This is a genomic window from Bradyrhizobium sp. CCBAU 11434 (assembly GCF_028128895.1).
Classification (GTDB): Bacteria; Pseudomonadota; Alphaproteobacteria; order Rhizobiales; family Xanthobacteraceae; genus Bradyrhizobium; species Bradyrhizobium zhengyangense.
Genome location: NZ_LBJX01000103.1, coordinates 451,508 through 509,178, shown reverse-complemented (window position 1 = coordinate 509,178; position 57,671 = coordinate 451,508). Strand labels below are relative to the sequence as shown.

Annotated in this window: 46 protein-coding genes, 1 tRNA gene and 1 pseudogene (2 of these 48 running past the window's edge); 28 read left to right on the top strand and 20 right to left on the bottom strand. The window is 63.6% G+C overall.

The window, feature by feature from the left end; all coding sequences use genetic code 11:
* Together XI06_RS42515 and XI06_RS42510 are read left to right on the top strand one after the other, a co-directional pair.
* Positions 1–44 (top strand) — tRNA-Arg (locus XI06_RS42515) (it extends 33 nt beyond the left edge of the window).
* 353 nt (positions 45–397) lie between these two features.
* Positions 398–1,660, top strand: a complete 1,263-nt coding sequence (locus XI06_RS42510) for an O-antigen ligase family protein (protein WP_237859743.1) — start codon at positions 398–400, stop codon at positions 1,658–1,660.
* Here the strand turns inward: XI06_RS42510 and XI06_RS42505 are convergent.
* On the bottom strand, positions 1,629–2,351 hold the full coding sequence (locus XI06_RS42505; protein ID WP_271608010.1) for a glycosyltransferase family 25 protein: 723 nt from the start codon (positions 2,349–2,351) through the stop codon (positions 1,629–1,631). The genes XI06_RS42510 and XI06_RS42505 overlap by 32 nt on opposite strands.
* Before the next feature lie 589 nt (positions 2,352–2,940).
* Between XI06_RS42505 and XI06_RS42500 the strand changes: the two genes are divergently transcribed.
* Positions 2,941–3,945 carry an SGNH/GDSL hydrolase family protein gene (locus XI06_RS42500; RefSeq protein ID WP_237859738.1) on the top strand — a complete coding sequence of 335 codons (1,005 nt, stop codon included), beginning with the start codon at positions 2,941–2,943 and terminating at the stop codon, positions 3,943–3,945.
* Between the two features lie 14 nt (positions 3,946–3,959).
* Here XI06_RS42500 and XI06_RS42495 read toward each other — a convergent pair whose 3' ends face one another.
* Together XI06_RS42495 and XI06_RS42490 are read right to left on the bottom strand one after the other, a co-directional pair.
* Positions 3,960–4,895, bottom strand: coding sequence for a sensor domain-containing diguanylate cyclase (locus XI06_RS42495; RefSeq protein ID WP_271608009.1), 936 nt, complete (start codon positions 4,893–4,895; stop codon positions 3,960–3,962).
* A 158-nt stretch (positions 4,896–5,053) separates the two neighbouring features.
* Positions 5,054–6,826: a tetratricopeptide repeat-containing glycosyltransferase family protein gene (locus XI06_RS42490; RefSeq protein WP_271608008.1), complete on the bottom strand. Its 1,773-nt coding sequence runs from the start codon at positions 6,824–6,826 to the stop codon at positions 5,054–5,056.
* Between the two features lie 297 nt (positions 6,827–7,123).
* Here XI06_RS42490 and XI06_RS42485 point away from each other — a divergent pair, with 297 nt between their 5' ends.
* Together XI06_RS42485 and XI06_RS42480 are read left to right on the top strand one after the other, a co-directional pair.
* Entirely contained in the window at positions 7,124–7,987 is an 864-nt protein-coding gene (locus XI06_RS42485; protein ID WP_271608007.1) for a copper chaperone PCu(A)C, read from the top strand.
* Positions 7,988–8,011: 24 nt separating this feature from the next.
* A complete protein-coding gene (locus tag XI06_RS42480; RefSeq protein WP_237891697.1) occupies positions 8,012–8,620 on the top strand; it encodes a DUF2478 domain-containing protein in 609 nt (202 codons plus the stop codon).
* Here XI06_RS42480 and XI06_RS42475 read toward each other — a convergent pair.
* The 5 genes from XI06_RS42475 to XI06_RS42455 form a co-directional block, all read right to left on the bottom strand.
* A complete protein-coding gene (locus tag XI06_RS42475) occupies positions 8,610–11,708 on the bottom strand; it encodes an efflux RND transporter permease subunit (RefSeq protein WP_271608006.1) in 3,099 nt (1,032 codons plus the stop codon). The two genes, XI06_RS42480 and XI06_RS42475, sit on opposite strands and share 11 nt — an antisense overlap.
* Entirely contained in the window at positions 11,705–14,890 is a 3,186-nt protein-coding gene (locus XI06_RS42470) for an efflux RND transporter permease subunit (protein ID WP_271608005.1), read from the bottom strand. The genes XI06_RS42475 and XI06_RS42470 overlap by 4 nt, the downstream gene beginning before the upstream one ends.
* Positions 14,891–14,898: 8 nt before the next feature.
* Positions 14,899–16,131, bottom strand: coding sequence for an efflux RND transporter periplasmic adaptor subunit (locus XI06_RS42465; protein ID WP_271608085.1), 1,233 nt, complete (start codon positions 16,129–16,131; stop codon positions 14,899–14,901).
* Positions 16,132–16,333: 202 nt separating this feature from the next.
* Positions 16,334–17,431: a glycoside hydrolase family 3 N-terminal domain-containing protein gene (locus XI06_RS42460; RefSeq protein WP_237859722.1), complete on the bottom strand. Its 1,098-nt coding sequence runs from the start codon at positions 17,429–17,431 to the stop codon at positions 16,334–16,336.
* 191 nt (positions 17,432–17,622) lie between these two features.
* Complete coding sequence (locus XI06_RS42455; RefSeq protein WP_271608004.1) at positions 17,623–18,933, bottom strand: MFS transporter; 1,311 nt, start codon at positions 18,931–18,933, stop codon at positions 17,623–17,625.
* Between the two features lie 87 nt (positions 18,934–19,020).
* On the opposite strand from XI06_RS42455, the gene XI06_RS42450 reads away from it, so the two are divergent.
* The 3 genes from XI06_RS42450 (at position 19,021) to XI06_RS42440 (ending at position 20,509) form a co-directional block, all read left to right on the top strand.
* The gene (locus XI06_RS42450; RefSeq protein ID WP_237891692.1) at positions 19,021–19,617 is read left to right on the top strand and encodes a TetR/AcrR family transcriptional regulator; all 597 of its coding nucleotides are present in this window, start codon (positions 19,021–19,023) and stop codon (positions 19,615–19,617) included.
* A gap of 204 nt (positions 19,618–19,821) precedes the next feature.
* Entirely contained in the window at positions 19,822–20,040 is a 219-nt protein-coding gene (locus XI06_RS42445) for a hypothetical protein (RefSeq protein ID WP_237861285.1), read from the top strand.
* Between the two features lie 10 nt (positions 20,041–20,050).
* Positions 20,051–20,509: a hypothetical protein gene (locus XI06_RS42440; RefSeq protein WP_237859716.1), complete on the top strand. Its 459-nt coding sequence runs from the start codon at positions 20,051–20,053 to the stop codon at positions 20,507–20,509.
* A gap of 82 nt (positions 20,510–20,591) precedes the next feature.
* On the opposite strand, the gene XI06_RS42435 is transcribed toward XI06_RS42440, so the two are convergent.
* Together XI06_RS42435 and XI06_RS42430 are read right to left on the bottom strand one after the other, a co-directional pair.
* The gene (locus tag XI06_RS42435) at positions 20,592–21,614 is read right to left on the bottom strand and encodes an LLM class flavin-dependent oxidoreductase (protein ID WP_271608003.1); all 1,023 of its coding nucleotides are present in this window, start codon (positions 21,612–21,614) and stop codon (positions 20,592–20,594) included.
* A gap of 30 nt (positions 21,615–21,644) precedes the next feature.
* Positions 21,645–22,568: a LysR family transcriptional regulator gene (locus XI06_RS42430; RefSeq protein ID WP_271608002.1), complete on the bottom strand. Its 924-nt coding sequence runs from the start codon at positions 22,566–22,568 to the stop codon at positions 21,645–21,647.
* 106 nt (positions 22,569–22,674) lie between these two features.
* Here XI06_RS42430 and styA point away from each other — a divergent pair.
* Positions 22,675–23,924, top strand: a pseudogene (styA, locus tag XI06_RS42425) (styrene monooxygenase subunit StyA).
* Positions 23,925–23,936: 12 nt separating this feature from the next.
* Positions 23,937–24,422 carry a styrene monooxygenase NADH-dependent flavin reductase subunit StyB gene (gene styB / locus XI06_RS42415; protein ID WP_237859708.1) on the top strand — a complete coding sequence of 162 codons (486 nt, stop codon included), beginning with the start codon at positions 23,937–23,939 and terminating at the stop codon, positions 24,420–24,422.
* 37 nt (positions 24,423–24,459) lie between these two features.
* On the opposite strand, the gene XI06_RS42410 is transcribed toward styB, so the two are convergent.
* A complete protein-coding gene (locus XI06_RS42410) occupies positions 24,460–24,675 on the bottom strand; it encodes a hypothetical protein (RefSeq protein ID WP_271607999.1) in 216 nt (71 codons plus the stop codon).
* Between the two features lie 381 nt (positions 24,676–25,056).
* On the opposite strand from XI06_RS42410, the gene XI06_RS42405 reads away from it, so the two are divergent.
* Together XI06_RS42405 and XI06_RS42400 are read left to right on the top strand one after the other, a co-directional pair.
* Entirely contained in the window at positions 25,057–25,533 is a 477-nt protein-coding gene (locus XI06_RS42405; RefSeq protein WP_237859706.1) for a histidine phosphatase family protein, read from the top strand.
* A gap of 77 nt (positions 25,534–25,610) precedes the next feature.
* Positions 25,611–26,774, top strand: a complete 1,164-nt coding sequence (locus tag XI06_RS42400) for a hypothetical protein (RefSeq protein WP_271607998.1) — start codon at positions 25,611–25,613, stop codon at positions 26,772–26,774.
* A gap of 201 nt (positions 26,775–26,975) precedes the next feature.
* On the opposite strand, the gene XI06_RS42395 is transcribed toward XI06_RS42400, so the two are convergent.
* Together XI06_RS42395 and XI06_RS42390 are read right to left on the bottom strand one after the other, a co-directional pair.
* On the bottom strand, positions 26,976–28,331 hold the full coding sequence (locus XI06_RS42395) for a hypothetical protein (protein WP_271607997.1): 1,356 nt from the start codon (positions 28,329–28,331) through the stop codon (positions 26,976–26,978).
* 136 nt (positions 28,332–28,467) lie between these two features.
* Complete coding sequence (locus XI06_RS42390; protein WP_271607996.1) at positions 28,468–29,145, bottom strand: hypothetical protein; 678 nt, start codon at positions 29,143–29,145, stop codon at positions 28,468–28,470.
* A 355-nt stretch (positions 29,146–29,500) separates the two neighbouring features.
* On the opposite strand from XI06_RS42390, the gene XI06_RS42385 reads away from it, so the two are divergent.
* Positions 29,501–30,589 (top strand): FAD-dependent oxidoreductase, encoded by a 1,089-nt coding sequence (locus XI06_RS42385; protein WP_237859697.1) that lies wholly within the window; start codon positions 29,501–29,503, stop codon positions 30,587–30,589.
* Positions 30,590–31,026: 437 nt separating this feature from the next.
* Positions 31,027–31,320, top strand: a complete 294-nt coding sequence (locus XI06_RS42380; RefSeq protein ID WP_271607995.1) for a DUF718 domain-containing protein — start codon at positions 31,027–31,029, stop codon at positions 31,318–31,320.
* 18 nt (positions 31,321–31,338) lie between these two features.
* Here XI06_RS42380 and XI06_RS42375 read toward each other — a convergent pair whose 3' ends face one another.
* Positions 31,339–33,360 (bottom strand): YgiQ family radical SAM protein, encoded by a 2,022-nt coding sequence (locus tag XI06_RS42375; RefSeq protein WP_271607994.1) that lies wholly within the window; start codon positions 33,358–33,360, stop codon positions 31,339–31,341.
* A gap of 210 nt (positions 33,361–33,570) precedes the next feature.
* Between XI06_RS42375 and XI06_RS42370 the strand changes: the two genes are divergently transcribed.
* A complete protein-coding gene (locus XI06_RS42370) occupies positions 33,571–33,798 on the top strand; it encodes a hypothetical protein (RefSeq protein ID WP_271607993.1) in 228 nt (75 codons plus the stop codon).
* Between the two features lie 4 nt (positions 33,799–33,802).
* Here XI06_RS42370 and XI06_RS42365 read toward each other — a convergent pair whose 3' ends face one another.
* Entirely contained in the window at positions 33,803–34,483 is a 681-nt protein-coding gene (locus XI06_RS42365; protein WP_271607992.1) for a GntR family transcriptional regulator, read from the bottom strand.
* Positions 34,484–34,490: 7 nt separating this feature from the next.
* On the bottom strand, positions 34,491–35,903 hold the full coding sequence (locus XI06_RS42360; RefSeq protein WP_237859682.1) for an FAD-binding oxidoreductase: 1,413 nt from the start codon (positions 35,901–35,903) through the stop codon (positions 34,491–34,493).
* Positions 35,904–36,080: 177 nt separating this feature from the next.
* On the opposite strand from XI06_RS42360, the gene XI06_RS42355 reads away from it, so the two are divergent.
* A complete protein-coding gene (locus tag XI06_RS42355) occupies positions 36,081–36,965 on the top strand; it encodes a dihydrodipicolinate synthase family protein (protein ID WP_237859680.1) in 885 nt (294 codons plus the stop codon).
* Here XI06_RS42355 and XI06_RS42350 read toward each other — a convergent pair.
* A complete protein-coding gene (locus XI06_RS42350) occupies positions 36,962–38,203 on the bottom strand; it encodes an MFS transporter (RefSeq protein ID WP_237859678.1) in 1,242 nt (413 codons plus the stop codon). The two genes, XI06_RS42355 and XI06_RS42350, sit on opposite strands and share 4 nt — an antisense overlap.
* A complete protein-coding gene (locus tag XI06_RS42345; protein WP_237859676.1) occupies positions 38,200–38,529 on the bottom strand; it encodes a hypothetical protein in 330 nt (109 codons plus the stop codon). The genes XI06_RS42350 and XI06_RS42345 overlap by 4 nt, the downstream gene beginning before the upstream one ends.
* Before the next feature lie 175 nt (positions 38,530–38,704).
* On the opposite strand from XI06_RS42345, the gene XI06_RS42340 reads away from it, so the two are divergent.
* The 8 genes from XI06_RS42340 to XI06_RS42305 all read left to right on the top strand — a co-directional run bounded on the left by XI06_RS42340 (position 38,705) and on the right by XI06_RS42305 (position 50,693).
* The gene (locus XI06_RS42340; RefSeq protein WP_237859674.1) at positions 38,705–41,029 is read left to right on the top strand and encodes a TonB-dependent siderophore receptor; all 2,325 of its coding nucleotides are present in this window, start codon (positions 38,705–38,707) and stop codon (positions 41,027–41,029) included.
* A gap of 2 nt (positions 41,030–41,031) precedes the next feature.
* Entirely contained in the window at positions 41,032–42,222 is a 1,191-nt protein-coding gene (locus XI06_RS42335; protein WP_271607991.1) for a PepSY-associated TM helix domain-containing protein, read from the top strand.
* Between the two features lie 37 nt (positions 42,223–42,259).
* Positions 42,260–43,666, top strand: a complete 1,407-nt coding sequence (locus XI06_RS42330; protein WP_271607990.1) for a DUF1963 domain-containing protein — start codon at positions 42,260–42,262, stop codon at positions 43,664–43,666.
* 105 nt (positions 43,667–43,771) lie between these two features.
* A complete protein-coding gene (locus XI06_RS42325) occupies positions 43,772–45,004 on the top strand; it encodes a rhodanese-like domain-containing protein (RefSeq protein WP_237859669.1) in 1,233 nt (410 codons plus the stop codon).
* A gap of 115 nt (positions 45,005–45,119) precedes the next feature.
* Positions 45,120–46,364 carry a phosphoglycerate dehydrogenase gene (gene serA / locus XI06_RS42320; RefSeq protein ID WP_237859667.1) on the top strand — a complete coding sequence of 415 codons (1,245 nt, stop codon included), beginning with the start codon at positions 45,120–45,122 and terminating at the stop codon, positions 46,362–46,364.
* A 110-nt stretch (positions 46,365–46,474) separates the two neighbouring features.
* Positions 46,475–47,494: a patatin-like phospholipase family protein gene (locus XI06_RS42315; RefSeq protein ID WP_271607989.1), complete on the top strand. Its 1,020-nt coding sequence runs from the start codon at positions 46,475–46,477 to the stop codon at positions 47,492–47,494.
* A gap of 3 nt (positions 47,495–47,497) precedes the next feature.
* A complete protein-coding gene (locus tag XI06_RS42310) occupies positions 47,498–48,952 on the top strand; it encodes a GntP family permease (RefSeq protein ID WP_237859662.1) in 1,455 nt (484 codons plus the stop codon).
* A 79-nt stretch (positions 48,953–49,031) separates the two neighbouring features.
* Positions 49,032–50,693, top strand: a complete 1,662-nt coding sequence (locus XI06_RS42305; protein WP_271607988.1) for a tannase/feruloyl esterase family alpha/beta hydrolase — start codon at positions 49,032–49,034, stop codon at positions 50,691–50,693.
* Between the two features lie 115 nt (positions 50,694–50,808).
* Here the strand turns inward: XI06_RS42305 and XI06_RS42300 are convergent, their stop codons facing one another.
* Positions 50,809–52,434 carry an MDR family MFS transporter gene (locus tag XI06_RS42300; protein WP_271607987.1) on the bottom strand — a complete coding sequence of 542 codons (1,626 nt, stop codon included), beginning with the start codon at positions 52,432–52,434 and terminating at the stop codon, positions 50,809–50,811.
* Complete coding sequence (locus tag XI06_RS42295) at positions 52,376–53,638, bottom strand: HlyD family secretion protein (RefSeq protein WP_271607986.1); 1,263 nt, start codon at positions 53,636–53,638, stop codon at positions 52,376–52,378. The genes XI06_RS42300 and XI06_RS42295 overlap by 59 nt, the downstream gene beginning before the upstream one ends.
* 141 nt (positions 53,639–53,779) lie before the next feature.
* On the opposite strand from XI06_RS42295, the gene XI06_RS42290 reads away from it, so the two are divergent.
* From XI06_RS42290 to XI06_RS42275, 4 genes are all read left to right on the top strand, one after another.
* The gene (locus XI06_RS42290; protein WP_271607985.1) at positions 53,780–54,388 is read left to right on the top strand and encodes a TetR/AcrR family transcriptional regulator; all 609 of its coding nucleotides are present in this window, start codon (positions 53,780–53,782) and stop codon (positions 54,386–54,388) included.
* A gap of 47 nt (positions 54,389–54,435) precedes the next feature.
* Positions 54,436–54,909 (top strand): MarR family winged helix-turn-helix transcriptional regulator, encoded by a 474-nt coding sequence (locus XI06_RS42285; RefSeq protein WP_237859653.1) that lies wholly within the window; start codon positions 54,436–54,438, stop codon positions 54,907–54,909.
* 12 nt (positions 54,910–54,921) lie between these two features.
* Complete coding sequence (locus XI06_RS42280; RefSeq protein WP_237859651.1) at positions 54,922–55,692, top strand: enoyl-CoA hydratase; 771 nt, start codon at positions 54,922–54,924, stop codon at positions 55,690–55,692.
* 124 nt (positions 55,693–55,816) lie between these two features.
* Positions 55,817–57,671, top strand: partial view of a methyl-accepting chemotaxis protein gene (locus XI06_RS42275; protein WP_271607984.1) — the 5' portion only. The gene runs 227 nt beyond the window's last position; 1,855 of the gene's 2,082 nt are visible here — the first part of the coding sequence; the start codon lies at positions 55,817–55,819; the stop codon falls past the right edge of the window.

Here is a 57,671-nt window from a genome sequence, read left to right as displayed (position 1 = left end):
TACGAATCTGAGGGTCGGACGTTCGAATCGTTCCGGGCGCGCCATTTTGCAATTTTCGCTTCCGACTACATACTGGATTGATGCCGTATCTCTGAGCAGGCGCGGGTTCGGCTTGTCACCCCGACGCCACAGGCAGCGAAATAAGCCGTGTCTCAACCGCGTAACGCTGTCGCAGCAATTGATCTTCCCCACGCGCTGCGATTGCATGGTTTCAATTTGAGATCAGGGGATTTCATGGGGCGGGGTTTGTTATCGCGGCTCACCGCGAATTCGCTCTCCCGGATGTCGTTGCCAACGACCGCCGCGGCGGATCGCGAATTAAGTGCACTGTCACCGTAATTCCCGTAATTCCGTAATTCGAAGTGTTGAAGGCGAACGCGAGAAAGCTGCTGGGCCTATGACGAAGGAGAAGGTTTCGCGCAATCTCTTGATTGCGCGGCAAGTCGTGGCCGTTGCGACGGCCTTCTTTCTGCCGCTCTCCACCTCCGGCGAGGCGATCGCCGCATCGACCTTCATGGTGCTCGCGATCGCAACCCTCGACCTCCAGCGCTTCACCGCAACGGCACGTAGCCCGGCCGCATGGCTTCCGGCCGCGCTGTTCGCGTTGATCCTCATTGGCGTGACCTGGTCGAGCGAACCCCTCCCCGTCGCATTCAAATGGGTTGGCCCTTACGTCAAGCTGCTGCTCATTCCGATCGTGATGGCGACCGCCTTCAGCCGCAAGGATGGCATTCAGATCGCCTTCGGGTTTCTCGCCGCCTGCACGATCCTGCTGATACTGTCATGGGCTTCGGTGATCTGGCCAAGCGGACCATGGGGGTGGTTCAAGATGCAGGGCGTACCGGTCAAGGACAACGCCGTGCAGAGCGGCGAATTCGCGCTGTGCGCCTTTGGTCTCGCCTATGCGGGCCTGCTGCTTTGGGGTGAAAATCGCACGCGCGCCATCCTGGCCTTGTCACTTGCCGCGTTGTTCTTCACCAACGTCATGATCATCTTCGTCTCCAAGACCGGCATCCTGATGGCCACCGCGCTGCTCGCGTTGCTGCTGCTGGAAACCCAGGGGTGGCGACGCGGCCTACTGTTCGCCGTTCCGGCGGCGCTCGTCATCGTGATCGCGCTTTCGTTCTCTCCCTCCGCCCAACTCCGGTTCAAGCAATTCCTCGCCGGCGCAGAGCCTTTGCACGAGGACCACGATAATTTCTCGACCGTGGCGCGGCTCTATTTCTGGAAGCAGTCGAGACAACTCATTGCGAGCGCGCCCGTTCTCGGCCACGGCACCGGCAGCATCGCGGGGCTGTACCGGAACCTCGACCAGTCGAAGACGTTTGGCGACATTCCGGACCCGCACAATCAGTTTCTGCACACCACGTTGCAAACCGGCCTCGTCGGAGGCGCCCTCCTCATCGCAATGTGGGTGGCGCATCTCGCGCTGTTCTGGGGAAGCGGTCCGCTCCGGGCGATGGGATTGGCGATCGTCGTCCAGAACGTCCTGGGGTCCCTGTTCAACAGCCATCTTTCAACCGTGACGCAGGGCACGCTCTACTGCCTCGGTGTCGGCCTGGTCGGCGCGTTGATCCTGGGCGCGCGGCTGCCCGTCTCCCCCGCGAAGCACGCCACCGATGGCGTCGTCACGAAATCCATCGGTGCAGCCAGCGCTTAAGGTGACGCCTCGAGAATTTCTGAAGCGTGAACTGGATCCGCAGCCGGGCCTGGCTGTGATTCTTGCACGCGAGCGAGCTTCTGAAGGCACCGTTGAGGCTGCCCTGCTCGGCCAGCGGCGGTTCGGGCCAGAGAATCGCAATACCCATCGCGGGGTCGCCGCGATTGAAGGCAATGTCGATCGGCTCGTGCATTGGGTGCCGGGCGATCCAATCGAGACGCGCGGCAGCCTCTGGCGCGCCCAGGACGTAAGCCTCCATGTTGCGGACGCGATTGCCGGCATAGACGCTCTGGTCTGGTTTTAACTGTGCGGCGGGCGTGTAGAAATTGGTGGCCGCACCAAGGTGAAGAATGTGCGGCCGGGGCCAGCGTTCGGCCTCCGCCAACACCCTCCGAAGGCGCGCGATGAAATCGGGGACAAGCTGCGCATCATCTTCGAAGATCACAGCGAGATCGTGCTGCTGCGCACATATCCGCTGCATTGCGACAATGTGTTTTAGCGCGCAGGATTTCTGCCGGATCGAGAGCGGAGCTCCCTTCGCAAAATAGAGCGCGTCGACCGCGGGTGTGATCTCGTCGACCTCAAAGTCCAAAATCCATTCGAATGGGATTCCAACACGGTCGAGCTCGCGCCGAATATGTCCGGCGCGCTCGGGCAACGACTTCGAATGAACAACATACGCAGGCAGCATGGAAATCCGAAGCGGCCTAAGCTGAAATAATTCCAGGTTATCAAATGATCCAATAACGGATCAACCATCGTGTTCGACCCCGCTAGAACGTCCATGACCCCAGGCGGTGCCGAGTCACTGAGCTTGCGCTACCCGGCTACGGCAGATCATCGCGGAGATCTCGTCGATAGGACGGATCTGAATCTCAAAACCACATCATTCGGAAGGCTTTGCCCCGGCCAGGACGCTAGAATGTTCAGAATAGCTTTTTGCGCCATTGCATTGATTTTCGCGCCCACGGCCGAGCGCACGTTATTGCGGTGCTATTGTGCTACCGCACGTCCGCTCCTGGGAATTCCAGCCTTGGTTCTGGCGTCGTGAGTCGGATTCCCGCCGCCGTCGCCTGCGAAAGGACAATGTCCCCCGCCCGGCAGGGTCTGTTAGACAGCGCGCTCACCAAGTAAGAAGCGGCCAGCAGGAAACAATCGGCGTTGACCGGAGGGTGCGTGCAACTGCTTCCCGAGGCAGGACGACCAGTCGCCCTTGCTGCGGTTTGATCACAAGAACAGGTTCGAGCTTGACTGAAGCGAGCCACGAGGTGGAGCGTCGTATGATGGGAGTGAAGGTCCGGAATGGTCTGCGGTCGCTCGGCGCCGTCGCGATCGTGACGATCGTGACCCTGGCCCTGCTCGAAATCGCTCTTCGCGTGGCCGATTTCCGCGAGTTGCGGGACGGCGTCAGCGAGCGCTCGCTGAGCTACCGATACGATGCCGAACTCGGTTGGATGCCGGTCCCCGGCCTGAGCGCGGACGTGACCAACGCCCGCACGGTCCACGTCAAGCACAACAGCCTCGGCCTGCGCGACGACGAGTTCGTGCTCGACGGCAAGCCGACCATCATGTTCCTCGGCGATTCCTTCGTGTGGGGCCTGGATGCCGAGGCGGACGAGCGGTTCACCGAGTTGCTGAAGCCACGCATCGCGAACGACAAGATTCTTGCCGCAGGCGTGTCCGGCTTCGGCACGGACCAGGAATATCTGCTGCTGCAGAAGCTATGGCCGAAGGTCAAGCCGGCAGTCGTCGTCCTGATCGTCTGCACAGGCAACGATCGCGACGACAACAGCACGAACATCGTCTACGAGGGCTACCAAAAGCCCTATTTCGTGACGACGGCGGACGGCTCGCTCGCATTGCGGGGGCAGCCGGTCCCCAAGTCCCGCCTGCAGGCCATCAAGGAGGATTGGTGGGTTCGCAACTCCTGGCTGGTCCGGCTTGCGAATGCCGTCTATCTGAAGTTTCGGCATCCGAAGATCACCGTGCCCGATCCGACGGATCGGCTGGTCGACATGATCCGCGACTATGTCGAATCGCACGGGGCCAAATTCCTCGTCGGCATGCAGACCACGGACGCTGACCTCGTCCATCATCTGGAAGCCGTGCACGTCCCGTTCGTGACCTTCGACGGGGCCGGGGCTTATCCGGGCCTGGGCATAGGCGGACACTGGACGCCGGAAGGACACAAACTCGTCGCCGAGCGGCTCTTGGGCCTGTTGCAGGCCAATCATGTGATCGAGCAGGCGCCGGCCGCCACGGGTTCGGCAGGGGCGCGTCCCTAAGCTACCTGCCTGCGCTAAGCCGCCAGGCCCCGCTTCTCATCCCCGACCAGATGGACCCGGTTGCGGCCGGCGGCCTTGGCGTCATAGAGCGCGATGTCGGCTTCGGCGAACAATTCGGCGATCGGCCGGCGGTGCGGGCGGCCGATCAGGGCTGCACCGATCGAGGCGCCGACTTCGAGGCGAAGGCCGTTCCAGAACAGCGGGCGGCTCAGCATCATGACGGTCTTCTGCAGCACGCGTGCGATCCGCGCAGGGTCGGTCGGCGCGCGCAGGACGATCGCGAATTCGTCGCCGCCGAGCCGGCCGACCAGGCCGGCATTGTGGAAAGCCCGCCGCAAACGCTGCGCGACCTCGCACAGGCATGCGTCTCCGGCCAGATGGCCGAATTTATCGTTGAGCTGCTTGAAGCCATCGAGGTCGATCAGCACCAGCGCTGAAGCGGATCCATGATTCAGGCTGTCATTGACCACCTCGCGATAGCGGGCCTGGAAAACGGAACGATTGGCGAGCCCGGTCAGCGGATCGGTTTCGGCTTGCTGCCGCAGGGTCTCGATCGCCAGCCGGTCGGAGGTGACGTCCTGTTTGCTGCCGAAGATCCGCACCGGCCGTCCGCCCTCTCGCACCGCATTGATCGAGAGCCGCATCCAGCGCTTTTCGCCGCGCCAGGTTCTGATCTCGGCATCGAGCGTCACAGGCGAGCCGCTCCGGATCACCTCGGCTCGGGCAAGCTCCATGTGGCGCCTGGATTCATCGATGTAGAGGTCAACGATGTCAGCGCGCCGCAGCGGGTTGCTCTCGGGATAGCCGAAGATGTCGTAGACGCCCTGGGTCCAGCTCAGGCGCTCGGTCTCGAGCACGCACTCCCACGCGCCGATGCGCGCGGCATTCAGGGCCTGATCGTAGAGTCGTACGCGAACCTCGTCCGGCAAGGTCGCATGGTTTTCTGTCATCGACGGTCCGGCAGCATGTCGCGATTTCGCCCAAGAGCTTAAAAGAGTGCTTAAAGGCTAGGGCTGGTGCGTTAACGAATTCTGTACGTCCAAGCGAGCAGGCGTAGGGAACCACAAGCGTTCGCCGGCCGGCGATGCTGGCTGTGCCTATGCCGGCCTCAAGCTCCGAATGCGGCGGCGAGGACCCGCAATTCGTCCCTGACGCGATCAAGCACGCTTTCATAGTCACGCGTCTCGATCTGCCGGAACAGCCGCACGCTCGGATACCAGGGGCTGTCGGTGCGATCGAGCAGCCAGCGGTAGTCGGGCGTCCATGGCAACAGGATCCAGGTCGGACGCCCAAGGGCGCCGGCGAGATGGGCCACGCTGGTGTCGACGGTGATCACGAGATCAAGACAGCGGATCAAGGCGGCGGTCTCGGCGAAGTCGGTGAGGTCGGCGGTCAGATCGACAATGTCGTTTCTTTCGCGCAGCACCGCCGCATCGCTCGGGCGCGGCGCCTTTTGCAGGCTGACGAAGGTGGCGTCGACATCGAGGATGCGCGTCAGCGTTCGCAATGGAATCGAGCGCGTCTCATCATTCACGTGCGAGGGATCGCCGGACCAGACCAGGCCCACCCGGAGTCGCGTGCGAGGACCAAGTCTGCTGTCCCAGGCCCGAACGCGGCTGTCGGGAGGGGAGGGCAGATATGGTCCGGACGGGATCGTGTCGAGACGGGTCTTGAAGGCGAGCGGAAGACTGGAGATCGGGCAGTGCAGATCGAAATCAGGCAGCGTGCCCATCGCCGACATCGGCACACAGACGGATGCGCCGTCGAGATCAGACATCAGCCGATGCAGCGGGTCCTGGACGGCCAGGAGAACGCGCGCACCGCGCGCGGCAAGCAGGGGGATGTAGCGGGCGAAGTGAATCGTGTCGCCCAACCCCTCGTCCGCAGCGATCAGGATCGTCCTGCCTTCAACGCTCTCGCCACCAAGCCACATCGGTTGCGGAAACCGGGGATATTTTGACGACGGCAGTTTCGACCGCGTCTGGTGCCCGAGCCAACCGGCTTCGAAATTGCCGGTCAGAAGCTGGGCCAGGGACACATTCCACGCGGTCACCTCGTTGCTCAGCCCGAGCGACGCCATGCGATCGGACAATGCGAACAGCTCGTCGAAACGATGGAGGTGAAACAGCGCGACCAGTCTGTTGTCGAAGGCATCGGCAAAGCGCGGCTGAAGAGCGATGGCCTTTTCGAACCAGGCCAGCGCCTCTTCGTTGCGGCGAAGCCGCCTCAGCGCAAGACCGAGATTGTTGCAGATGTCGGCATTGCCAGGGTCGAGCCGGTGCGCCCGCGCGCCTTCGGTTGCAGACTCCTCGTACCGCTTCAGGCCGTAGAGAACCCACGCGCGCGTCCGCAGCGTAGGAGCATGGTCAGGGAACCGCCTGTCGCTCTCATCGAGGCGCGCAAGTGCCTCCTCGATGCGTCCGAGCTTATGCAGGAGAATCCCGCTCTTGTAGAGCGCGTCGTGATGATGGGGATTGAGCTTGAGCGCCCGCTGAAAGCTCGGCAGGGCTTGATCGAGCCGCGCCAGCTGAATCAGGATATCGCCGCGCTGGCACCACAAGCCGGAATCATCCCGCCGAAGTTGGATCGCCTTGTCCAGGACATTGAGCGCCTCGTCACAGCGTCCATGCTGCTGCAGCACGGTTGCGAAGCTCGCGAGATATTCCGGCTTGGGTGCGCGCCGGATCGCGCGGACGATCCATTCCAGGGCGTCGTTGTATTGCCGGGCCTCAAGATGCAGCAGCCCCATGAGATGCTGGGCGTCGGTGGTGTGCTCCGCATCGATTCCGAGGGCCTTTTGGTAGCAGGCTTTCGCGTCGAGATGGCGCCCTGCCTGGAAATGCGCAAGGCCCGCTTCGCAGAAGGCGGCGGCTGTGCTCATCGCTGCTGATCCCGTTCATGGTGAGCATCCACCTCAGGGGCGGCAACGGTCCGTCCATTTCAGCAAGGGGAGCTTGCGCGGGACTTGCGGCCTATCCGGTCAGCGCTGACTGCCTCACGTCGAATAAACTTCGGCACGACGGGCGCTCTTTGTCGGAGATCAAGGAGGCCCGCGAATGACCCGGTAGTTTGTGTCCCGACAAAGAGCTGTTGCCTGCCATAGTCTACGGTGAGGCCAGCTCAACAGCCATGGCAACAATGCGGACGCATTGCGCCTCTGCGAGGGTTGGAGATCGTCATGCTCGAGAAATTCGGAACCGTTGCCGTGATCCTCGCGGCCGCCCTCACATTCGTCGGATCTGCACCTACGCTGGCCGATCATTCCGACATCGTCGTCAGCCAGGCCTGGAGCCGGGCCACCCCGAAGGGGGCAAAGGTCGCAGGCGGTTATCTCACCATCGAGAATCGCGGCACTTCGCAGGACCGGCTGCTCTCAGCCTCCAGTCCGGCCGCTGCCAAAGTCGAAGTCCATCAGATGACGATGCAGGACGGCATCATGACGATGCGCCCGCTCGAGGAGGGGCTGGCGATTCCGCCGGATGGGATCGTCACCCTTGCGCCGGGTGGCAACCACATCATGTTCGTCGGACTGACGGCGCCGCTCGAGGAGGGCCAGCGCATCCCGGTGTCACTGAACTTCCAGCGTGCAGGCACGATCGAAGCGACCTTTGACGTCGGTAGCGTCGGCGCCAAAGGCCCTCGGCTCCAGATCGCCTCGACCGAAGCCGCGTCACCGGCAGCACCTCCGGCGCTGAAGGCGAATGCGACCTCAGCCACCAACGAACCGTTCTTTACGCATCTCTGCGGCACCCGCGTGATGGCCGACATAACTGTTACGCCTGGCCACAGCGGACCGGTTGAAGTGCTGGTTCAGCTCTATGATGGCGAAGAACGGCCGCTGAATGTCGATGCGCTTTCGGTGACGCTGGCCAATCCCGATAAGGGCATCCCGCCCGCGACTGCATCGGCGACACGGGTTGCCGCCGACAAATGGCGCGTCAGCATGATGACCGCGGCCAGCGGAAAATGGTCGCTTGCGCTTGGCATCGACATGACGAAGGACGACCGCATCAACATCGCTGCGCCGATCCTGATCGAGTAACCCCTACGCTGGGATCAATTCACGATGTCTGCTTCTCTCTCTGTTCCCAAGTTCGATATTCCCAAGTTCGATATTCCCAAGTCCGATAGTCCCAAGTCCGATCCGGTGCCGCGGCCTGCTTCACCGCTGACCGCGCTCGTCTATCCCCAGAACAACTATCCTGCATCGGTGTTCGAGGCGCTCGTGGCCGCCTGTCGAGGGCGCGGCCTCATGCTTGCCGGTGTGCTGCAGCACGTCGTTGACGCCACGCCGGAGCGGCGCTGCGATGTGGTGCTTGAGGACCTCGCAACCGGACGCCGGACGCCGATCTTCGAAGATCGCGGCGCTGGCGCTGCCGGTTGTCGGCTCGATGAGGGAGCTCTCGCTGAGGTCGCGGTGAACATCGCAAAAAGCCTTGAAACGTTGCCTGACGTCCTCGTCCTCAACAAGTTCGGCAAGGCCGAGTGCGATGGAGGAGGGCTGCTCGAGCTGATTGCCTCGGCCATCGAGCGGAACATCGTCGTGGTGATCGGCGTGCCCCAGGGCAATCTGCAGGCGTGGCGCAGCTTCGCCGGCGGTCTCGGAACAGAGCTGCGGGCCGATACCGGCGAGGTCGAACGATGGGCGCAAAGCGTGGCCCGTCTTAGCCGTTGAGATCGGGAAGAGGCGCGCTGCCGGCAGCGAGCATCTGACCTGCCGTCGCTTTCTTCCGCCGCCTCAACCCGTCCAGGATCAGGTACATCGCCGGCGTCGAGTACAGCGTGAAGAGCTGCGCGACGACGAGCCCGCCCATGATGGTGATGCCGAGCGGCTGGCGGATCTCGAAGCCGGGGCCGGTGCCGAGGGCGATCGGGGCAGCGCTGAGGAAAGCGGCCAGCATCGTCATGGTGATGGGCCGGGCCCGCAGCCGTGCGGCGAGCAGGATGGCCTGCCTGGCATCGAGGCCGCGGTGCCGCTCGGCATCGAGCGCGTAGTCGACCATCATGATGGCGTTCTTCATCACCATGCCGACCAGCAGGATGCAGGCAATGGTGGTCACCAGCGTGAACTGTGTTCCGGTCGCCCACAGCGCGACCAGCGCCCCGAAGGCGGTCGGCGGCAAGGTCGACAGAATCGTCAGCGGATGGACGTAGCTCTCGTAGAGCATGCCGAGCGCGAGGTAGATCGCGACCAGGGCCGCCGCGAACAGCGCCGCCTGCTTGACGATCGATTTGTCCGCCTCCTTGGCCTCGCCGCGGAACTCCGCCTTGATGTCGTCGGGCAGCTTGGCTGTGGCCTCCTCCTTGCGGATCGAGGCGATGGCGTCGCCGATCGACGTACCGGGCTTGATGTCGAAAAAGATCGTCGCGGCCGGAAACTGGGCGCTATGACGGGCCCACATCGCGGCGTGCGCGCGCTGCGGCCGGGTCAGGGCCGTCAGCGGCACCGCTTTGCCGCTGGCACTCGGCACATAGATCTGGCTGATGGAATCGGGGCCGGTTGCCGCCTGCGGCTCGACCTCGAAGATCACGCGCGAATAATTGGTCGGGAAAAACAACAGATTGACCTGTCGCTGGCCGAAGGCGTCATTGAGCGTGTTGTCGATCGCAACCGGCGTGACGCCGAGCATCGCGGCGCGAATGCGGTCGATCGTCAGCCCGGCCTGCAAGCCGCCGGTTTCCCAGCTCGGGATGATGTCGATGATTTGAGGAATGCCGCGGACACGGCGGATCATGTTTTCTGCGGCGCGTATCACCTCGTTCTCGTCGATGCCCCACAGCGTATATTGATAACGCGAGCCGCTGGCCTGAACGCCGAGATTGAGATCCTGCAGCGGCACGAAGAAGACCCTGACGCCGTCGATTTGGTTCATGCGCTCGCGCAACCGGGCGATCACCTGCTGGATCGACAGCTTGCGCACATCGGGCGGCTTGAGCGCGACCAGCATCTGCCCGATGCTGAGCGCGTTGCCGTTGCCCTCGCCGATGAAGGACGTCAGGCCTGATATCGCGGGATCCTGCAGGATCGCCTCGCCGACGGCGCGCTGTCGGTCCTCCATGGACAGGAACGAGATGTTGGAAGGGGCCACGGTCCGCACGAACATCACGCCGGTGTCCTGGGTCGGCATGAAACCTTTCGGCAGTTTCAGATAGAGCCAGACGCTGGCCCCGGTCAGGGCGGTGATGACAAGGACGGTGAGAATACGATGACGTAGCGTCCAGTCGAGGCTGCGCGCATAGAAGGTGCGTCGGGCCGGGATCGCATCGGGATTGTGCAGCCGCTGCCGGCCACGATCGAGCAGATGACCGCACATCATCGGTGTCAGTGTCAGCGAGATCACCGCCGAGGACACGATGGCGGCCACCAGCGTCACGCCGAACTCGCGGAAATAGCGCCCGACCACGTCAGGCATGAACAGGATCGGGATCAGCGCCGCGATCAAGGCGACGGTGATGGCGACGACCGTGAACGCCATCTGCCTGGTACCGTTGATGGCGGCCTGCAGCGCCGGCTCGCCCTCGGACATGCGGCGGATGATGTTCTCGATCATGACGATGGCGTCGTCGACGACGAAGCCGGCGGCGATGGTCAGGGCCATCAGCGACAGATTGTCCAGGCTGAATCCGCACAGGCTCATCACGAACAAGGTCGCGGCCAGCGAGACCGGAATGGTCACGCTCGGGATCACGGTCGCCCAGAAGCGCCTCAGGAATAGCGCGATGACCAGCACGACCAGCGCCGAGGCGACCACGAGCGTGAGCTTGACGTCGTTCACGGCGGCCCGGATCAGCGTGGTGCGGTCATAGACCGTGTGCAGCTTGATCCCAGGGGGCAGCCAGAGCTGGATTTCCGGCAGCTCGGCCTTGATCGCATCGACGGTCTCGACGATGTTGGCGTCCGACTGCTTGTAGACGAACAGGACGATGCCGCGCTCGGTGCCATACCAACCAGCGAGGCGGTTGTTGATGACGCTGTCGGTCACGGCTGCGACGTCGCCGAGCCGAACAGGGGCGCCGTTGCGCCAGGCCAGCACGATGTCGCGATAGTCGGAGGCCTGAAGCAACTGGTCGTTGGCCTCGATGGTCAGGCGCTGGCCGTCGACCGAGACCGCGCCCTTCGGCAGGTTCTGCGACGCGTTGAGGACGGCGACGCGCGCCGCCTCCAGCGACAGGTTCATGGCCGCGAGCCGGGTCGGCGACACCTGGATGCGGACCGCGCTTCGCTCGGCGCCGCTGACGACGATCCGGGCCACGCCCGGCAGTTGCGACAGCTTTGGCGAGATCACGCCGTCGGCGAGGCTGTAGACCTCGCCTGATGTGAACACGTCGCTGGTCAATGCGAGCGCCACGACCGCGGCGCCTGCGGGGTTCGCCTTCCAATAGGTCGGCGGCCACGGGCCCTTCGGCAGGTTCGGGCCAGCCGCGTTGATGGCGGCCTGGACCGCGCCGGCGGCGGCGTCGAGATCGACCGAGAGTTCGAACTGCACGGTGATGCTGGTGCCGCCCATGGCGCTGAACGAGGTGATTTCGTTGACTCCGGGGATCAGCGCGAGCGTTGTCTCGAGCGGCTGCGACAGCGCGTTCGCAACCGTTGCCGGGCTTGCTCCGGGGAACGGTGCGTAGATCCCGATCGTGGGCCGCTCGACCGCCGGCACCGAAGCGATCGGCAGGCGGAAATAAGCGACGCAACCGAGCAGAAACACGCCGATCATCAGCAGCGTCGTCGCCACCGGCCGCAGCACGAATTGTGCGGTGATGCTCACGGCGTCGGCCGCTCCGCCCGCGGCAGCGCCGCCGAATCACCGGCGGGTGCGGATCGCCATCCGAACCGGGTGCGCAGCGAAGCGAACGCCAGATAGACCACCGGGGTCGTATAGAGCGTGAGCACCTGGGAGACGATCAGTCCGCCCACGATGGAAATGCCGAGCGGCTGGCGCAATTCGGAGCCGGTGCCCGAGCCGATCGCGAGCGGCAGCGCGCCGAACAGCGCCGCCATCGTCGTCATCATGATCGGGCGGAAGCGCAGGATGCAGGCCTGCCTGATGGCGTCGAACGAGGATGCGCCGTCCTCACGCTCGGCTGCGAGCGCGAAGTCCACCATCATGATGGCGTTCTTCTTGACGATGCCGATCAGGAGGATGATGCCGATCAGCGAGATCAGGTTGAGATCCTGCCGGTACAGCATCAAGGCCAGCAACGCGCCGATGCCCGCCGACGGCAAGGTCGAGAGAATCGTGATCGGGTGGATGTAGCTCTCATAGAGCATGCCGAGGATCAGATAGACGGTCACGATCGCGGCCAGCAGCAGCCATTTCTCGTCGCTGAGCGAATTGGCGAACTCGGCGGCGGTGCCGATCAGCTTGGTCGTGACCGCGTCCGGCAGCCCGATCTCTCGTTCGGTCCGGCGCAGTGCCTCCGTCGCCTGGCTCAGCGACACGCCGTCGGCCAGGTTGAACGAAATCGTCGTGGCGGGAAACAGGCCCTGGTGCGAGATCAGCAGCGGGGCGTGCTGCCGCTCGATCCGCGCGAAGGCCGACAGCGGCACCGGCGCGGACGCCTTGCTGAAGGCGGCGCTGAAGCCGCCGGTCTGCTGATCGATCGTGCTGGCCTGGGCCGCGGCCGCAGTCAGATAGATCTTGCCGAGGATATCAGGATCGTTGCGCAGCGCCGGGTCGACCTCGATGATCACGTGGTACTGCGTCAGCGGTCCGAATACCGTCGCGATCTGGCGCTGGCCGAATGCGTCATACAGCGTCTGGTCGATCGTGTTCAGGCTGACGCCGTAGCTCGCCGCCAGCGGGCGGTCGATGGTGACGGACATCTGCAGGCCTTCGTCCTGGCGGTCGTCGGCGACGTCGGCGAGCTCCGGCCGCTTGCGTAAGCCATCGACCAGCCGGCGGCTCCAGAGCCGAAGCTCGTCCTCGTCGAGATCCTGCAGCGCATATTGGTATTGCGTGCGCGAGACACGCGTTTCGATCTGCAGATCCTGCGCCGGCTGCAGATGCAGCGTGATGCCATGAACGCCCTCGACCGCATGTTGCAGCCGCGCCATCACCGCTGCCGCCGACGATTTCCGCGCGTCGGGGCTGCCGATGTCGATATAGAGCCGGCCGCTGTTCAAGGTGGTGTTGACCGAGCCGATGCCGACGAAACTGCCGACGGTGACGACATCGCCATCGCGCGCGATCACGGCCGCCAGCTGCTGCTGCCGCTCGGCCATCGCCGCAAAGGAGATATCCTGGGCCGCGTCCGTGGTGCCGATCAAGAGACCCGTGTCCTGCAGGGGCAGGAATCCCTTCGGGATCGCGACATAAAGCATTCCGGTGGCGATCAGCGTGAGCACGGTGAAGACCAGCGTGAGGTTGCGATGCTTCAGCACCCAGTCGAGCCCCCACAGATAGAAGCCTGCGGAGGCGTCGAAGCCGCGCTCGCTGATACGGTACAGCAAGCCGTGCGGCGCATTGGGATCCTCGTGCCGCAACAGCTGCGCGCACATCATCGGCGTCAGTGTCAGCGAGACGAGGCCGGAGATGACGACGGCAAAGGACAGCGTGATGGCGAATTCCCGGAACAGCCGGCCGACCACGCCGCCCATCAGCAGCAGCGGGATGAACACGGCGATCAGCGACACCGTCAGCGACACGATGGTGAAGCCGATCTGCCGCGCGCCCTTCAGGGCTGCTTGAAGCGGATCCTCGCCGTCCTCGACATAGCGTGCGATGTTCTCGATCATCACGATGGCGTCGTCGACGACGAAGCCTGAAGCGATCGTCAGCGCCATCAGCGAAAGATTGTCGAGGCTGAAGCCGCACAGCGCCATGACGCCGAAGGTCGCGATCAGCGACACCGGCAGCGTGACGCTCGGAATCACCGTCGCCCACAGCTTGCGCAGGAAGATGAAGATCACCAGCACCACCAGCGCGACGGTCAGCACCAGTGTGAACTGCACGTCGTGGATCGCGGCGCGGATCGTCGTGGTGCGGTCGCTGACCACGGAAATCTTCAGCGCCGCGGGGAGAGAGTCCTGCAGCTTCGGCAAAATGCTCTTGATGGCGTCCACGACCTCGATGGTGTTGGCGCCGGGCTGGCGCTGGATGTCCAGCAGCACGGCGCGCTCGCCTTGGAACCAGGCCGCCTGCTCGGAATCCTCGACGCTGTCGATGGCGGTGCCGACATCGCGCAGCAGCACCGGCGCGCCGTTGCGATAGGCGATCACCGCGTCCTGATAGGCCTCCGCGGTGAAGAGCTGGTCATTGGTGTCGACGTGAAATGCCTGCCTCGGACCATCGAGCGAGCCCTTCGGATTGTCGGCGGTGGTGGCGGCGATGCCGCGGCGGACGTCGTCGAGCGAGAGGCCGAGCCCGGCCAGCCGCGTCGGGTTCATTTGCAGCCGCACCGCCCGGGTCTGCCCGCCCTCGATGCTGACGGCGCCGACGCCAGGGATCTGCGACAGTTTCGGCACCAGAATGGTCGCAGCGTGATCGTTGGCCTCGTGCAGCGGCATCGTCTTCGAGGTCAGCGCCAGGATCAGCACCGGCGTATCGGCCGGATTGACCATGCGATAGGTCGGCGGGCTCGGCAGCTGCTCGACCGGTATCCACCCTGCGGCCGCATTGATCCGCGCCTGCACGTCCTGCGCGGCCGCATCGATCTTGCGCGAGAGGTCGAACTGCAGCGTGATCTGGCTGTTGCCGTACGAGCTGGTCGAGCTCATGTCGGTCAGCCCCGAAATCGTGCCGAAATAATGCTCCAGCGGCGCGGTGATCGAGGTTGCGACGACGGTTGCCGAAGCGCCCGGATAGCGCGTCACCACCTGGATGGTGGGAAAGTCGACATTCGGCAGCGGTGCGATCGGGAGTTCACGATAGCCGAGCATGCCCAGCAGCACGACCGCGACGATCATCAGCGTCGTTGCGATCGGCCGGAGGATGAAGGGCGCGGACATGGCGGGCCTCAGTCAACGCGCGACTCGGAGCGCGGTTGAGTGGTGGACTGCGCCTTGGCGGTCGGCGTCTGGCCCTCGATGGTGATGCGGGCGCCATTCTCGAGCCGGTAATAGCCGTCGGTGACGACGCGCTCGCCCTTGGCGAGGCCCTTGTCGATCAGCGCGCGTCCGTCAAAAATCTGCCCGACCGTGACGGGGCGGAAGGCGGCCGTATCGTCCGCCTTCGCGACCCAGACGAAATCCCCGCGCGGCCCGTGCCGCACGGCGATGGCCGGCGCGGTGATCGCGTTCTTGCGCGTGTCCACCGTGATCCGCCCGTTGGCAAAATTGCCCGGCCAGAGTTTCAGCGCCTTGTTGGGAAAGCTCGCCTTCAGCTTGATCGTGCCGCTGGCCTGGTCGACCTGGTTGTCGACCAGCGTGATCGTGCCCTTGTCGAGCTCGGTCGAATTGTCGGCGGTGAGCGCGACCACTGGCGCCTCGGCCTGGCCGAGGCTGAGCCGGGTCTGGCCGACCGCGACCGCCGCGAGCGTGTAGATCACCGAGATCGGCTGTAATTGCGTCACGGTGACGATGGTCGTCGGCGACACCGCGCGCACGTAATTGCCCTGGTCGACCAGGCGGATGCCGAGCCGACCGCCGATCGGCGCGCGGATGTTGGTGAAGCCGAGCTGCGTGCGCGCATATTCGATCTGGGCCTCGTCATTGCGGACCTGCGCCTTGTATTGCTCGACCAGTGCATGCTGCTGGTCCACGATCTGCCGCGAGATCGCGGCGGTCTTGATCAGCGCGTCATAGCGCTCCATGTCGATCTGGGCGCCATCGAGCAGCGCCTGATCCTTCTGCCTGACCGCGATCTGCTGATCGAGCTGGGCCTGGAACGGGCGCGGATCGATCACCGCGAGGATGTCGCCCTGCTTGACGTCCTGTCCTTCCTGGAAAAGGATCTGGACGATCTCGCCGTCGACCCGGCTCTGCACGTTGACGGTGTTGGAAGCCTGGATGGTGCCGATGCCGGTCAGGTAGATCGGCACGTCCTCCGCCTTCGCGGCGGCGACCTTCACGGCGACCGGCGGCCGCGGTGGAGGCATCCCGGCGGGACCTTGCTCGGCTTCCGCCGCCTGCATGAAGGGCAGCGCGAACGGGAGCTTGAGGCTCTTGATATCATCTCTGAAATGATAGGCCGCATAGCCTGCCGGCAGCACGACCAGCGCGCCGATGAGGAGTTTTGCTGCGCGTTTCACGTTCAAACCCACCACCTGAGCTGATCGCCGACGCCGGGCCTGACGTGCCCGGGGCGGGACCTCCCTAGCACGAAGCAACCTGACGTTGCCATCGGCAGGGTCCATGTGCTACCGTCAGTAACACTAGCACGCGTAGCATATCGAGATCAACGGCGTGGCGTCGATGAACGGTTGGTTGGCGGATGGACCGTGGGCGCGGGCGCTAGACGACTTCGACGGTCGCCGCCTCGAATTGAGTGCCGGCTCCGCGATGGCGGGCGAGCACCTCGTCTGACAGCTCCGACACCTGATTTTGCGCGGTGCTGTCGAGCATCGCGCGGACGCGCTGGCTCGAAGCCGCCAGCACCGCCGGATCGAGCTTGCCGGCGTCGACGCCGTTGATGATCGATTGGGCGAGGAAGCGGGCGCGTTCGGTGTCGGTGAGGTGCGAGCAGATCATCAGCATGTCGTTGCCGGCGGCCATGAAGCGGGCGCCGGAGTCCGGCGCGTCCAGCCGGCCCGCCATCGCGCGCATGCCGACGTCGTCGGACACGATCACGCCGTCGAACTTCATCGCCTCGCGCAACAGCCCGTGCGTGATCGTGCGCGACAGCGTCACCGGATCGTTGGGATCGAGCTTCCGGTACAGGATGTGCGACGTCATCATCATCCCGATGCCGCCGGCGATCGCCGCGGCAAACGGCTTGAGCTCGCGCGCCTTGATCTGCTCGAGATCGAGATCGAGCACCGGCAATTCGTGATGCGAATCCACCTGCGTGTCGCCATGGCCGGGAAAATGCTTGCCACAGGCCCGCACGCCCTGGCGCTCCATCGCCCTGGCGAACGGCAGCATCGCCTTGATGACATCGTCGGCCGTGCGGCCGAGGGCGCGCTCGCCGATCACGGGGTTGGCGGGGTTGCTGTGAATGTCCAGCACCGGCGCGAAATTGAGGTTGCAGCCGAGCGACGCAAGCTCGGCGCCCATGGCGTCGCCGACCTGCTCCGCGGTGCCGGCCCATCGCGCCGCGTAGGAAAAGCGCGTGATCGGGGCTGGCGTGCGGCAGACGCGTCCGCCTTCGTGATCGATCGCGATGAACTGCTTGTCGCGCTGCGAGGCATCGCGGATCGCATCGATCAGATCCCGGTGGACCGAGAGCCAGTCCCGGTAAGGCAGGTCGTGGCGGAAATTGCTCTTGTAGAGGATGACGCCGGCGGGCCGGAGATCGCGCAGCAGCGCGCGGTCGCGGTCATCGAGGACGCTGGTCGGCTTCAAGCCAATGAAGAAATGGTCGCCAACCGTTGCAAGAAGGGAATCGCTCATCTGCCGGGACCGCCACAGATTGTCAGGGTTGATTGAGATGGAGCCGGACGCAACGCGAACTCTCAGCTCCTGCGCGAGCCAGCGCGCGGCTCGCATCGTGGCAATGTATTTCAAATTTCCTTAACAAAATCAATATTCAAATCGCTGGTCGACGCCTGGCGCCGACCAGCCGTAATGATGATTGCCGTCGCCTAAGCCGCAGCCAGCGCCGGTTGCACCGGCCGCCGGCCGATCATCAGCGACAGCACGGCCGCGACGATGCCGGTTGCGCCGGCGATCATGAAGGCCTGCAGATAATCGCCCTGCGACGAGCGCATGAAGCCGGCGAAGAACGCGGCGCAGGCCGCGCCGAGTTGATGGCCGGCGACCACCCAGCCGAAGATCAGCGGCGCGTTCTTGTCGCCGAAGGCTTCGTTGGCGATGCGCACGGTCGGCGGCACGGTCGCGATCCAGTCGAGGCCGTAGAACACGGCGAACACGGAGAGGCTGACGAAGGAGAAATCCGAGTACGGCAGGTAGATCAGCGACAGCCCGCGCAGGCCGTAATAGAAGAACAAGAGCTTGCGCGGATCGAAGCGATCGGTGAGCCAGCCCGATAGCGTGGTGCCGAACAGGTCGAAGAAGCCCATCAGCGCCAGAAGGCTTGCGGCCTGCACCTCGAAGATGCCGTGATCGCCGCAGAACGCGATCAGATGGGTGCCGACAAGGCCGTTGGTGGTGAAGCCGCAGATGAAGAAGGTCGCGAACAGGAACCAGAAGGTCTGCGTCTTCGCGGCGCGGATGAGGTTGCTGATTGCCGCGACGAACGGATTGCCTTGCACCGGCGCGGCGGGTTGATCCTCATGCGTGCTGCCATAGGAGCGCAGGCCGATCGCAGAGGGGCGCTCCGGCACCAGAAAATACACCAGCGGGATCAGGGCCGCGCAGCATGCGGCCACCGTCAGCACGACGGGCTTCCAGCCGCCATATTCGACCAGCGATGCCAGGCCCGGCATGAAGATCAGCGTGCCGGTCGCGGTGCTCGCCGTCAAAAGTCCCATGACGAGGCCGCGATTGGTGGTGAACCAGCGATTGACGATGGTGGCGCCGAGCACGTTGGCGACCGCGCCCGAGCCGATGCCGGAGAGCAGTCCCCAGCTCATGAACAATTGCCACGGCGCGGTCATGAAATAGCTGATGGCCGTCGAGACCGACATCAGCATGAGCGCGCCGAGCACGGTTCGGCGGATGCCGAAGCGCTGCATCACGGCCGCGGCGAAGGGACCCGCGAGGCCATAAAGGAAGATGCCGACAGCGGCCGACGACGAGATCACGCTGACGTCCCAGCCGAAGGCTTTCTGCAGCGGCAGCATCAGCACACCCGGCGTCGCGCGCAGGCCGGCCGAGGCCAGCAGCGCCAGGAAGATCACGGCAATGACGACGAAGGCGTAGTTTGGGCCGAACGGCCGCCGGGAGATGGCGGAGGATTGAAGGGAGGCAGGTTGAACGGGGGATGAGGGCATGTTACTTACCGGTACGTATTGGGCTGCGGTATTAGTACGTACCGGTCAGTAACATTGTCAAGCCTGTCTTGGAGGCTTCGGAGCCAGATGACGAAAAAAGCCGAAAAGCCCACCGAGGCGCCGCTCCGCGCCGCCGACCGCATCCGCGCCTCCGCCAGCGAGCTGTTCTACCGCGAGGGCATCCGCGCCGTCGGCGTCGACGAGGTCGTGGACCGCGCCGGCGTCACCAAGCCGAGCCTCTATCGCAGCTTCGCCTCGAAGGACGATCTCGCCGCCGCCTATTTGCGCGACTACGATCTGAACTTCTGGGAGAATTTCGAGCGGCCCGGCGGCAAGGCCTACGGCAATGCGCGCGATCATGTGCTCGCTTATATCGGTCAGCTTGCCCCCCGCGCGGTCGCCAGGGGCTATCGCGGCTGCGGCCTCAGCAACGCCGCGGTGGAGTATCCCTCGCGGGACAATCCGGCCCGGCAAGTCGCCGAAGCGCACAAGAAGGTGTTCCGCAAGCGCCTGCGCGAGCTCGCCGCCCAAATGGGCGCGCGCCAGCCGAACGTGCTGGGTGATGCGCTTCTCCTCCTGATCGAAGGCATCTACGTCACCGGCCAGCAATCCGAAGACGGCCCCGCGCAGTCGGCGCTCGCGGCCGCGAAGCTGCTGATCGATGCGAGCGTGAAGGCGGGGTGAGCGGGCTTCGCGATCTCATGTGAGAAGATCGTGGCGCGAAGCGCGCCTGCGGCAATGTCGAAGGATGGCGCAATTGCCCTGGTGATTGGCGCGAAGGCCTCACGCGCGTCAACTCGGCTTGATGGACTGGATCAGGTGCCGCAGGAACCTCCAGTTTTTCCCGACGTTAGATCGGCGGCTCGCACCAGCGGCCGGCTTCGCGAGATGAAGAACTTTGCCAACGCAGAATTTTCCCCGGAGGTGATCGATCTCATGACCATCGCCCTGGAAGCTGCGGTCGCGACCCTGCCGGAGCCCGTGCATTCCTCGCACGTCAATGCGCTCGCCGAATCCATCCTGCGCACCGCAGGCGCGGGCGAACGCGACATCCTGAACCTGCAAAGGATTGCCTTGATGGAACTGCAACTGGCAACGCGCAACTGAAGAGGTCGACATGAACACTTCTGCTGCCATCGTCGTTGCGCTGGCGATCACATCGTCCGCCGCCCGGGCCGACGACTGGACCACCTATCGCATTCCCCAGTCCGGAACGTCGGTCGAGATTCCCACCTCGATCTTTACCGAGCAGGCCGGCAAGCCCGACGGATTTGGCCAGCAATTTCGCACATCCGACGGTGCCGCCGACCTCACCGTGCAGGCCGTTCCCCGCCAGCCCGGGATCTCGCCCGCCGCATTCCTCGCCACGAAGCAGCCACCGTCGGGGATCGTCTACAAGCGGATCGCACCGGACTTCTTCGTCGTCTCCAGCATCAAGCGCGACAAGATCTGGTACGACCGCTGCAACTTCAAGAGCCGTTACGTGCATTGCGTGCTGATCAATTATCCCGCGGCCGAGAAGCGGCAATGGGACGGCGTCGTCACGCGCATCAGTCACAGCCTGGATGGCGGCTGACCGAGCTGAGCAAAAAGGGCTGCCCGATCAAATCGACGCGGAAGATCATCCATTCGATCTTCGAGCCCTACGCGGCGGCTCCTCATCGCCACCCCAGCGCCGGCGCCACATGCTTCAGGATCGCCTCGATCGCATGCGCGCAATAGTCGACGCCGAGCTGATTCGGAATCGTCAGCAGCAGCGTGTCGGCCTCGGCGATTGCCTCGTCCTGTCTGAGTTGCTCGATCAGCGCGTCAGGCTCGGCGGCGTAGGAGCGGCCGAAAATCGCCCGCGTCTGTGGGTCGATGAAGCCGATCTGGTCCTCGCCGCCGCGCTCCCGGCCGAAATAGGCGCGGTCGCGATCGTCCATCAGCGCGAAGATGCTGCGGCTGACGGAGACACGGGGCTCTCTGGCGTGGCCGGCCTCTTTCCATGCCGCGCGATAGGCGCGGATCTGCGCGGCCTGCTGCACGTGAAAGGCTTCGCCTGTTTCGTCGTTCTTCAGAGTCGAGCTCTGCAGATTCATGCCGAGCTTTGCGGCCCACACCGCGGTGGCGTTCGAGCCGGCGCCCCACCAGATCCGTTCGCGCAAGCCGGCCGAATGCGGCTCCAGGCGCAACAGCCCCGGCGGGTTCGGAAACATCGGCTGCGGATTGGGCTCGGCGAACCCTTGGCCGCGCAGCAGGTCGAGAAAGACTTCCGCGTGGCGGCGGCCCATGTCGGCATCGCTCTGGCCCTCGGCCGGGCGATAACCGAAGTAGCGCCAGCCGTCGATCACCTGCTCGGGCGAGCCGCGGCTGATGCCGAGCTGCAGCCGCCCGCCGGCGATCAGATCGGCGCTTCCTGCGTCCTCCACCATGTAGAGCGGGTTCTCGTAGCGCATGTCGATCACGGCCGTGCCGATCTCGATCGTGCTGGTCCTGACGCCGACGGCCGCGAGCAGCGGGAAGGGCGAGGCAAGCTGCCGCGCGAAATGGTGCACGCGATAATAGGCGCCATCGGCGCCGAGCTGTTCGGCAGCAACGGCGAGCTCGATCGATTGCAGCAGCGTGTCTGCCGCCGAGCGCGTCTGCGATTGCGGCGAGGGTGTCCAATGTCCGAAGGACAGGAATCCGATCTTTTTCATGAGCGTCATTTAATGCCGGGAGAAGCGGCGTCAACCGCGAGCGGGTTGGGTATGCGGTGACGGTAGCACAAAGTGCCCGGCGCGCTCGACCAGGAGATCCAGGAAGCTGCGTGCACGCAGCGACATCCACTGCGTCTCGGGATAGACCGCGTGCAATGGCAGCGCGGCGATGCTGTAGTCCGGCAGCACATGCTCGAGCTCGCCGCTGCGAAGACCCTCCGCGGCATTCCATTCGGGCAAAATGGCGATGCCAAGATGGTGCATCGTCGCCTCCTGCATCGCATCGGCGTCGTCGACGTGAATGGGGCCGTTGATCGATGCGACGTGACGGCCGTGCTCGGATTCGAACGCCCATTGCTGCGCCGGTGACATCCTGGAATAGACGATGCACTGGTGCGAGCTGAGATCGTCGGGCGTTCGCGGCAGCGGCCGGCCATGCAGATAGGTCGGCGTCGCGACCAGATAGCGCTGCACGGTGCCGAGCCGGCGCGCGATCAATGTGCTCGCCTCCAGATTTCCGATCCGCAACGCCAGCTCGATGCCCTCTTCCACCAGGTTCACGAGCCGCTCGCTGAAGCGGATATCGACCCGCACCTCCGGATAATTCCGCACATATTCGGCGATGACAGGCATCATGTAGCGCCGCCCGAACGACGACGGCACGCCGATCCGCAGCGTGCCGGTGGGGCGGGGCGCTGCGTGCTCGACACTCGACCGCGCCGTGTCGAAACTGTCGAGGATCTGACGTGCGAGATCGTAGATGCGGTGCGCCTCGGCGGTCGGCTTCAGCGTGCGTGTCGTGCGCGAAAACAGCTGTGTGCCGAACTCGCTCTCCAGCATTGCGATGCGCTTGCTGATCGCGGGCTGACCGATGCCGAGCTCCTTGGCCGCAGCCGAGAAGCTGCCCCCCTCGAGGGTGCGAACGAAGGCGCGCAGGCAATCGATCCGGTCCATAATTCATTCCAGTCTGGAATAAATTATATCCCATCTATTCCGTAGCGGGCAATACGGCGGATCGCTAGGCTTCCTCAAAACAAGCAATCACAGGGGAGGGATCAACATGGGACGCCATATCGGAATCGTTGGCGCCGGCATCGCCGGCCTGCATCTCGCGCTCTATCTGCAAAAGCACGGCGTGGATGCGACGATCATCACGGACCGCCCGCCGGAGGAGTATCGCGACATCCGGCTGCTCAACACCGTCGCCCATCACCACGTCACGATCGCACGCGAGGACTATCTCGGCGTCAATCACTGGACCGACCCGAAGGACCATTATTACTACCACGACCACGTCTTCAACTTCCCGCAGCCGCTCAGCTTCCGCGGCGACTTCTCGAAAGCGAGCCGCGCCGTCGATTACAGGCTCTATCTTCCTGCCCTGATGCAGGACTTCATGAAGCGCGGCGGCAAGATCGAGTACAAAAGGATCGAGGAGCGCGACATCGCTCCGCTGGTCGCGCGCTTCGACCTGCTCGTCGTCTCCACAGGCAAGGGGCCGCTCGGCCAGCTCTTCACCTATCGTCCCGAGCACTCGCCCTATCAGCAGCCGCAGCGGCGCCTCTGCGTCGGGCTCTACACCGGCGTGCGGCAGCCCGATCCCATGAACGTCACGCTGTCGGTGTCGCCGGGTCATGGCGAGATGATCGTGATCCCGACCGTCACCTTCGGCGGCATCGCCAACGCGCTGTTGATGGAGAACGTGCCGGGCGGCGACATGGAGGAGTTGGCGACGCTCAGCTACGACGACAATCCAAAGCACTTCCTGCAGGTGCTGCTGGGCAAGCTGGAGAAGCATCATCCCACCACCTACGACCGCATCGACACCCTCAGGTTCGATCTGGCGCAGCCGCAGGATCTCTTGCAGGGCGGCGTGGTCCCGACCGTGCGCAACACGATGGTCGAGTTCGACGACGGCAAATGCGCGATCGCGCTCGGCGACGTCCACGCCATCGTCGACCCCATGATGGGGCAGGGTGCAAATGTCGCCTCCTACGCGGCCTTCGTGCTCGGCGAGGAGATCGTCAACGCCGACGCGCTCGATGCGCGCCTCTGCGAGAAGATCGATTTGAAGCGGCAGGACCGCGTGTTGGCGGCCTCGCGCTGGACCAATGTGATGCTGCAACCGCCGACGGAAGCGCTCGGCAGCTGATCGGCGCGATGAGCCAGAACCCGGCGCTCGCCAACGAGTTCACCGAGAATTTCAACTATCCGGACCGGCAGTGGGACCGCATCTCGACGCCGCAGCGCATCCGGGCCTGGATCGAACGCATGTCGGCGCCGTCAGAGCCCGTCAGGGCGATCGCGTGAGCGAAGAGTAAGATGCAGCGCGCCAATCCCGCATCGTTCCGCGAAGCCGCATCACGCTTCGCGACCGGCGTCGCGGTGCTGACCGCGCTCGACGAGCACGGCAGCGTTTGCGGCATGACCGCGAACAGTTTTGTCACCGTCAGCCTGTCGCCGCCGACCGTGCTGGTCTCCGTCATGCCGGGCCGCATGCACCGCGCGATCTCGGCCACCGGCCGCTATTGCGTCAACGTCCTGCCCGACCACGGCCGCGACCTGTCGCGGCATTTCGCCAGCCAGCCGAACACCGGCGCTGCTCCGGATTACGACATCGTCGATGGCCTGCCGCGCCTGCAGGGATGCATCGCCTGGTTCGCCTGCGAGGTCACCCGCCTCGTCGACGTCAGCGACCACACCCTGATCATCGCCGAAGTCTCGGCCTGCGACCATCGCGACACCACGCCACTGGTGTTCTTTTCCAGCCGGTATCATCGCGGGGCGGGGGTGCCGGTGGAGAGATGAGGCCGCGGGCAATCGCAAATGAGCGATCTACGCACGATCAATCTCCTACCTCAGGTATTCTGGTTTCCTTCCATGGATTTTTTGCGCGCTTGAGCTTCTTTGCGAGACCTGCACCCCTCTTAAGCCTTTTAAGAAGGTGCTCCACCAAATCCTCCCGCTCTGATTTCTTCTCGAGCGAGTAATGCTTGATGGTGATTTCCAGGCGATCGCGTTTGGGATGGTATTCATGTTGAATGGATGGCCTTTTCGACATTGTTGACCCTCTTGGTTCGTCTAAGCTGTCGTGCAATCCAATTCCACCGCAGAGAAGCAGGCCAATCGGGGAATACGCCATAAAGTGGCATTCGGCCTAACCATTTCATTGCAGCCGAAGTCCGCGACGGGAAATGAGCGCCCGGTATGCTTGAGTGTACGATCGACCTGCCGATCGGCACTGTGATTTAGCTTACATTTGGTCGAGCGAAGTCCTGCTACACAAGACCTGCTGGAAAAGAGTGCCGGTCATCGAGCTTGGGCTGCGCTTGGCAGTCATCAGCGGCCACGCAAGCTGAAAAGGCAAGAAACGAAATCGCGTAACGTCAGTGTAGAAATTCTGTTGCTGCGACCGCAGACGGCAATAGGGAGCATTTCTATCATGACCGCTAAGGTGATTTTGGTAATGCGACACGGCGAAAAGTCGGACGATCCGCTTGATCCCGACCTCACTCCCGCCGGCAAAGCTCGCGCGCAACGGCTGGCTCAATACATTCCAGCGACGTTCGGAAAGCCGAAGTGGCTATTTGCGACCGCTGCTTCGAAGCACAGTCGGCGTCCAATTCAGACGCTGGAGCCTCTTGCCAGGCAATGTCACCTGACAATCGATGAAACCTACGCCGATCAGGACTACGGCGCGCTGGCTCACCACCTTCGCAAGAGCGATGCTTTTGATGGCGCGCTCGTCGTCGTCTGTTGGCATCACGGAAATGTTCCGCCAATGATGCATGCGCTGAAGGCATCGGCGGGCGATTATCCGGACCCTTGGAAAGGCGATGTTTTCGATCTCATTCTTCAAGTCAAGTTTGCGAAGGATCGGGAAACGCCCGAGGTTACGAAAGTGCGGGAGCCGTTCTGACGTCGTGTCTGAAGGTCGCTGCTCGATCGACCGTCGCGGTGAAAAATTTCGAGAGGAAACAATTTCGAGAGGAAACAATGGATCGGTTGCCGAAGGAGCGAACGTCCGTTCTGGTGACAGGAACGTTTTTTCTGGCGGCTTTGGCTGCGGCATTTGTGCCGGCTCCCTTGCGCGCCGCGCCGCCCGGTTACGAGATCCAGAGTTTTCCAGTGCCGGAAGCGCTCCAGTCGCAGGGCCAATCGCTTTCAGCTGACAGCAAGGATTGGATGAAGAAGTGGAAGGGAATGAACCTTGAGGATAGCTCCAGCTATACATTCAAGGAGTTGTCCGGTTCGACCTCGATCAATATGAAGATCGAGAAGATCGATACGTCGGATCCGAAGGGCTATAAGTCGCGCGGATCCTTCGTCCCACGGAACAGCTCAGCCAATCCCGACGTCGAGATAGCGGCTTTCAATCTCAGTACCATCCTTGGATACGACCGGATATATCGCCCCGCCGCGCGCTACGAGCTTGGTCCGATCGCGAGCCAAGCGTTCAGATCTCTTATCGGAAAGTACAGCATTCACGGTTCTGCACGGTTGGCCAACAAGGCCCGGATATTGAAGGCCATACAATCCGGGCCGCCCTTGAAGGGATGTGTCAAGGCCAAGAAGGATGAGACGGGCGTCGCGTTCGACGCGATCGCCAATACCCACGCCGCGTCGAATGGCGCGCCGAACGCCGGTCATCCAATCATTCGGTTCCTGCAGGCCGCGAATGAGAAACCGATGGCAGGCAAGAGCCTGACTTTGAAAACCGGCTATGACGGCGACGAACTCGAGCTCGTGCGGGAATATTCGGTCATCATGACGATCGACGCCATCACCCAGCAGTGGGACCGGTACAGCGGCGGCAACGTGGCGATCCGGAAAGACGATCAAGGCCGCGCTCATTTCTACATGACTGATAACGGCGGTGCAGATCTCAGCGACAGTTGGAACGCGCATAATCTGACCTGGTTCAGCCGCTTCGATCGCGGCGTCATCCAGAAACTGGCCGATCTGAAACGATTCCTCGACACCCCCGCGACCGGCTATCTCGGATATTCCGATCCTGAAGTCTTCGTCACCGACCTCGGTCTCTATTCCCAGAACAGCGCGGCGATCAATGTTCAGCGGCTCAGAAGGAACCTGGGGTTTGTGCTGGACTATGTCCGAGCTACCGAAACCAAGTTCGGCGATAAAGCCTACTTTGACTGAGTCTGCGAGACGCAATGAAATGGCGCGGCTATCGTACTCGCCCGCAGCAAAGTGCTCCGCCATCGGTTGAATGCTGTTTCACTCACTTCGGGCCGAGCAGTCCTGGGGCATTCCAAGCCGATCCAGGAATGGCTTCGCTCATGCGTCTCTTGACGACAGGCAGATCAGGATACAGCTGCCGCGGCATCGGAGTGGTCGCTCTCACGGCTCGCAACTCGTGACTTTGACTGTTTGGTTCGAGAAGTGGGCCTGCAGATCCAAATCGAGCTTCAGGCCGCCTTTTAGACATGCTTGATGCAGCTTGGTCGCAAGGTCCTTCAGATTCTTTCGGATGTTGGCGTAATCGTCGGCAGTAAAAACCAGTTCTCGGACGAAGAAATCCTTCGTTTCAGCGGAATCGGCAACAGCGTCAAGTTGCTGAAGAAGGAGGTAGGTCCTTGGATCGATGTGCGCAATGCGACCGGCCAGGCCGACTTGATTTGCAACATTCTCCTTTGCGACCCCGCAGTCATTGTCTTTCAGGAGCATCTTCTTGAGTTGAACGGCTCCCAGTTTCGCAGCCTCTTCGGGCGTCAAGTTCTTGCTCGACTTCAGCTTGGGGCTGCCATCCGCGTCCAGATCGGCAGCGTCGATGTAGTAATAGGTCGTAAGATAGTGGATGTTGCCGAAGCGATCCTGCTGGTTCATCAGCGTGTCGATCACGATCAAGTCCGCGGCATCCTTGAGCTGTACCATCTTCTGAACGTTTTCGGTTGTGAAACTTCGTCCCACCAACGTACTGATGTCCGCGTTGTGGGCCAGCATTTGCACGATCGGGTTCTTGTCGCGGAAGTTCGACGCGCGGGCTACGTTGTTGGCTCCGCCGTTGAAGAACTCCTTATAGAAGCTTTCGTGCTTTGGATTTTCGCTAAGGGCGCCATACGATTGGGTGAAGTCGGCGGTTAACAGAGAATCCCGCCTCTTGCCATTCGCGCCTGCCGTCAATTGCGCCATCAGGCTTGCCCAAGTCTGATGAATAAGACTGTTCGAGGCGGTCTCCGCCAGAGCCGCGCGACCGAGGGCAATATGATTTTGCAGGTCAAACGTGCGCAGAACTGCCGGAGGTACGTCAGCGATGCCACCGAGCATGCGCGACAGATGGTAGTAGCCGAGGATGGATGGCGTGTAGCTGCAGCTGGAGCTCAGCTTGTATTTGGCTATCTTGTGGGCGCCGGCAGTGTTGCAACGAGCGGCCTCGACCTGTTGGGGAGTGCCTCCTTGGGGGAGTGAATAGAGGTCAAGACCCGGATTGGTGCTGTTGAGTTTCGGACAAACAGCGGAATTCTGATGCTCGTCGATATTGCAAAGCCGACTCTCGATCTCGATGTCCTTGTCGAAATATCTCCCTGCGGCGAGGTGCTTGGGAACGACGCAAATCTCGGCATTTCTGCCGGGCACCGGAATCTGCATGGTCTGTTCGCCGCGCGCAGGGTCGACCGACAAGCCGGCATGGGCGTATGCCGAACCCAGGAGCTGCAGCGGCAGCAGTAGAAGCTGAGTGAAACGCACTGGTTTCATCGCGTGTCCTCCCAGTCTCGCCTGGCACGTGGAGGAAAACCCGCTGGCGCGAGTTCTCCGATTGGTTTGCATTCGCAACTTCCATCCGCCGCGCCGACCGCGGCGACTGGCTGCGGTTCAGCGCAGAGCGCTTGCCTCAATGGTATTGCGGACAGACGCGAGCCGCGTCCTGCTCGGAAATTTGCAGCTCTGGATCGGTGAACCGTACGAAATTCGCGACTTGGTCGTGCTCTTTTGGATAACGGATCTTGGGCGGGATCACGCTATCCCAATAGTCGGCCGCTTTGTGGGAATCCCATCCCGCTGGAGCGCAAAATTGAGTGAGGGCCGCGGCCGAGATAAAACCGGAAGCGTGCAGGCCATACCAGCAATGGACGTACATCGCCCCCTTGCCTTGAGTGATGATGTCATGGAGCTTGACGAACACCGTTCTCAAGGCCGCGCGGTTGTCCCACTGGTGATAGTCATATTGGAGCGAATTAGCAGCGCAGCTGACATTCTCGGTTCCGTTCCATCCGGTTCGATACGCGTACACTGCCTGCGAGAAGCCGGCTTTGCAAAGTGCCTGAAGAGATTGATTTTGCAGCGGTCGGCGTGGACCGTCGACACCAGCGCGAGAACCTTCGGTGCCGCCGCGATACAGGACCCCGGGCATGACGACTCGAAAATGCGTGAGTCCTGTTCCGTTGCCGACTGGAAAGAGCTTCTCTTTCTTCATATCGGCGTCGTCGGTTCCCGCAGGCTGCGCAAGAGCGCTCGCTGCAACTGACAGTCCCAAAAGCAGAACCGAACAAAATCCAGGGATTTTGGACATGGCGTCTCCTCACCGAAGATAGTCAGTCTTGATGTCGCGTCGGACCTTGCTTGCCTCCTGAAAGCGAGAAGAGCGAGGTGGCTCCAGCGCTCCCGGCCGGTTGAGCAGATCCCGTCAGAGCATGATCCGCAAAAGTGTGAAGCGGTTTTCCGAACAGATCATGCTCAAACAAGGAGCTAAAGCGCGATGACGATTCAAACCAATCTCATCGCGCTTTAGTCTGCAACGTTAGAGCAGGCTGCGACCGAAGGTTGTGAACCACTTCACATGGCCGAAAAATGCGATTGGGCTAAAGTTGCAATCTGACACCAAGTCCGCTTGGTGCAGACGTTCATGGGTTTCGCGAGGACCGGACATGCCAGCAACGCCCAATTTGCCGACGCCCGATTTCACCTTCGATGCCGACCAGCCCGGCGCATGTATCGCCGGCGTACGGCCGTATCGCAACGGATCCTACCGTCTCGACGCCGAGACGATCTCGAGTAAATTCTTCGTCCACAACTACGGGCATGGCGGTGCCGGTATTACGTTGAGCTGGGGCTGCGCCTCCAAGGTGCGGGATATCGTCAGGAGCCATCTGGTTGGCTCGCCCAATAGGAAAGTGGCCGTCCTGGGTGCAGGGGTGATGGGCTTGACCGCCGCCACGCTGCTTGCCGATCTCGGTCTGACGGTCACGATCTATTCGGACCGCGCGCCGCTGCAGACTACGTCATCCAAGGCCGGCGGCCAGTGGGCCGTGTCGGTGGTGGAATTCGCGGGCAAGCAACAGGAACTCACGGACATCATCAGGTTCGCATACACGACCTTCAAGGCGAGCATCGGCCAGGGCTTTGGCGTCAGCGAGCGGCCGAACTATTCGGCCACGCCGTCGCATAATCTGGATGTCGTGATCCAGCTGGCGCCCGGTCTCATCAAGCCGAGGGAATCGCTTCCAAGGGAGCCGTTCGAGGGCCATACCAAGCCTGGCTTCGTCTACCAGACCTTGCTGATCGAACCGCCGATCTTTCTTGCGAAGCTCGAAGCAGATCTGCGGGCGCGCGGCACGACGTTCGTGAACAAGAAATTCGTCAACAGGTCGGATATCATCGCGTCGGTGCCGGAAACGATCGTCGTCAATTGCACCGGGCTCGGCTCGATGACGTTGATGAGCGATCCGAAGATGGTCCCGATCAAGGGCCAGTTGGCGATGTTGCCCCCGCAGCCCGCGTTGCAATATTTGTATGGTCAGGATGGATACATGTTCCCGCGTGCCGATCACGTCGTCATCGGCGGGACGTTCGAGGTCGGTGTGAACAATGAGACGGCAGATAAATCCGTGTGCCAGGGCCTCGTTAGTCACATTGCCTCTCAGTTTGGCAAGGCGTCGGCGAAGCCTCTTCCGGACATCCATATCCACAACCCGGACCACGCGCCGATCGTCAATCCGCAAATCCCGGAGGTCTGAGGTGCTGTCCAAAATTTATCGCGCTCTGACCGGATCGGGTTGATTTCACTCGCCGCCATGTCGATGATCTCTCCGATGGTGTTGTGCGGGATGCAGCTCATCACCCATTTTGCCGATTGGATCTGGCGAGCAGATGCGTGTCGAGCTGTGACGGGAGCGGGCACTTGCCACAGGCCGCGATGATTCCATCCTACACCTGTTTTGCCCGACGCCTCAAGCGATTTTCGGTTTTACGGAAATTTTTCGCGCGAACGCCCGCTCAAGCACGATGACCGCTCGACTCGGCCTCGTAGCAGTTCAAGCCCTTGATTTCGCACTCGCGGGCTACTGTGCATGGGGTTGTTTTCGACTTTTTGCTTCCAGGGTGCAAAACTATCGGTCCGAGCCCGACCCGTCCGGCGCTCGCCTTTCATCAATCCATTTTCAGGAGACGCACCATGCAGGCTTACAATGTGGTGAAGTTCAGGGTGAAGCAGGGTGAGGAGGCCGCCTTCCTCGATGCACACCGGAACGGTAAGGCCAAATGGCCGGGCCTTGAACATGGCGTCATCATCAAGACCGGCGAGCAGACCTTTTGCCTGATCGGCCAATGGTCCAGTCAGGACGCAATGGTTGCGGCGCGATCGGCGATGATCAAGACGCTCGACAGTTTCAGGTCGGTGCTCGAGGACCAGGGCCAGGGGCGCGGCGTCACCGATGCCGTGTCGGGGGCGGTGGTGCTCGATCTCTAGCAGGCGCGCGGGAGCGCGCTACTTCATCAGCCGTATGCCCTTGGTCGTGAACTTCTGCGTCTTGCCGCCTGGGCGAAGGGGGCGCCTGGTGCCGGCGGCCTTGCCGGTGCCGGGCGGCTGGTGGGCGGGGACGAGCTGGTCGGGACGCGAGCCGATCAGGTCGCGGCGGCCCATCTCGATCAGGGCCTCGCGCAGCACCGGCCAGTTATCAGGGTCGTGATAGCGCAGGAACGCCTTGTGCAGGCGGCGCTGGCGCAGGCCCTTGATCGCCTCGACCCTGTCGCTGCCGCCGTGGCGCACGCCGCGCAAGGGATTGACGCCGGTGTGGTACATCGCGGTGGCCGTCGCCATCGGCGAGGGCAGGAAGGTCTGCACTTGATCGGCGCGATAGCGGTTCTTCTTCAGCCACAGCGCGAGGTTCATCATGTCCTCGTCGGTCGTGCCCGGATGTGCCGCGATGAAATAGGGGATCAGGTAATATTTCTTGCCGGCGCGCTCGGCGGCCTCGTCGAACATCCGCTTGAACTTGTTGTAGGCGCCGATGCCGGGCTTCATCATCTTGTCGAGCGGGCCGCGCTCGGTATGCTCAGGGGCGATCTTGAGATAGCCGCCGACGTGATGGGTGACGAGCTCCTTGATGTATTCGGGACTCTCGACCGCGAGGTCGTAGCGCACGCCCGAGGCGACCATCACTTTCTTGATGCCCTTGGTCTCGCGCACCTTGCGATAGAGGCGGATGAGATCGTCATGCGAGGTGTTGAGGTTCGGGCAGATCTCGGGGAAGACGCAGGATGGCCGCCGGCACGCGGCCTCGACCTTCGGGTCCTTGCAGGCCATCCGGTACATGTTGGCGGTGGGGCCGCCGATGTCGGAGATCACGCCGGTGAAGCCCGGCGTCTTGTCGCGGATCTTTTCGATCTCGCGCAGGATCGATCCTTCCGAGCGGTTCTGGATGATGCGGCCCTCATGCTCGGTGATCGAGCAGAAGGTGCAGCCGCCGAAGCAGCCGCGCATGATCGTCACCGAGAACTTGATCATGTCCCAGGCCGGGATCTTCGCCTCGCCATATGACGGATGCGGCGCGCGGGCGTAGGGCAGATCGTAGACCGCGTCCATCTCCTCTGAGGTCAGCGGGATCGGCGGCGGGTTGAGCCAGAGATCGCGGTCGCCGTGACGCTGCACCAGAGGCCGCGCATTGCCGGGATTGCTCTCCCGGTGCAGCACGCGTGAGGCGCGGGCGTAGGCTTCCTTGTCCTGCTCGACCTGCTCCAGTGCCGGCAGGCGGATCACGGTTGCGCCCTTCTGGCGCGTGGCGCCTTCGTCGGCGGAATCGAGATCGTCGGCGTGCAGCTCGGCATAGTCTTCGGGCACCCGGCGGAACAGCGCGACGCCCCTGATATCATCGAGCTCGCGCGGTGCATCGCCGGCGGCGAGACGGTGCGCCACTTCGACGACGGCGCGCTCGGCATTGCCGTAGAGCAGCAGATCGGCCTTGGCGTCGGCCAGCACCGAGCGGCGCACCTTGTCCGACCAGTAATCGTAATGCGCGATCCGGCGCAGCGAGGCCTCGATGCCGCCGAGCACGATCGGCACGTCCTTGAACGCCTCGCGGCAACGCTGGGCGTAGACGATGGTGCAGCGGTCCGGCCGCTTGCCGCCTTCGCCGCCGGCGGTGTAGGCGTCGTCGCTGCGGATGCGGCGGTCCGCGGTGTAGCGATTCACCATGGAGTCCATGTTGCCGCCGGTAACGCCGAAGAACACCTTTGGCTTGCCGAGTGCCTTGAACGGCTCGGCCGAGTGCCAGTCCGGCTGGGCGATGATGCCGACGCGAAAGCCCTGCGCCTCCAGCAGCCGGCCGATGATGGCCATGCCGAAGCTCGGATGGTCGACATAGGCGTCCCCGGTCACCAGCACGATGTCGCATTCGTCCCAGCCGAGCGCGTCCATCTCGGCGCGGCTCATGGGGAGGAACGGCGCCGGCTTGCGCGGGCGCGCCTGTGCCATCAGGGGCTTGTCGGCGGTGATGATCTGGGTGTCCATGGGGCCTACGCATAGGACTCCGGACGCGCGAATACAACCGACGGGAGCGTGAAAGATGGCGGTTCCGTCCTCGTTCGGGCGCATTAACCCTTCGCGAGCGCCGGCTGGACCTCGGCCGTCGTGGCCGGCTCACCACCCGCGCAGTGGTTCATTTGCAGGAACGATCCGGGTCCGCGCACATTCTGACTTAGGGGCCGTGGCGAGCCCGGCTTGCGCGCGCCCGTGCCCACGATCCGGGTTGCCTCGATATTCGCCTCGGGCGATGGGGGAGCTGTGAGTACAGTCATAGAGAATTTGCTGTCGCGGAAGCAGAAGCTTGTCGAACAGCTCGAGAAGGCGCCGTCGGTCGAGGACCGCGACAAAATTGAGCACCAGCTCGAACAGATCAACACGGCGCTGGATTTTCTCGACAGGCCGGGACCACGGGGCGGGGAATAGCCGCTCAATTCGCCGCCGGCGTCTCCACCTTCAAGGCTTTGGCGTAGACTACGCCCGAATTGGTGATGTGCGTGGTCATCGCCGCTTCGAACGCCGCAAACTCCCCGCGCGCGAACAGATCGAGCAGCTTGCGATGCTCGTCGAACGACGAGCGGGTGCGCACGTCGATCGGTGAGGTCAGGTTGGTGCGGAGCGCCGCCACGCGCCCCGAGACGAGCTGGTAGGATTCGGCGAGATAGCGATTGCCGCAATGCGCGAACAGGCCTTCGTGAAAGGCAGCGTCGGCGCGGCCATAGGCGATGTTGTCCTTGGCCTCAACCGCCGGCTCCATCGCCGCGATCGCCCCGCTCAGGGTCGCGATGGCGCCGTCGCGGTCGTGGCGAAAGGCGAGTTCGGCGGCTTTGGGCTCGAGCGCGATGCGGAAGGTGCAGAGCGCGGTGATGTCCTCGGCGCTGGGCGTGAACACGAAGCTGCCGACCTGCGGCCGGATCACCACCAGCCCCTGAGCCTGCAACTGGCCCATCGCCTCCCGCACCGGCGTGCGGCTGACGCCGAATGAGTTCGCCACCATCTCCTCCGAGATGGCGGCACCGAGCGCGAACTCGCCGTCGATAATGGCCTGCCGCAGCCGCAGCATCACCCGCTGCGACAGCGATTTCGGCGCATCGAGCTTGAGCGATCGCATTGTCCCCTCAGATCACCTTGCCGGGGTTGAGCAGATGATCAGGATCGAGCGCGGCCTTCAGCGTCCGCATCAGCGCGATCTCCGCCTCGCTACGGGCATGTCCCAGCCACTTCTTCTTCAGCGTGCCGATGCCGTGCTCGGCGGACACGCTGCCGCCCATGTCACGCACGAGGCCATAGATGATGGTGTCCATCTCCTCCTTGGGCTGCTGCTCGACGGGAAGGCCCGTGACCCAGGAGACGAGGTGCAGATTGCCGTCGCCGACATGGCCGTAATAGACGCTTTCGCAGCCCTTGATGCCGGAAGCCAGCGCCGCCTTGCAGCGCGTGGCGAACGCGTCCATCCGCGCCACCGCAAGACCGATGTCGTAGGAGATGTGCGGCCCCAGCACCTGGCCGAACTCGGCGCAGATGTCGCGCACGCGCCAGAACGCTTGCGTCTGCGCCAGCGATTGCGCCACGGCCGCGTCGACCAGCAGGCCCCGCTCCATCAGCTCCTCGAGCCAGGCCTGGAAACGCGGCGCATCGACGCTCTCGTCGGTGCCCTGCGCCTCGACCAGCACATAGAGACCCTGACCTGCGGCGACCGGCGGCTTGACGCCTGCGCGATTCGTGATCACGTCCCAATAATCCGGCCACATCACTTCGAAGGCCGACAGCAACGGGCCGAGCCCGCTGCGGGCGGCATCGAGCAGCGCGATCACAGCGGCATAGTCCTTCAATGCGCAGAGCGCGGCCATGGTCGAGCGCGGTTTCGGGAACAGTCTCAGCACCACGCGGGTGATGATGCCGAGCGTGCCTTCCGAGCCGATGAAGAGGTGCTTCAGATCGTAGCCGGCGTTGTTCTTCATCAGCTTGTTGAGGCTGGTGATGATGGTGCCGTCGGGCAGCACAACTTCGAGGCCGAGCACCAACTCGCGCGTCATGCCGTAGCGGATGACGCGGTTGCCGCCGGCATTGGTCGAGAGATTGCCGCCGATGGCGCAGGAGCCGCGCGAGCCGAGGTCAAGCGGAAAGAACAAGCCGGCCTCGTCGGCGGCCTTCTGGATCGTCTCCAGCGGCGTTCCTGACTTCACCGTCATCGTCATCGAGGCGCGATCGATCTCCTCGATGCCGGTCATGCGCTCCAGCGAGATCGCGATCCAGCCCGCTTCGGGCGCGGCGCCGCGGCAGAGCCCGGTCAAGCCGCCCTGCGGCACGAAGGGCAGGCGCGCCTGTCGGCAGGCCGCAATCGCATCGGCAACACCCTGCGCATCAAGCGGTCGGATCACCGCCAGCGGCGTTTGCGGCAGGCTCGCGCTCCAGTCGTTGCAATTGCGCGCGGGCACGTCGCTGCCGGTGAGCACGGCCGCAGCGCCGAGCTTATCGCGCAAGGCTGCGAGCAGTGGCTCGGGATATCCGACAGGGGTCACCATGTTCATGCGAGACCTCCTCTAAATTTGGCTGCGCCTCATGCGCGTTGAGCCGGCGGAAAGCGTTTGCGCCTGTCTTGTATGTAAGGTACAAGATAAAAAGTAAAGCAAAAACAAGGTCCGGTCGCCCCCGAAGATCGTTATCGATCAGGGGTTTGTTCCGGAGCCGTAACGATGGGTGGTGCTATGACGGAGGCAATTCGCGGATTCTGGGTGGCGTCGGCGACGCCGCTGGCGCCGGACGGCAGCGTGGATTCCACCAAGCTCGCCGCTCACGCCAAGCAGCTGTTCGGCAAGGGCGTCGACGGCGTCGTGTTGTTCGGCACCACAGGCGAGGGCACCTCTTTCAATGTCAACGAACGCATCGCGACCATCGAAGCCGTCCTCAAGGCGGGCGTGCCGGCGGAGCGCATCGGCATCGGCGGCGGCTTTCCCGCCATCAGCGACAGCATAGCGCTGGCGCGCGCCGTGCTCGGCCTCGGCCTGCGACACGTTCTGATCCTGCCGCCTTATTTCGATCGCAGCGCCACGCCTGAGGGCATCGAGGATGCCTTCGCCGCTGTCATTGACGGCGTCGCCGATGATCGCCTGCGCGCCTACCTCTATCACATCCCGCAGATCTCAGGCGTCGCGATCCCGACCAGTGTCGCCGCGAATTTGCGCAAGCGTTACGGCAAAACGGTTGCGGGCCTGAAGGACTCCAGCGGCGACTTCAAGCAATTCCAGGCGTTCCGTGCAGCGGCACCCGAGCTTGCCATCACCGTCGGCAACGAAACCGATATCGCGCGCGCGATCGCCGGTGGCGGTGCCGGCACCATCTGCGGCATGGCCAATATCGCGCCGGAGCTGGTCAAGGCGATGATCGATGACAAGGACGTCGAGGCGCGCATGCAGGCCGCTGTCGATATCGTGGTGAAGTCGCCGTCCTTCCTGACGACGCTGAAGGCCATCCTCGCTGCGCAGACCGGCGATGCCGGCTGGCTCCGCGTGCGCCCGCCGCTTCGCGCATTGTCCGACGGCGCCGCGCTCAAGGCGAAGCTCGACGAGCTGACCAACCCGGCGATCGCCTAAGCGCGCGTTTGATCGCTGTGATCGTCCGCGGCGCGCGCTGACATGGCGCGCACCGCGACGAGCGCGGCGGCAAAACCTGCCGCCGCTCCCACGCCGAGCGCCCAGCGCGGGCCGAGATGATCCGCCACCCATCCGACAATCGGTGCGCCGATCGGCGTGCCGCCCAGCGCGACGCCGAGCCGCAATGCCATGACGCGCCCCCTCATCCGCGGTTCTGTGGAGAGCTGCATCATGGCGTTCGAGGTGTTGGTGACCGTGAGCGCGGCAACGCCGATCAAAACCAGCGTGCCTCCGAACAGCCAATAGCTCGGCGCAAGCGCGGCCAGCGTGCATCCGGCGCCAAACGTTGCGGCTCCCATTAGCAGCGAGATGAATTTCGGCTGCGCTCGCCCGGCAGCCAGCAGCGCGCCCGAGATCGTGCCGACCGCCATCGTCGACGATAACAGGCCAAAGCCGCGCGCGTCGGTGTGGAAGACGCTGACCGCCATGGTCGAGATGAAGATCGGGAAGTTCAGTCCGAACGTCCCGATCAGGAACAGCATGATCATGATCGCCCTGAGATCCCTGCGCGACCACACGTAGCGAAAACCTTCCGTCATGCCGCCCGGTGCTCGGTGCGCTCGTGCATTCGGGCGAAGCTCCGACGTGCGCAGCAGTGCGAGCGAGCAGAGCACCGCCACGAAGGATGCAGCGTTGAGCAGGAAGGCCCAGCCGGTGCCGATCGAGGCGATGACGATTCCCGCGATCGCGGGCCCGACCATCCGCGCGGCATTGAAGGACGTCGAGTTCAGCGCGATCGCGTTGGAGAGTTCCCCGTCGCCGACCAGCTCGGCCACGAAAGTCTGGCGCACCGGAGCGTCGAAGGCCGCGGCGCAGCCGAACAGGAAGGCGAACACATAGACGTGCCAGAGCTGCACAAGGCCGGTGACCGTGAGAAGGCCAAGCACCAGCGCCAGCAGTCCCATCGTCGCCTGGGTCGCGACCAGAAGCCGCCGTTGATTGAAATGATCGGCGGCAAATCCGGTCCACGGCATCAGCAGGAGCTGCGGTCCGAACTGGAGCGCCATTACGATGCCGACGGCCTGCGCATTGTGTCGTGTCAGCTCGGTGAGAACGAGCCAGTCCTGCGCGGCGCGCTGCATCCACGTCCCGGTGTTGGACACCAGCGCTCCCGCAGCCCAAACACGGTAATTGTAGTTCCGCAGTGAGCGAAATGTGCCCGCGCCTGGCACGCTCATGACCCCGTGGGCGTGTTGCCGCCGTGGAATTGGCCGAACCGCCGCGCGAGGAAAAGGCCGAGGATCAGCGCGCCGAGCCCGAGCGCGACGACATCGGCCGTATCAAGCAGGGCGAACTCCCCGACTCGGCAGACGAGGAGATATCCGACCGTCACATTGAAGAAACCCCAGAGCACGTTGACCGTCGACGAAGACAGACCTTCTCCCCGCGGCGTCGCAAACGGCGTCTGGAACGGTTCGCCGCGCAGGCCGCTGACAAGATGTGGAGTGGCGTTCGCCAGAAATGCGCCGCCCCAAAAATAGGAAACGAGATGAAGCCAGTTCATTTCTGCGCGCTCCGTGTGGTCAATTCGGCGATGATTGCCTGCATTATCATGCGATCGTTCCTGTTGTTAGAACGTTTCAACACTAGAGCTATTCAAGTCCACCTATAGTTCTCTTCATTCGCAGTCGCTGCTAGATGCGCCAGCGTCAATGCCGTGACTTGGAAGTGAATTGAAAGTGCGTGCCCCTGTGGATGGCCCTCGCGTCAGAGGTCATCGAAATCGCGCCGGCAAGAGCCGTGCAAGTCTTCTCATCGGTGCGGCCGTGTTGCTCGCCGAATACAACTCCAGCACGACCGTCGCGAAGGCGCAAACGGCGCTGCCGCCGGTGAATGTGGAAGCACCGACGCAGCGGCCGAAACCGTCGCGCGCGTCGCAGCAGTCTCAACGGCGGACACAGGCGGTCCTGCGCCGTAGCCCAACGGCCGTTCCATCCGCATCTCTGATGTTCTCCGAACGCGCCGCGGCGGACGCCGCCGCACAACAGGCCGCAAAGCTCGGCTATCGCGCGATGCCAAGCGCGACCACGTTGCGCTCGGGCGCATCGCCGCTCGATACCTCGCAGTCCGTCAATGTCGTGCCTGCGCAGGTCCTGAAGGACCAGCTGCCGCGCAACATCGACGATGCGCTGGTCAACATCAGCGGCATCACCCAGACCAATACGCTCGCCGGCACCCAGGACGCGGTGATCCGCCGCGGCTTCGGCGACAACCGCGACGGCTCGATCATGCGCAACGGCATGCCGCTGGTGCAGGGACGCAGCCTGAACGCTGCGGTCGACAGTGTCGAGGTGCTGAAGGGGCCGGCCTCGCTGCTCTATGGCATTATGGATCCCGGCGGCATCGTCAACACCATCAGCAAGCGTCCGGAACTGTACCAGCACGGCGCGGTCTCGCTGCTGGGCTCGACCTACGCGAACAATCGCAACGGTGCCGACGGCACACTCGATGTCACCGGCCCAATCGGCGATGGCGGGCTCGCTTATCGCTTCATCGGTTACGGCGTCAGCGAGGACTACTGGCGCAATTTCGGCCGTCACCGGGAGATGCTGGTGAACCCGTCGCTCGCCTGGTACGGCGAGGCCACGACGGTCCAGCTCACCTATGAGCACCGGGAATTCATCACGCCATTCGACCGCGGCACTGCCTTCGTCAACGGCGCCCCGCTGGCGATCTCGAAGACGCGGCGGCTCGACGAGCCATTCAACAACATGTGGGGCACGCCCGATCTGGTGCAGGGCTCGGTCGAGCAGAAGCTCGACGACACCTGGAAGGTCACGGCGGCCTACAGCTATAACACCGAGACGTACAGCGCCAACCAGCTCCGCGTCATCGGCGTCAACGCCAAGACCGGCGTCGAGACCCGCAGCAATGACGGCACCCAGAACTCACTGAGCAACGCCAGTTACGGCACGTCCTATATGCAGGGTGATGTCTGGGCCGGCGGCTTCCGCAACGAGATCCTGTTCGGCGGCGAGGCGCTGTATCGTACGATCGATCGCCACGATTTGATCCGTCAGGCGACGCCGAGCTTCAATTTCTACAACCCGGTCTACGGGCTCGTCACGCCGGGCACGACAATCTCGCCAACCGACAGCGAGCAGACCGACAAGCTCGGCACGCGCGGCTTCTTCGCCCAGGACACGTTCCATCTCACCAACTGGCTGTCCATGGTTGGCGGCGTGCGCTGGATGCAATATGAGCAACTCGCCGGAAAAGGCCGGCCTGTCTTCATCACCAACACGAACCTTTCGGGCGACAAGGTGCTGCCGCTCGGCGGGCTCATCGTCAAGCTGAATGAGCAGCTCTCCTATTATGTGAGCTACACGCAATCGCTGAAGCCGACCTCGACCATCGCGGCTTTCACCAGCGGCTTCGTCGTTGACTCCACCATTGCGCCTGAGGAGGGAACGCAGTGGGAGACCGGTTTGAAGTTCGACGTCAACAAGCGGCTGTCGGGCACTTTGGCGGTCTACGATATCCAGAAAAAGAATGTGCTGGTGCTGGATGACCTCGGCAACGGCAAGTCGACAGGGCGCGCCTCCGGTGCGGCGCGGTCGCGCGGTGTCGAACTGGACGTCACCGGCCGGCTGACTGACGAATGGAGCATGATCGGCAGCTACGGCTATACCGATGCGCGCCTGATCAACGATCCCGTCGTCGGCAACGCAAAATTGCTGAACGCCGCGATGAACACGGCGTCGCTCTATCTCGTCTACGATTTCGGCGACCGGTTGCCCGGACGCCTGCGGCTCGGTGGCGGCGCACACTATGTCGGCGACCGGCCGGGCGACGCCGCCAACACGTTCTTCCTGCCCGCCTACACCGTCGCAGACATCTTCGTGACCTACGACGCCAAGGTCGACAACGTGCCCGTGACTTATCAGTTCAACGTCAAGAACCTGTTCGACAAGGTCTACTACACCTCCACCACCGGAAACGCGTTGAACGTCGCGATGGGCGATGGCCGCCGCATCTCGCTGTCGGCAACGGTGAAGTTCTAGCCATGGCGATACAACATCAGGTCGGGCGCAAGATCAGGGCGGCACTGCTCCAGCTTCACTCCATTGCCGGCCTCGTGCTCGCACTGCTGCTCTCCTTGATCGCGCTGACCGGCGTGACCATGAGCTTCGAGGACGAGATCGTCGACCACCTGAATGCCGGCATCATGCAGGTCGTCCCGCGGACGACACCGGCTCTGTTGCCGGATGAGCTGGTGTCGCGTCTGAAGGCCGTACCTGACGCCGGCAAGGTCGCGGGCATCACGTTGTCGAGCAATCCTTCGGCGGCCGTTCATATCCGCTTCGCACGCGACGAGCAGGGCGGGCGGCCGTCATCGCTCTATGTAGATCCTTATGACGGCAGGGTGCTCGGCGTCCCGCGCGGCGAGGATTATTTTGCGATGGTGCGTCGGCTGCACCGCTGGTTGCTGATATCTGGCGATGCCAGGGGCTGGGGTCGCCAGATCACCGGCATCGCCGCGCTCGGCCTCATCGCGATGCTGGTCTCGGGCCTCGTGCTGCGCTGGCCGCGTCGGGCGAGCAGCGTGAAGATGTGGCTGAAGCCGAACCTCACCCTCAGCGGCCGCGGCCTGCATCGTTCGCTGCATGCCGTCGTCGGCACCTGGGTGCTGCTGGTCTATCTGGTGATGGCGATCACCGGGCTGTGGTACTCGTTCGACTGGTACAAGGACAGCGTCGTCTGGTTGCTGGCTCGGCCTCATGTGGCGGCCGTGAAGATGCAGCTGAAGCAGCCGCGCCTATCCGGTCGTTCCGAGCCGGCTCAGCCGGTCTGGTTCGATCGTGCGTGGTCGACTCTCCTGCGTGAGGAGAGCGGCGGCTTTGCCAGGGTGCAACTCACGCTTCCTGCAGGTCCTGGCACAGTGATGCGGATCCGGTCGTGGCCAAAGGACGCCACGCTCGAAAGCGAGCGTAACGAATTCCGCATCGATGCAGTTACCGGCCAGCTCATCTCTGCTGAGCGCTATGCCGACAAAACCCTGGGCGAAAAGGCCATTGCGAGCGTGCTCGACATCCATCGCGGCGCGATCCTGGGCTGGCCGGGCAAGCTTGCGTTCATGATAGCCGCAGCGCTGATGCCGCTGTTCGCGATCACCGGCGTGCTCTTGTACGCCTCGCGCCGCAAGTTGCAGCGTTCGGCGCAGCCGCTGCACGGGCGGCTCGTTCCGGGCGAGTGATCGCAACGCTCCCTGCTGACGGCTCATCGAGCGCGCGATGATCGGTCGCTCCGGTGTCGCCAAGGTCGTCCCACGTCTTGGACAAGAAACGCTTGTCCAAGGCTTCGCGAAATGGTTCGATCCGACTTCTGCACGCGTAAGTCGTGGTGGCTTAATGGCACGATCCGAACGAGATGAACTTGAAGAGGCAGCGCTGCCGGCAGTGCTCGTCAGACGGAACGATTTGCCCGTGCCGCTTGCACATCCGGCGAGAAGTTTCTTTGGCGGACTTCCCAAGCTTCCGCCGCAGTTCGAGTGGCCTGTGGCGGAAGTCACGGCGAATGAGACGCCAGAGACGGTAGCTCTCACCTTTGTCGCTCAGATTGACTTGGCTGAAGTGCCTGGTTCAGGTTGGTCGCCACTTCCGAAGCGAGGCACGCTCTTCTTCTTTTGCAGCTCGGTATTCGTCGGTGAAGGGAATCCTCCTTGCCGTGTCCTCTATAGTCCGACCGGCGGTGGCGCGCATCCTGGCCGCTCGCCACCACCCAATCTCATGCCGCTGGCAGGGACTGACGGAGACGCTCAAGTCAGATGGCTCGATCCGGCGCTCGATTTTCATTCCAAAGTCGAATTCAAGTACCCGCTTTCGTTCCTGCCGTTTCGCGACGTCTATTCCGATCAGGATGCCGCTGGGGGCGAATTCATGATCGAGGAATTGTGCAGGGTGTTAGGCCCGGGTGAGCCGCGGGCGCCGGATCTCCTTCAGTCTAGAAGGGCGCGCGACTATGAGAAAGACGAGGATTGGCCCTTCAACTGGCTTCTGATCAACTATGTGGTTCGCTCAATCTTGTCGCGTGTCCAGCGTGATCTGACACCTGGATCTTACTACAAGCCGATTACCGACGAGGTGGCTACAGAGCTCAAGCGTCTACGCGTCGGCGCGATCGGATGGCTTGAACGTTGCCGGGCACTGACCCCAATGGACGAGGTCGATGCGGATACGAAGACGGCCTTCAGGTCGTGGTGGCTCGACGTCGTGCAGGCCTACGAGAGGATAGACAGGCAGGTACGCACATATGCGGGGCAAATTGCGGAGGATCTGGGCTACGCCATCAACCACACGATCCGTTGTATGGCGACCCAGGGCGATGACGCTTGCGACGACGCTCCTTTCGAGTATGTCGCGAACCTCGAGCGACAGAATCATTGGAAAGCGCCGACCGTGGAAGAGGGGCAGCGCCGTCATTTTGGAACAGCGCTCCATCAGATGCTGGGATACGGCAGCGGTCCGCAAGATGCGACGGAGGTCCATCTGGAAGATATGCTGTTGCTCCAAGTGCAGGGTGATGCTGCCTTCTTCGATTGGCACTCCAACATCGGCTGTGTGCTTCATTTTTGGATTGACCGGGATGCACTCACGCAACTCGACTTTTCGGGCGTCGCCGCCACATATGAATGTGACTAGTGCGATACGTGTGGCAAACTGGCGATTGCCCGATTTTCTGATCTGACTAGCCAACATCACGGCAATGGTTCAAAAGCTTCTGGTCTTCCTTTCAGGGCCCACGCCATGAAGCTTTCGACCGTCACTCCCGCCGATGTCCGTCGCGCGCTGCTGCTGCGTGAGGAGATCGCACTGCTCGATCTCCGGTTTGAGTCGGCCTTCGCCACCGGCCATCCGCTGTTCGCGGCGAACATGGCCGTGGACCGGATCGCGGTTGAGGCCGCGGTGAGGCTGCCGCGCAAGGACGCGCGGATCGTGCTCTATGATGATGGCGAGGGGCTGGTCGCTGATGGCGCCGAACGTCTTGCCGCGCTCGGCTACAGCAATGTCCGCGCGCTCGATGGCGGGCTGAAAGCCTGGCGCGCGGCGGGCTACGAGCTGTTCGAGGACGTCAATTCCTATTCAAAGGCGTTCGGCGAGCTGGTTGAGGCGCGCCGCCACACACCCTCGTTCAGCGCCGACGAGGTGGCAAAACTGATCGCGGACAAGGCCAACATTGCCATTCTCGACGTTCGTCGCTTCGACGAATATGCGACCATGAACATTCCGGGCTCGGTGAGCGTGCCCGGTGCGGAGCTGGTGTTGCGCGCCGGCCAGGCCGCGCCCGATCCAGACACCACCATCATCGTCAATTGCGCCGGCCGCACCCGCTCGATCATCGGCACCCAGTCGCTGATCAATGCCGGCGTGCCCAACAAGGTGCGGGCGCTGCGCAACGGCACGATCGGCTGGACGCTGGCGCGGCACACGCTCAATCGCGGTGCTGACCGGCGGGGCGCGATTGGCTCATTTGAAGGGGGCCCGGCCAATGCGCGCGATGTCGCCTATCGCGCCGGCGTCCGTCATATCGGCGAGAACGAGATGGCGGCGCTGGTCGCAGCGACCGGTCGCACGCTCTATCGCTTCGACGTGCGCGATGCCGAGGAATATGCCGCCGGTCATCTCCCGGGTTTTCGCCACTATCCCGGCGGCCAGCTCGTGCAGGAAACCGACATGGCAGCGCCGGTGCGTGGCGCGCGCCTCCTCTTGACCGACGACAGGGGCGTGCGCGCCGATATGACGGCGTCCTGGCTCGCGCAGATGGGCTGGGAGGTCTACGTCCTCGAAGGCGGCTATGGCGGCCCACTCGAGGTCGGCCCGCCCCTCGTCCTGCCGAAGCCAGACCCCGCGCATCGCTACCGTCGCCCCTATGAGGGCACTGATGTTGCGGAGAAGGCAATGCAGGCCTATCTCGACTGGGAATATGGCCTCGTCGAGCAGCTCCGCCGCGACGGCACGCACGGGTTCTACGTGATCTGACTACCGCCAAATCTGACTACCGCCAGGTCAGGATATCCCCGTATCCAAACCCTATTGTGCTCGGCCTCGTCCGCGGTCTAAGAGCTGCGGCAAAGCCGTCATTTCAGGAGATTCCATGCCAGCCCCAGGCCAAAGCCCTGAGCGGAGCGCGAAGGCGCTGCTGCTTGAAGGTGTCAACGATAGCGCCGTGGATCTGTTCAAGGGCGCAGGCTTCACCAATGTCGAGCGTCTGACCAAGGCGCTGGATGGCGATGCCCTGCGCCAGGCGCTCAAGGGAGTGTCGCTGCTCGGCATCCGCTCCCGCACCCAGATCACCGACGAGGTGCTGGAAGCCGCCGACGGGCTGCTCGCGGTCGGCTGCTTCAGCGTCGGCACCAACCAGGTCGATCTCCTGGCGGCGCGCAAGCGCGGCATTCCCGTGTTCAACGCGCCGTTCTCCAACACGCGTAGCGTCGCCGAGCTCGTGATCGGCGAGATCGTGATGCTGCTGCGGCAGATCTTCCCGCGCTCGGTGTCGGCGCATGAGGGCGGCTGGGACAAGTCCGCGGCCGGTAGCCGCGAAGTCCGCGGCCGCACGCTCGGCATCATCGGCTATGGCAATATCGGCTCGCAGCTCTCGACGCTCGCCGAAGCCATGGGCATGCGGGTGATCTATTACGACCGCACCGACAAGCTTCGCCACGGCAACACCGAGCCGGTGGAGAAGCTGGAAGAGCTGCTGGCGCAGAGCGACGTGGTCAGCCTGCACGTGCCGGAGACGCCGGAGACCGCGGGCATGATCGGCGAGAAGGAGCTGCGGGCGATGAAGCCGGGCTCGTTCCTGATCAACAACAGCCGCGGCACGGTGGTCGATCTCGACGCGCTCGCGGGCGCCTTGCGCGATGGCCACATTGCGGGCGCGGCCATCGATGTGTTCCCGGTCGAGCCGTCGTCGAACTCGGAGCGTTTCAAGAGCCCGGTGCAGGGCCTTAATAACGTCATCCTCACTCCGCATATCGGAGGCTCGACCGAGGAGGCGCAGGAGCGCATCGGCGGCGAGGTCGCGCGCAAGCTGGTCGACTTTTTCATCACCGGCTCGACCATGGGCGCGGTGAATTTCCCGGAGGTACAGCTGCATCTGCGCCCGTCCGGCGCCCGTTTCAGCCATGTCCATCGCAACGTGCCGGGCATGCTGCGCCGGCTGAACGAGGTTTTCCTCCAGCGCGACATCAACATTGCCGCGCAATATCTGGAGACCGCCGGCGACCTCGGCTACGTCGTGCTCGATGCCGACCTCGGTGGCCAGGACTCAGGCGCGCTGCTGGCGCAGATTCGTGCACTCGAAGGCACGGTTGGCGCGCGGCTGGTGTTCGAGCACTAGCGCGCCGTCACGTTCCGGTTGCATTGTCCGGCTTAAACTCTCTAAACTGTATCGTCTTCGACGTGTTCCAATCACGTCGAATTTGAGCCTCAGTTGCGTGAGTGTCCGCCATGGAACGCGACGCCGTACTGATCGATCTCGCACTTCAAGGCGGCGGCTCGCACGGCGCTTTCTCCTGGGGCGTGCTCGACCGCCTGCTGGAGGAGAAGTGGCTCACCATCGCCGCGATCTCCGGCACATCGGCTGGCGCAATGAATGCGGCGGTGCTGGTTGATGGATGGACGGCTGGTGGAGCAGAGGGCGCGCGCGAGGCGCTGGAACGATATTGGCGCCGTGTCTCGAAGGCTGCTGCCTTCAGCCCATTGCAGCGCTCACCGTTCGACAGGCTGATGGGACGCTGGACGCTCGATACCTCGCCCTTCTACATCTTCACCGACCTGATGTCGCGGGTGCTGTCGCCCTACGATCTCAATCCGACCGGTTACAATCCGCTGCGCGCAGTGCTGGCCGAGAGTATCGATTTCGAACGGCTGGCGCGCTCGCCGATCCAGCTCTTCATCACGGCGACGCGGGTGCGCACTGGGCGCGGACGAATCTTTCGCAACGCCGAGATCACGGCAGACGTGCTGCTCGCATCGGCCTGCCTGCCTACCATGTTTCGCGCGATCGAGATCGACGGCGAGCCTTACTGGGACGGCGGCTTCGCCGGCAACCCCACCATCACGCCGCTGGTCCGCGAGAGTGATGCGCACGACACCATACTCGTCCAGATCAATCCGACCGAACGGCTGGAGGAGCCACGCACCGCGGCGGAGATCCTCAATCGCGTCAACGAAATCTCCTTCAACTCGCCGCTGATGAAGGAGCTGCGCATGATCGCGCTGCTACGCCAAGCGGCCGATCCCGGCAGCGGCGAGGGTTCGCGCTGGGCGAAGATGCGGACGCACCGGGTCAAGAGCGACATGCTGGCGAAGTTTGGCGCCTCGTCGAAGCTCAATGCAGAATGGGAGTTCGTCTCGATGCTCCGAGCCGAGGGTCGCCTGGCCGCGGATGCGTTTCTCCGCGAGCACGGCGCCGATGTCGGCCGGCAATCGACCGCCGATCTTGACGTTCTCCTGGCGGAGTGTTGAGGCATGGGTCTCCTCGGCCTGCTCGTCGGGCTCGGCCTGCTGGTGCTGTTCGCGTTTCGCGGCTGGAGCGTGCTTTTGCTCGCACCGTTCGCTGCGTTGGTGGCCGCGTTGTTTGGCGGCGAGCCGCTGCTGGCGAACCTCACCCAGGTCTTCATGACGAATGCAGCGGCATTTCTGGCGCAGTTCTTTCCGATCTTCCTGCTGGGCGCCGTGTTCGGCAAGCTGATGGATGACAGCGGCGCGGTAACGTCCGTTGCCGCGTTCATGGCGAAGCGTCTCGGCGAGCGCCGCGTAATCCTTGCGGTCGTGTTGGCCGGCGCCGCGGTGACTTACGGTGGCGTGAGCCTGTTCGTCGCGTTCTTCGTCATCGTGCCGATGGCCCGCTCGCTGTTTCGTGCGGCTGAAATTCCGCGGCGTCTGATTCCGGCTGCAATCGTGCTGGGGACGTCGACCTTCACCATGTCGGCCTTGCCCGGCACGCCGTCGATCCAGAATGCGATCCCGATGCCGTTCTTCGGCACGACGCCCTTTGCCGCACCGGGCCTCGGGATTGTCGCTTCCCTGATCATGCTCGGCACAGGCTTGTGGTGGCTGCATCGCGCGGAAGCCAAGGCGCGGCGCGCTGGGGAGGGCTATGGTGACGAAGTCGAGGATGTGACCGAGCGCGCTGCGTCCGACGAGCTCGTGCGCGAACGTGCGACCACGGCGCGGGAGTTTGATCCAGCGGAGCTGCAACATGGCCATCGCAGCGACCAAGCGTCGCCGGTTCTGAATGCTGTCCTGCCGTTGATCGTCGTCGTGGCCGTCAATCTCCTGATGTCGCTCGTGGTCCTGCCTCGGCTCGATGTCAGCTACCTTGCCGAGCAGCGTTTTGGCGGGACGTCGCTCGCTGCCGTTGCGGGCGTGTGGTCGGTCGCGGTGGCGCTGACCGCCGCCATCGTCACGACCATCGTGCTGAACTGGTCCCGTCTGCCGGCGTTGCGGCAGACCATGGACGCCGGAGCCAACGCCTCGGTGCTGCCCGCCTTCAGCGTCGCGAGTCTGGTCGGGTTCGGCGCGGTCGTTGCCGCACTGCCGGCATTCACGACCGTGCGCGACTGGGTGCTCGCGATCGAAGGCGGCCCGCTGGTCTCGCTGGCGGTCGCGACCAACATCCTGGCCGCGCTGACCGGCTCTGCGTCCGGCGGCCTGACCATTGCTCTCGATGCGCTCGGCGACACTTATGTCGATCTCGCCGCACGGACCGGCATCGACCTTGCCCTGATGCATCGCGTTGCGGTGATCGGTTCGGGAACGCTCGATATCCTGCCGCACAACGGTGCGGTGGTGAGCTTGCTCGCGATCTGCGGCCTGACGCATCGCGACAGCTATTTCGATATCGTGATGGTCGGCATCGTGACGTCGCTGCTCGCACTGGTGGCCGTGATCGCCTTGGGCAGTGTGCTGGGATCGTTCTAAGACGATTGACGCAGTCGCGAAGGTTGCGTTGAATGCAGCCGACTGTCGGACACAAAACAAAGAAGACCGGGTGGAAACGATGACGCGAAAGAGCGCGAAGCTGTGTGCAATGTTCGTGGGTGCGACAGCTGCGCTGGGTGCGACCAGCGCATTCGCGGTAACGCTGGCGGAGGATGCAGACAACGTCTGTAAGAGCCTCGTCGGCGGTGGCGATGCCGTCAAGATCGACTCCGCGGCGCTGCAGTCGCCGTCGCAACTGGCCGTTGCCGAACGCGGCCCGACGCCGGCCGGCCGCATCGCGCCGGCCAATCCTGCCTTCTGCAAGGTACTCGGCCATATCGAGTCCGTTGATCCCAAGGCGCCCCCGGTCAAATTCCAGGTCAATCTGCCTGTCGAATGGAACGGGCGCTCGGTGCAATATGGCGGCGGCGGCTTCAACGGCGTGCTGATCACCGGCCTCGGGTTGCCGCCGGCCTATCCCTTCGACAAGCCGTCGCCGCTGGCGCGTGGCTTCGCCACCTACGGCACCGATTCCGGCCATGAGTCCAAGCCCGGCGAGCCGCCGCAGCTGTTCGCGCTCAATGACGAAGCGTTCGAGAATTTTGCCCACCGCGCCTACAAGAAGGTGCGCGACGCCGCGGTGGCGCTGATGCAGCGCGCCTATGGCAAGAAGCCGGACAAGATGTACTTCATGGGCTCGTCCGAAGGCGGGCGCGAAGCGCTCACCATGGCGCAGCGCTACCCCGATGATTTCGACGGCATTTTCGCACGCGTGCCCGTCATCAACTGGGTCGGCTTGCAGCATGCGGGCACCCGCTCCGGCCTCGTCACCATGGGCGGGGGCTGGATCAATCCGGCGCAGGTGAAGCTGGTCGGTGACGCCGTGCGGGCCGCTTGCGACAAGGCCGATGGTTCCGACGACACGCTGGTGCAGGATCCCGTCGGCTGCAAGACGGCGTTCAAGGTCGAGACGCTGCGTTGCACTGAGGGCAAGAGCGGCGATCAATGTCTCACCGACGCCCAGATCAAGGCAATCGATACGCTGCATGCGACCTACAAATTCCCGTTCACGCTCGCCAACGGTCTCGACGACTATCCCGGCTGGGGCGTGTCGGGCGAGGATACACCGGCGATCGGGCCGACCGGCGGCTGGATGGCGTGGTGGCTCGGCACCGCACCGCCGGCGCAGCCGCCTGCGCCGAACAACGGCATCGCCTGGATTTACGGCGCCGGCGGCATTCAATATGTGTTCGCGCGCGATCCGAAGCTCGACGTCACCACCTACAAGGTCGAGGACCACAAGGCGCGGCTGCTGGAAGTCTCCAGCCTGATGGATTCGACCGATCCCGATCTCAGCCGCTTCCGCGCTCGCGGCGGCCGGCTGATCATGCTCGAGCACTTGGCCGACTACGCGCAGAGCCCCTATGCCGGCATCCGCTATTTCGAGAGCGTCGAGCGCAAGCTCGGCAAGGCTGAGACCGCGGAATTTGCCCGACTCTACACCGCGCCCGGTGTCGATCATGTCGGCTCCGGCGCGCCGGCCAATGTCGACATGCTGACCGCGCTGGTCGATTGGGTCGAGAAGGGTACGGCGCCGGGCGATCTGGAGGTCACCGAGCAGAAAGTCGAAGCGCCGTCATTTGCGGTTACGCGCGCGATGCCGCTGTGCCGCTGGCCGGCCTGGCCGCATTACAAGTCGGGCCCTGTGACCGCGGCTGCGAGCTTCACCTGCGCGCCGTAGGGCGCCGACAATCTCCACAGCGTCGTGGCCCGGCATGTCCCCGGCCATCCACGCTTTGCCACGCAGCACTGAGAATGTGGATGCCCGGGACAAGCCCGGGCACGACCATCTCTTGCTAGTGTGCCCCACCCCCTCCGCCAGCCGCCTTCACCCGCCGCGTCAGCAGCACCGCGATCGCAGCCAGCACCAGCACGACGCCGATCACGGCAAAGGTGTCGGAGAAGCCCATCACCAGCGCCTGGCGCTTCACTGTCTTACCGAGTGCGATGATGGCCTGCTCGCGGGCGGCGTTGGGGTCGGGCACGCCGTGGGCGATGAAGTAATCCGTCATCTGCGCGATGCGGGTGCGGACCTCTTCGCGGCCGAGCGTCACGGAATGGCCGATGATGTTGGAGTGGAATTGCTCGCGCTTGGTGACGATGGTCGCGAGCACCGCAGTGCCGATGGCGCCGCCGAGGTTGCGCATCATGTTGGAGATACCGGAGGCCGCAGGCGCATCCTGCGGCGCGACGCTGCCGAGGCTGAGCGCCGACAGCGGCGCCAGCGTCAGGGCCTGGCCGACGGCGCGGACGACATTCGGAATGAAGAACTGATCGCCGGAATAGTCGACCGACATCATGATGTTCATGAACGAGCTGGCGGCGAACAGCAGCAGGCCGACGGCAGCGATGTAGCGGGTGTCGAAACGCTGCATCAGCTTCGGCACCAGCGGGATCAACAGCAGCTGCGGCAGGCCCGTCCAGGCCAGCACATTGCCGATCTGCTCGGCATTGTAGCCCTGCACCTGGCCGAGATAGGCCGGCAGCAGATAGACCGAGCCGAACAGCGCGAAGCCGAGGAACACCGCAGCGATAGTGCCGACGCCGAAATTCCACTGTGTCAGCAGGCGGAGGCGGAGCAGCGGCTTCTCGACCACGAGCTCGATGGTGATGAACAGCGACAGGCTGATCGCGGCGATGATTGCAAGCCGCACGATGAAGGGTGAGCCGAACCAGTCGTTCTTGTTACCTTCCTCGAGCACGGCCTGCAGCGAGGCCAGGCCAACTGCCATCGTGGCGATGCCAAACCAGTCGCCTTCACGCAGCAATCCGAGATTCAGGGGAGCACGTTCCAGGGTGAGGAACAGAATGCTCACCATGACCGCAGTCGGCAGCAGGTTGACGAAAAAGATGGTCTGCCAGCCGTAATTCTCGGTCAGATAGCCGCCGATGGTCGGACCGATCGCGGGCGCGAACGTTACGGCCAGCGAGAACATGGCGAGGCCGATCGGCTGCTGACCCTTCGGCAGCTTGGTGAAGACGAGCGTGAAGGCCATCGGGATCAGCACGCCGCCGAAGAAGCCCTGGAAGCCGCGCATCGCGATCATCGAGGGAAGGTCGTGCGTGAAGGCACAGGCAACGGAAAACGCCGCAAACAGCGAGGCAAAGCTCAGCATGATGTTGCGGAACGAGAACACCCGCGACAGATAGTCGGTCAGCGGGATCACGATGATCTCGCCGATCAGATACGACGTCGAGATCCAGGATCCGTTGTCGACACCGGTGCCGATGCCGCCCTCGATGTTGAGCAGCGAGGCATTGGTGATCTGGATGTTCAGGATCGCCACGAAGGCGCCGATCATCGCGGCGAAGACGGCGATCCAGACCGTAGCACTTGCTCTGTTAGGATCGGCGGCGGCGCGATTAGGCGTCGCGGCCGATATGGCTGGTGCTGGCGTCGAGATTGAGAGGCTGTTTGACATGGCACGACCCTCCGGAAACAAGCTTGGCTTTGGGCTTCGTTGAGGGCGTCGTTGCCGCTTGCGCGGTCGGCGCTGAACGGGTTGCGATCGTCGGGATGACGGACATGCCGGGCCGCAGCTCGATCGCAGGCGCGGTCTCGGCGTCCAGCGCGATCTTCACGGGAATGCGCTGCACGATCTTGGTGAAGTTGCCGGTGGCGTTGTCGGGCGGCAGCAGGGCGAACTCCTGGCCGCTGGCCGGCGCGATGGAATCGACATGACCGTGCACCACCTGGCCCGGGAACGTATCGACCTCGATCTCGACCTCTTGTCCGGCACGGACATGGGTGAGCTGGGTCTCCTTGAAATTGGCAACGACATAGGCGCCCTCGGCGGGCACGATCGACATCAGCTGCGTACCGGCCTGCACGAGCTGGCCGACACGGAGCGTGCGGTTGCCGATGACGCCGTCGATCGGCGCGACGATCGTGGTGTAGCCGAGATTGAGTTCGGCTTGATGCTGAAGCGCGGCGGCGCGGGCGGCCGCGGCGTTGGCCTGCGCGATCTCGGCCTTCAGCAGCTCGACCTGCTTCAGCGCCGAGGCGAGGTTGGCGGTGTCGCGCTGGATCGCAGCTTCGGCGCCGGCGTTGCGTGATTGCGCCTGCTGCGCATTCTGCACGCTGCCATAACCGGTCGCGGCGAGATCGGTGTAACGCTTGTTCTCCTGCTGCGCAAAAGTCTTTGCGGCGGTGTCGACATCGATGGTCGCCCTGGCTGCGGCGATCACCGCATCCTGAACGTCGAGCTGCGCCTGCTTGCTGGCGATCGTCGCATTCGCTGCGGCGACGTCGGCCTTGGCCTGGTCGAGCGCGACGCGGAAGTCGCGGTCGTCGATCCGCGCCAGCACCTGGCCGGCCTTCACATGCTCGTTATCGCCGACCAGAACGCGGTCGAGATAGCCGCTGACCTTCGGCGCGATGGTGGTGTTGTCGGCCTTCACATAGGCGTCATCGGTGGAGACGAGGAAGCGGCCGATGGTCCAGTAATCGTAGCCATACCAGCTGGCACCGGTGAGGGCGGCGAGCGCCACTCCCGCAAGCAACAGCTTACGAAAGCTCAGCTTTTGGCGGGGCGCGGGTTTCTGCGTGACAGGCAAAACACCTTCTGGTGCAGGTGTTGGAACCACGGCGGCATCGGACTTGGTCGGGTTGGTATGGACGGTCATCGCCGCCTCCCTGAATTAGGAAACTTGACGATTTCCAAAATAGGATTAGCTTTGGGACTGTCAATCGAATGACAGGCATCATTTAAAAACATGGCTCAGGCAAAACCGTCATCAGAGTGTCGTCCGCGCGGGCGGCCGCCAGTGCGCAGCGACGAAGAGACGAAGCGGATCGTCATCGAGGCCGCGCGGCACGCCTTCGCGGTCGACGGCTACACAGCAACCAGCACCGAAGAGCTGGCGCGCGGCGCCGGCATCTCCACCAAGACTCTCTACCGGCTGTTTCCCGGCAAGGCGGCGCTGTTCGAAGCCATGTGCGCTGACAGGCTCGAGCGGTTGCTCTCCGACGTCAATCTCCAAGCCAACAACCAGGCCGACATCGAGACCAGCCTGGCTGCCGTGCTGGTCGCCTGTGCCGATCTCGCACTCGATCCGGAGGTCGTGTCGCTGCAGCGCATGGTCCTGCAGCAATCAGCGACGTTCCCCGACCTTGCTGCGAATTTTTACCGGGATGGCATCGCGCGTACCGCGGCGGCGCTGGCGGGCTGGCTGCGCGATCAAGTCAAGAAGAAGCGCCTCGCGCTTGATAATGTCGATGAAGCCGCCGGCATGATGATCGGCATGATGGTGTCGGCGCCGCAGCGCGCGGCGATCTACGCCAGCCTGACGCTGCCCTCGCGCAAGGAAATCGAGAAGCGGGCACGGGTATGCGCTGCAATTCTTCTCGACGGCTGCCGCGGGGCGTCGCGCTAGCGACGACAGGCTTTGACAACAGGCCGTCGTCCCAATATATGTTTCGCATGCGAAAGAAATTGCCTGAGGCCAGGCATCACCGGCTGATCTACCTCCTGAGCGTCGCGCAACGGCGATTGCAGCGCTGGATGGCGGCGCAGCCGCAAAACGAGGTGACGCCGGCGCAGGCAGGGCTGTTGTTCATCCTCGGCAAGCAGGACGGCGTCCTGATGGGCGAGGCGGGTGCGGCGCTTGATCTCGGCCCGGCCGGCATTTCGGGCCTGGTCGATCGCAGCGCCGCGGCAAAGCTGGTTGAGCGGCGCGCTGATCACGACGACGGCCGCGCCTGGCGCGTGTGGCTGACGCCGAAAGGGCGCCATGTACTGGCGCAGGCGAAAGCCGATACGGCCGCGATCAATGCCGCGCTGACGGAAGGATTTACCAGCGCCGAGATCGATGTCGTCGCGCGTTGGCTGACCAGCATTCAGGACAAGTTTCCAAGAGACTCCATAAGAGACGTGACAAGAGACCCAGATGAATAAGAGGAGATACTCATGACCGAGCATGTGCGAGTTGAAAACAACAACGGAATTCTCACGCTCACTTTGGCGCGCTCCGACAAGAAGAACGCGTTGACGGATGCGATGTACGGCAAGCTTGCCGACGCCATCGAAGCCGCCGAGTCCGACCCGTCCGTGCGCGTGTTGCTGATCCGCGGCGAGGGCGACATGTTCACCGCGGGCAACGACGTCGGCGAATTCGCCGCCGTCGCGTCAGGCAAGTCCGAAGGCAGCCGCAATGTCGGACGCTTCATCCAGTCGCTGGCGCGTTGCACGCGGCCCCTTGTTGCCGCCGTGCAGGGCCGTGCCGTCGGCGTCGGCACCACGATGCTCCTGCATTGCGATCTGGTCGTGCTTGCCGAGAATACGCAGTTGTCGACGCCCTTCGTCAGCTTGGCGCTGGTGCCGGAAGCCGCCTCCAGCCTCCTGATGCCGGCGCGGATCGGCTATGCCCGCGCCTATGAGATGTTTGCACTTGGCGAGACCGTGCCGGCCAAGTCCGCGCTGGAATGGGGCCTCGTCAACCGCGTGGTGCCGCTCGACAAGCTCGATACCGAGGCGCTTGCGCTCGCCCAGCGTCTGGCCCGGCAGCCGGCCGGCGCGCTCATCGCGACCAAGAAGCTGATGCGCAACGGCGAGGCACTGGTGGCGCAAATGCAGGCCGAGGGCGAGCAGTTCGCGAAGCGTCTGCGCACGGCCGAGGCGCGCGAGGCGTTTACGGCGTTCGCCGAGCGGCGTCCGCCTGATTTCACGAAGGTTTCTTGACGATGCGGACCTGACAAAAGGTTTGGCAAATCGCGAACGACCTGCATTTGACTAAACCCTTAACGGAACATTGGCATGTCGCGATGCAAGGTGGCCTCTCCTGGAAGTAGGCCCCTTGTGACCCATGGCAATGTTTAAGAAATCGGTAAGCTCGCTCCTCCTGACCTTGATGGCCCTGCTGGCCGCCGGCGCGCTCGCCTCTACGGCGATCCAGATGGTCGGGGCCTTCGGCCGCTACAACGACAGTCTCGAGACGGCGCGGCTCGCCGCCGCCGACAAGGCGATCTTCCACGGCGTGCTGTCCCTGCGCAACAATCGCGGCGATGCCCAGAGCGCGATCCTCGGCGACGACGATCCGCGCGCAAAGCTCGCCGAGGCAGAGAAGGCGGAGCAGGGCGGCTATGAGGGCATCAGCGCCGCCCTCGCCACGATCGATTTCGCCCGCCGCGATGAACTGGCAAGCAAGCTGAAGCAGGGCTGGGGTGAGGCCGCGCCGCAATTCCAGCTGTTCTATGATGAAGCCAAGCGTCCGCGCGCCGAGCGCAAGATCGAGCGGACCAACTCCTGGTACGATGCCGTCACCAAGGTGATCGACACCGCAAATCTCGCCTCGACCGCAGTGTCGAACCGGGCCTGGATGAACGATCCCTTCATCGCCCGCATGATCCAGGTCCGCCGCCTCGCCTGGCAGGTGCGCGACCGCTATGGCATCCATTGCTCGGTGCTGCGTTCGAACGTCAACAGCAGCAAGCCGCTTGACGACACCCAGAAGCGCTCGCTGGCGCAATGGGACGGCACCATCGCCTCCGGCTGGGCCGGCATGACCGAGTTGCTGGCCGCGCCAGATGTGACCGCGGAACTGGCCGCTTCGGCCAAGGAGGCGAAGGCCAAAACCGACGGCGTTCTCAAGCAGATCGGCGATCTCACCAAGAACTTTGACGGCAGCGGCAAGCCGGCGATGGCGGCGGCGGATTGGAATGCGCTGTGCCAGTCGCCGTTCCCGCTCATTGTCGGTGTCGCGACCAAGGCGCTCGACCAGTCGATCGCGCGAGCCGAGACCGTTCAGGCCAAGGCGCTGACCAATCTCATCGTGCAGTCGCTGGCGTTCCTGGCGGCGCTCGCCGTGACGCTGGCCGGCGTCTATGTCGTGCGCAATCGCCTGATGCGTCCGGTCCGCGCCATTCTCGACGCGATCGCCCGGATCAGCGCACGCGACTACGCGACGCCGGTTCCGCAATCCCGCTATCCCGACGAGTTCGGCACCATGGCCGCCGCGCTTGAAAGCCTGCGCGAGAGCGCGGCCACCGCGGAACGCCTCGGCCAGGAACGCGAATCGCAGCAGGCGCTGCAGCTGGCCCGCTCTGGCACCGTCGACGAGGCGTGCCGGAGCTTCGACGACACCGTGCAGGCGGTGATCCAGAGCGTCGCGGCATCGGCCAAGGAACTCGATGCCACGGCGACCGACGTGCGCACGCTGGTGTCGGAATCGAGCAGCCAGACGGCCGCGGTCTCCTCCGCCGCCGAGCAGGCCACCAACAATCTTGAAAGCATCGCGGCCGCGACCGAGGAGCTCTCGGCCTCCGTCGGCGAAATCTCCGCGCAGGTGCAGTCCAGCGCACGCGATGCGCGCGAAGCGGTGTCGCAGGTCGAGCAGACCAACGCAACGGTCGAAATCCTCGACCAGACCGCCGGCCGTATCAGCGAAGTCGTGAAGATGATCCACGCCATTGCCGGCCAGACCAATCTGCTCGCCTTGAACGCCACCATCGAGGCGGCCCGCGCCGGCGAAGCCGGCCGCGGCTTTGCTGTGGTTGCCGGCGAGGTCAAGAGCCTAGCGTCGCAGACCGCGACCGCGACGGAAGAAATCTCGCGCCAGGTCGAGGAGATTCAGGGCGCGACCGGCCAGGCCGTCGCCGCCATCCGTTCGATCGGGGGCGCCATCAGCGGCATCGACGAGAAGATGACGGCCATTGCCGCCG

What these genes read in the sequence shown, in the direction of transcription:
- XI06_RS42510 (WP_237859743.1), top strand. Translation starts at nt 398, where the DNA reads ATGACGAAGGAGAAGGTTTCGCGCAATCTCTTGATTGCGCGGCAAGTC.
- XI06_RS42505 (WP_271608010.1), bottom strand. Translation starts at nt 2,351, where the DNA reads ATGCTGCCTGCGTATGTTGTTCATTCGAAGTCGTTGCCCGAGCGCGCC.
- XI06_RS42500 (WP_237859738.1), top strand. Translation starts at nt 2,941, where the DNA reads ATGATGGGAGTGAAGGTCCGGAATGGTCTGCGGTCGCTCGGCGCCGTC.
- XI06_RS42495 (WP_271608009.1), bottom strand. Translation starts at nt 4,895, where the DNA reads ATGACAGAAAACCATGCGACCTTGCCGGACGAGGTTCGCGTACGACTC.
- XI06_RS42490 (WP_271608008.1), bottom strand. Translation starts at nt 6,826, where the DNA reads ATGAGCACAGCCGCCGCCTTCTGCGAAGCGGGCCTTGCGCATTTCCAG.
- XI06_RS42485 (WP_271608007.1), top strand. Translation starts at nt 7,124, where the DNA reads ATGCTCGAGAAATTCGGAACCGTTGCCGTGATCCTCGCGGCCGCCCTC.
- XI06_RS42480 (WP_237891697.1), top strand. Translation starts at nt 8,012, where the DNA reads ATGTCTGCTTCTCTCTCTGTTCCCAAGTTCGATATTCCCAAGTTCGAT.
- XI06_RS42470 (WP_271608005.1), bottom strand. Translation starts at nt 14,890, where the DNA reads ATGTCCGCGCCCTTCATCCTCCGGCCGATCGCAACGACGCTGATGATC.
- XI06_RS42460 (WP_237859722.1), bottom strand. Translation starts at nt 17,431, where the DNA reads ATGAGCGATTCCCTTCTTGCAACGGTTGGCGACCATTTCTTCATTGGC.
- XI06_RS42455 (WP_271608004.1), bottom strand. Translation starts at nt 18,933, where the DNA reads ATGCCCTCATCCCCCGTTCAACCTGCCTCCCTTCAATCCTCCGCCATC.
- XI06_RS42450 (WP_237891692.1), top strand. Translation starts at nt 19,021, where the DNA reads ATGACGAAAAAAGCCGAAAAGCCCACCGAGGCGCCGCTCCGCGCCGCC.
- XI06_RS42445 (WP_237861285.1), top strand. Translation starts at nt 19,822, where the DNA reads ATGAAGAACTTTGCCAACGCAGAATTTTCCCCGGAGGTGATCGATCTC.
- XI06_RS42440 (WP_237859716.1), top strand. Translation starts at nt 20,051, where the DNA reads ATGAACACTTCTGCTGCCATCGTCGTTGCGCTGGCGATCACATCGTCC.
- XI06_RS42435 (WP_271608003.1), bottom strand. Translation starts at nt 21,614, where the DNA reads ATGAAAAAGATCGGATTCCTGTCCTTCGGACATTGGACACCCTCGCCG.
- XI06_RS42430 (WP_271608002.1), bottom strand. Translation starts at nt 22,568, where the DNA reads ATGGACCGGATCGATTGCCTGCGCGCCTTCGTTCGCACCCTCGAGGGG.
- styB (WP_237859708.1), top strand. Translation starts at nt 23,937, where the DNA reads ATGCAGCGCGCCAATCCCGCATCGTTCCGCGAAGCCGCATCACGCTTC.
- XI06_RS42410 (WP_271607999.1), bottom strand. Translation starts at nt 24,675, where the DNA reads ATGTCGAAAAGGCCATCCATTCAACATGAATACCATCCCAAACGCGAT.
- XI06_RS42405 (WP_237859706.1), top strand. Translation starts at nt 25,057, where the DNA reads ATGACCGCTAAGGTGATTTTGGTAATGCGACACGGCGAAAAGTCGGAC.
- XI06_RS42400 (WP_271607998.1), top strand. Translation starts at nt 25,611, where the DNA reads ATGGATCGGTTGCCGAAGGAGCGAACGTCCGTTCTGGTGACAGGAACG.
- XI06_RS42395 (WP_271607997.1), bottom strand. Translation starts at nt 28,331, where the DNA reads ATGAAACCAGTGCGTTTCACTCAGCTTCTACTGCTGCCGCTGCAGCTC.
- XI06_RS42390 (WP_271607996.1), bottom strand. Translation starts at nt 29,145, where the DNA reads ATGTCCAAAATCCCTGGATTTTGTTCGGTTCTGCTTTTGGGACTGTCA.
- XI06_RS42385 (WP_237859697.1), top strand. Translation starts at nt 29,501, where the DNA reads ATGCCAGCAACGCCCAATTTGCCGACGCCCGATTTCACCTTCGATGCC.
- XI06_RS42380 (WP_271607995.1), top strand. Translation starts at nt 31,027, where the DNA reads ATGCAGGCTTACAATGTGGTGAAGTTCAGGGTGAAGCAGGGTGAGGAG.
- XI06_RS42375 (WP_271607994.1), bottom strand. Translation starts at nt 33,360, where the DNA reads ATGGACACCCAGATCATCACCGCCGACAAGCCCCTGATGGCACAGGCG.
- XI06_RS42365 (WP_271607992.1), bottom strand. Translation starts at nt 34,483, where the DNA reads ATGCGATCGCTCAAGCTCGATGCGCCGAAATCGCTGTCGCAGCGGGTG.
- XI06_RS42360 (WP_237859682.1), bottom strand. Translation starts at nt 35,903, where the DNA reads ATGAACATGGTGACCCCTGTCGGATATCCCGAGCCACTGCTCGCAGCC.
- XI06_RS42355 (WP_237859680.1), top strand. Translation starts at nt 36,081, where the DNA reads ATGACGGAGGCAATTCGCGGATTCTGGGTGGCGTCGGCGACGCCGCTG.
- XI06_RS42350 (WP_237859678.1), bottom strand. Translation starts at nt 38,203, where the DNA reads ATGAGCGTGCCAGGCGCGGGCACATTTCGCTCACTGCGGAACTACAAT.
- XI06_RS42345 (WP_237859676.1), bottom strand. Translation starts at nt 38,529, where the DNA reads ATGAACTGGCTTCATCTCGTTTCCTATTTTTGGGGCGGCGCATTTCTG.
- XI06_RS42335 (WP_271607991.1), top strand. Translation starts at nt 41,032, where the DNA reads ATGGCGATACAACATCAGGTCGGGCGCAAGATCAGGGCGGCACTGCTC.
- XI06_RS42330 (WP_271607990.1), top strand. Translation starts at nt 42,260, where the DNA reads ATGATCGGTCGCTCCGGTGTCGCCAAGGTCGTCCCACGTCTTGGACAA.
- XI06_RS42325 (WP_237859669.1), top strand. Translation starts at nt 43,772, where the DNA reads ATGAAGCTTTCGACCGTCACTCCCGCCGATGTCCGTCGCGCGCTGCTG.
- serA (WP_237859667.1), top strand. Translation starts at nt 45,120, where the DNA reads ATGCCAGCCCCAGGCCAAAGCCCTGAGCGGAGCGCGAAGGCGCTGCTG.
- XI06_RS42315 (WP_271607989.1), top strand. Translation starts at nt 46,475, where the DNA reads ATGGAACGCGACGCCGTACTGATCGATCTCGCACTTCAAGGCGGCGGC.
- XI06_RS42310 (WP_237859662.1), top strand. Translation starts at nt 47,498, where the DNA reads ATGGGTCTCCTCGGCCTGCTCGTCGGGCTCGGCCTGCTGGTGCTGTTC.
- XI06_RS42305 (WP_271607988.1), top strand. Translation starts at nt 49,032, where the DNA reads ATGACGCGAAAGAGCGCGAAGCTGTGTGCAATGTTCGTGGGTGCGACA.
- XI06_RS42300 (WP_271607987.1), bottom strand. Translation starts at nt 52,434, where the DNA reads ATGTCAAACAGCCTCTCAATCTCGACGCCAGCACCAGCCATATCGGCC.
- XI06_RS42295 (WP_271607986.1), bottom strand. Translation starts at nt 53,638, where the DNA reads ATGACCGTCCATACCAACCCGACCAAGTCCGATGCCGCCGTGGTTCCA.
- XI06_RS42285 (WP_237859653.1), top strand. Translation starts at nt 54,436, where the DNA reads ATGCGAAAGAAATTGCCTGAGGCCAGGCATCACCGGCTGATCTACCTC.
- XI06_RS42280 (WP_237859651.1), top strand. Translation starts at nt 54,922, where the DNA reads ATGACCGAGCATGTGCGAGTTGAAAACAACAACGGAATTCTCACGCTC.